At 72.6% G+C, this 57671-nt stretch carries 45 protein-coding genes (1 of these 45 running past the window's edge); 23 read left to right on the top strand and 22 right to left on the bottom strand.

The annotated features are described in order from the left end of the window. Together AB0I52_RS10255 and AB0I52_RS10250 are read left to right on the top strand one after the other, a co-directional pair. A protein-coding gene (locus AB0I52_RS10255; protein WP_363070838.1) for a hypothetical protein crosses the window boundary here: on the top strand, nucleotides 1-78 show its 3' portion. It extends 228 nt beyond the left edge of the window; 78 of the gene's 306 nt are visible here — the last part of the coding sequence; its start codon lies off the left edge, out of view; the stop codon is at nucleotides 76-78. Beyond that, nucleotides 75-392, top strand: coding sequence for a hypothetical protein (locus AB0I52_RS10250; protein ID WP_363070836.1), 318 nt, complete (start codon nucleotides 75-77; stop codon nucleotides 390-392). The genes AB0I52_RS10255 and AB0I52_RS10250 overlap by 4 nt, the downstream gene beginning before the upstream one ends. Nucleotides 393-509: 117 nt before the next feature. Here the strand turns inward: AB0I52_RS10250 and AB0I52_RS10245 are convergent, their stop codons facing one another. Continuing rightward, a complete protein-coding gene (locus AB0I52_RS10245) occupies nucleotides 510-1970 on the bottom strand; it encodes a PucR family transcriptional regulator (RefSeq protein WP_363070834.1) in 1461 nt (486 codons plus the stop codon). Nucleotides 1971-2150: 180 nt separating this feature from the next. Between AB0I52_RS10245 and speB the strand changes: the two genes are divergently transcribed. The 4 genes from speB to AB0I52_RS10225 all read left to right on the top strand — a co-directional run bounded on the left by speB (nucleotide 2151) and on the right by AB0I52_RS10225 (nucleotide 9827). Then, nucleotides 2151-3149 carry an agmatinase gene (gene speB, locus AB0I52_RS10240; protein ID WP_363070832.1) on the top strand — a complete coding sequence of 333 codons (999 nt, stop codon included), beginning with the start codon at nucleotides 2151-2153 and terminating at the stop codon, nucleotides 3147-3149. Further along, nucleotides 3146-4831, top strand: coding sequence for a thiamine pyrophosphate-binding protein (locus tag AB0I52_RS10235; protein ID WP_363070830.1), 1686 nt, complete (start codon nucleotides 3146-3148; stop codon nucleotides 4829-4831). Before speB ends, AB0I52_RS10235 begins: the two co-directional genes overlap by 4 nt. 196 nt (nucleotides 4832-5027) lie before the next feature. Beyond that, the gene (locus AB0I52_RS10230) at nucleotides 5028-5945 is read left to right on the top strand and encodes a serine hydrolase (protein ID WP_363070828.1); all 918 of its coding nucleotides are present in this window, start codon (nucleotides 5028-5030) and stop codon (nucleotides 5943-5945) included. 141 nt (nucleotides 5946-6086) lie between these two features. Further along, nucleotides 6087-9827: an ABC transporter ATP-binding protein gene (locus AB0I52_RS10225; RefSeq protein ID WP_363070826.1), complete on the top strand. Its 3741-nt coding sequence runs from the start codon at nucleotides 6087-6089 to the stop codon at nucleotides 9825-9827. 29 nt (nucleotides 9828-9856) lie between these two features. Here the strand turns inward: AB0I52_RS10225 and AB0I52_RS10220 are convergent, their stop codons facing one another. Next, nucleotides 9857-10354 (bottom strand): hypothetical protein, encoded by a 498-nt coding sequence (locus AB0I52_RS10220; protein ID WP_363070824.1) that lies wholly within the window; start codon nucleotides 10352-10354, stop codon nucleotides 9857-9859. 163 nt (nucleotides 10355-10517) lie between these two features. Here AB0I52_RS10220 and AB0I52_RS10215 point away from each other — a divergent pair, with 163 nt between their 5' ends. Continuing rightward, nucleotides 10518-10958 carry a hypothetical protein gene (locus AB0I52_RS10215; protein ID WP_363070994.1) on the top strand — a complete coding sequence of 147 codons (441 nt, stop codon included), beginning with the start codon at nucleotides 10518-10520 and terminating at the stop codon, nucleotides 10956-10958. 118 nt (nucleotides 10959-11076) lie between these two features. After that, the gene (locus AB0I52_RS10210) at nucleotides 11077-12549 is read left to right on the top strand and encodes a S28 family serine protease (protein ID WP_363070822.1); all 1473 of its coding nucleotides are present in this window, start codon (nucleotides 11077-11079) and stop codon (nucleotides 12547-12549) included. Nucleotides 12550-12604: 55 nt separating this feature from the next. Here AB0I52_RS10210 and AB0I52_RS10205 read toward each other — a convergent pair whose 3' ends face one another. Further along, the gene (locus tag AB0I52_RS10205) at nucleotides 12605-14455 is read right to left on the bottom strand and encodes a glycoside hydrolase family 3 protein (protein ID WP_363070820.1); all 1851 of its coding nucleotides are present in this window, start codon (nucleotides 14453-14455) and stop codon (nucleotides 12605-12607) included. A 172-nt stretch (nucleotides 14456-14627) separates the two neighbouring features. Beyond that, nucleotides 14628-15560, bottom strand: a complete 933-nt coding sequence (locus AB0I52_RS10200; RefSeq protein ID WP_363070818.1) for a LysR substrate-binding domain-containing protein — start codon at nucleotides 15558-15560, stop codon at nucleotides 14628-14630. Between the two features lie 100 nt (nucleotides 15561-15660). Between AB0I52_RS10200 and AB0I52_RS10195 the strand changes: the two genes are divergently transcribed. Then, the gene (locus tag AB0I52_RS10195) at nucleotides 15661-16572 is read left to right on the top strand and encodes an EamA family transporter (RefSeq protein ID WP_363070816.1); all 912 of its coding nucleotides are present in this window, start codon (nucleotides 15661-15663) and stop codon (nucleotides 16570-16572) included. Between the two features lie 5 nt (nucleotides 16573-16577). On the opposite strand, the gene AB0I52_RS10190 is transcribed toward AB0I52_RS10195, so the two are convergent. The 7 genes from AB0I52_RS10190 to AB0I52_RS10160 all read right to left on the bottom strand — a co-directional run bounded on the left by AB0I52_RS10190 (nucleotide 16578) and on the right by AB0I52_RS10160 (nucleotide 24305). Further along, nucleotides 16578-17366, bottom strand: a complete 789-nt coding sequence (locus tag AB0I52_RS10190) for a sugar phosphate isomerase/epimerase family protein (RefSeq protein WP_363070814.1) — start codon at nucleotides 17364-17366, stop codon at nucleotides 16578-16580. Nucleotides 17367-17418: 52 nt separating this feature from the next. Continuing rightward, on the bottom strand, nucleotides 17419-18024 hold the full coding sequence (locus tag AB0I52_RS10185) for a GAF domain-containing protein (protein ID WP_363070812.1): 606 nt from the start codon (nucleotides 18022-18024) through the stop codon (nucleotides 17419-17421). Continuing rightward, a complete protein-coding gene (locus AB0I52_RS10180) occupies nucleotides 18008-18889 on the bottom strand; it encodes a S8 family serine peptidase (protein ID WP_363070810.1) in 882 nt (293 codons plus the stop codon). Before AB0I52_RS10180 ends, AB0I52_RS10185 begins: the two co-directional genes overlap by 17 nt. A gap of 3 nt (nucleotides 18890-18892) precedes the next feature. Continuing rightward, on the bottom strand, nucleotides 18893-22102 hold the full coding sequence (locus AB0I52_RS10175; protein WP_363070808.1) for an adenylate/guanylate cyclase domain-containing protein: 3210 nt from the start codon (nucleotides 22100-22102) through the stop codon (nucleotides 18893-18895). Between the two features lie 108 nt (nucleotides 22103-22210). After that, nucleotides 22211-22411 (bottom strand): aroma-sacti cluster domain-containing protein, encoded by a 201-nt coding sequence (locus tag AB0I52_RS10170; protein WP_363070806.1) that lies wholly within the window; start codon nucleotides 22409-22411, stop codon nucleotides 22211-22213. Next, nucleotides 22408-23109, bottom strand: a complete 702-nt coding sequence (locus AB0I52_RS10165) for an iron-containing redox enzyme family protein (RefSeq protein ID WP_363070992.1) — start codon at nucleotides 23107-23109, stop codon at nucleotides 22408-22410. The genes AB0I52_RS10170 and AB0I52_RS10165 overlap by 4 nt, the downstream gene beginning before the upstream one ends. Before the next feature lie 89 nt (nucleotides 23110-23198). Next, nucleotides 23199-24305 (bottom strand): radical SAM protein, encoded by a 1107-nt coding sequence (locus AB0I52_RS10160; RefSeq protein WP_363070804.1) that lies wholly within the window; start codon nucleotides 24303-24305, stop codon nucleotides 23199-23201. A gap of 351 nt (nucleotides 24306-24656) precedes the next feature. Between AB0I52_RS10160 and AB0I52_RS10155 the strand changes: the two genes are divergently transcribed. From AB0I52_RS10155 to lanKC, 3 genes are all read left to right on the top strand, one after another. Continuing rightward, complete coding sequence (locus AB0I52_RS10155) at nucleotides 24657-24815, top strand: hypothetical protein (RefSeq protein WP_311305604.1); 159 nt, start codon at nucleotides 24657-24659, stop codon at nucleotides 24813-24815. A 160-nt stretch (nucleotides 24816-24975) separates the two neighbouring features. Continuing rightward, entirely contained in the window at nucleotides 24976-26241 is a 1266-nt protein-coding gene (locus AB0I52_RS10150; RefSeq protein WP_363070802.1) for an MFS transporter, read from the top strand. Nucleotides 26242-26264: 23 nt separating this feature from the next. Continuing rightward, entirely contained in the window at nucleotides 26265-28829 is a 2565-nt protein-coding gene (lanKC, locus tag AB0I52_RS10145; RefSeq protein ID WP_363070800.1) for a class III lanthionine synthetase LanKC, read from the top strand. 141 nt (nucleotides 28830-28970) lie between these two features. Here the strand turns inward: lanKC and AB0I52_RS10140 are convergent, their stop codons facing one another. From AB0I52_RS10140 to AB0I52_RS10120, 5 genes are all read right to left on the bottom strand, one after another. Next, nucleotides 28971-30887 (bottom strand): BTAD domain-containing putative transcriptional regulator, encoded by a 1917-nt coding sequence (locus AB0I52_RS10140; RefSeq protein WP_363070798.1) that lies wholly within the window; start codon nucleotides 30885-30887, stop codon nucleotides 28971-28973. A 207-nt stretch (nucleotides 30888-31094) separates the two neighbouring features. Beyond that, nucleotides 31095-34013, bottom strand: coding sequence for an AAA family ATPase (locus tag AB0I52_RS10135; RefSeq protein ID WP_363070796.1), 2919 nt, complete (start codon nucleotides 34011-34013; stop codon nucleotides 31095-31097). A 70-nt stretch (nucleotides 34014-34083) separates the two neighbouring features. Next, nucleotides 34084-34278 carry a hypothetical protein gene (locus tag AB0I52_RS10130; protein WP_363070794.1) on the bottom strand — a complete coding sequence of 65 codons (195 nt, stop codon included), beginning with the start codon at nucleotides 34276-34278 and terminating at the stop codon, nucleotides 34084-34086. Nucleotides 34279-34407: 129 nt separating this feature from the next. Further along, on the bottom strand, nucleotides 34408-37458 hold the full coding sequence (lanM, locus tag AB0I52_RS10125; RefSeq protein WP_363070792.1) for a type 2 lanthipeptide synthetase LanM: 3051 nt from the start codon (nucleotides 37456-37458) through the stop codon (nucleotides 34408-34410). Nucleotides 37459-37567: 109 nt separating this feature from the next. Further along, nucleotides 37568-38668 (bottom strand): LacI family DNA-binding transcriptional regulator, encoded by a 1101-nt coding sequence (locus AB0I52_RS10120; protein ID WP_363070790.1) that lies wholly within the window; start codon nucleotides 38666-38668, stop codon nucleotides 37568-37570. 128 nt (nucleotides 38669-38796) lie between these two features. Between AB0I52_RS10120 and AB0I52_RS10115 the strand changes: the two genes are divergently transcribed. From AB0I52_RS10115 to AB0I52_RS10105, 3 genes are read left to right on the top strand one after another with little or no spacing between them, the layout of a single operon-like run. Beyond that, nucleotides 38797-39948, top strand: a complete 1152-nt coding sequence (locus AB0I52_RS10115) for a Gfo/Idh/MocA family oxidoreductase (RefSeq protein ID WP_363070788.1) — start codon at nucleotides 38797-38799, stop codon at nucleotides 39946-39948. A 37-nt stretch (nucleotides 39949-39985) separates the two neighbouring features. Next, nucleotides 39986-41134 carry a dihydrodipicolinate synthase family protein gene (locus AB0I52_RS10110; RefSeq protein ID WP_363070786.1) on the top strand — a complete coding sequence of 383 codons (1149 nt, stop codon included), beginning with the start codon at nucleotides 39986-39988 and terminating at the stop codon, nucleotides 41132-41134. After that, complete coding sequence (locus tag AB0I52_RS10105) at nucleotides 41131-41973, top strand: sugar phosphate isomerase/epimerase family protein (protein WP_363070784.1); 843 nt, start codon at nucleotides 41131-41133, stop codon at nucleotides 41971-41973. Before AB0I52_RS10110 ends, AB0I52_RS10105 begins: the two co-directional genes overlap by 4 nt. A 73-nt stretch (nucleotides 41974-42046) precedes the next feature. Here the strand turns inward: AB0I52_RS10105 and AB0I52_RS10100 are convergent, their stop codons facing one another. Next, nucleotides 42047-42847 (bottom strand): hypothetical protein, encoded by an 801-nt coding sequence (locus AB0I52_RS10100; protein ID WP_363070782.1) that lies wholly within the window; start codon nucleotides 42845-42847, stop codon nucleotides 42047-42049. Between the two features lie 535 nt (nucleotides 42848-43382). Next, nucleotides 43383-44018 carry a TetR family transcriptional regulator C-terminal domain-containing protein gene (locus tag AB0I52_RS10095; protein WP_363070780.1) on the bottom strand — a complete coding sequence of 212 codons (636 nt, stop codon included), beginning with the start codon at nucleotides 44016-44018 and terminating at the stop codon, nucleotides 43383-43385. A 90-nt stretch (nucleotides 44019-44108) separates the two neighbouring features. Between AB0I52_RS10095 and AB0I52_RS10090 the strand changes: the two genes are divergently transcribed. After that, nucleotides 44109-45551 (top strand): amidase, encoded by a 1443-nt coding sequence (locus tag AB0I52_RS10090; RefSeq protein ID WP_363070778.1) that lies wholly within the window; start codon nucleotides 44109-44111, stop codon nucleotides 45549-45551. A gap of 488 nt (nucleotides 45552-46039) precedes the next feature. On the opposite strand, the gene AB0I52_RS10085 is transcribed toward AB0I52_RS10090, so the two are convergent. The 3 genes from AB0I52_RS10085 to AB0I52_RS10075 form a co-directional block, all read right to left on the bottom strand. Beyond that, nucleotides 46040-46267 (bottom strand): DUF397 domain-containing protein, encoded by a 228-nt coding sequence (locus tag AB0I52_RS10085; protein WP_363070776.1) that lies wholly within the window; start codon nucleotides 46265-46267, stop codon nucleotides 46040-46042. 485 nt (nucleotides 46268-46752) lie between these two features. After that, nucleotides 46753-47283, bottom strand: coding sequence for a hypothetical protein (locus AB0I52_RS10080; protein WP_363070774.1), 531 nt, complete (start codon nucleotides 47281-47283; stop codon nucleotides 46753-46755). Between the two features lie 160 nt (nucleotides 47284-47443). Beyond that, nucleotides 47444-47797 (bottom strand): helix-turn-helix domain-containing protein, encoded by a 354-nt coding sequence (locus AB0I52_RS10075; protein ID WP_363070990.1) that lies wholly within the window; start codon nucleotides 47795-47797, stop codon nucleotides 47444-47446. Between the two features lie 125 nt (nucleotides 47798-47922). Here AB0I52_RS10075 and AB0I52_RS10070 point away from each other — a divergent pair, with 125 nt between their 5' ends. The 7 genes from AB0I52_RS10070 to AB0I52_RS10040 all read left to right on the top strand — a co-directional run bounded on the left by AB0I52_RS10070 (nucleotide 47923) and on the right by AB0I52_RS10040 (nucleotide 56296). After that, nucleotides 47923-48579 carry an NAD(P)H-binding protein gene (locus AB0I52_RS10070; protein WP_363070772.1) on the top strand — a complete coding sequence of 219 codons (657 nt, stop codon included), beginning with the start codon at nucleotides 47923-47925 and terminating at the stop codon, nucleotides 48577-48579. An 89-nt stretch (nucleotides 48580-48668) separates the two neighbouring features. Beyond that, entirely contained in the window at nucleotides 48669-49139 is a 471-nt protein-coding gene (locus AB0I52_RS10065; protein ID WP_363070771.1) for a hypothetical protein, read from the top strand. A 118-nt stretch (nucleotides 49140-49257) separates the two neighbouring features. Further along, a complete protein-coding gene (locus tag AB0I52_RS10060; RefSeq protein ID WP_363070769.1) occupies nucleotides 49258-49884 on the top strand; it encodes an RNA polymerase sigma factor in 627 nt (208 codons plus the stop codon). After that, entirely contained in the window at nucleotides 49881-50909 is a 1029-nt protein-coding gene (locus tag AB0I52_RS10055; protein ID WP_363070767.1) for a CU044_5270 family protein, read from the top strand. The genes AB0I52_RS10060 and AB0I52_RS10055 overlap by 4 nt, the downstream gene beginning before the upstream one ends. A 725-nt stretch (nucleotides 50910-51634) precedes the next feature. Beyond that, nucleotides 51635-52222, top strand: a complete 588-nt coding sequence (locus tag AB0I52_RS10050; RefSeq protein WP_363070765.1) for a hypothetical protein — start codon at nucleotides 51635-51637, stop codon at nucleotides 52220-52222. Nucleotides 52223-52555: 333 nt separating this feature from the next. Beyond that, nucleotides 52556-54877: an ATP-dependent RecD-like DNA helicase gene (locus AB0I52_RS10045; RefSeq protein WP_363070988.1), complete on the top strand. Its 2322-nt coding sequence runs from the start codon at nucleotides 52556-52558 to the stop codon at nucleotides 54875-54877. 129 nt (nucleotides 54878-55006) lie between these two features. Continuing rightward, a complete protein-coding gene (locus AB0I52_RS10040) occupies nucleotides 55007-56296 on the top strand; it encodes a citrate synthase (RefSeq protein WP_363070763.1) in 1290 nt (429 codons plus the stop codon). Nucleotides 56297-56847: 551 nt separating this feature from the next. Here AB0I52_RS10040 and AB0I52_RS10035 read toward each other — a convergent pair. Continuing rightward, the coding region (locus AB0I52_RS10035; RefSeq protein WP_363070761.1) for an HAD-IC family P-type ATPase at nucleotides 56848-57671 on the bottom strand (824 nt) is incomplete at its 5' end.

Raw genomic sequence — 57671 nt, 5'->3', positions numbered from 1 at the left:
CGCCGTGCCCTCTGGCTCGCCGTGCACGGCGTCGACGTCGGGCCGCGCGTCATCCACGGCATGGCGGTGCCCGCATGATCAGCGGCAGGGGCGGTGCCCTTCGGCTGCTTCCGTGGTCCGGCCCGGAAGGCAAGCCCTGCTATCTCGACACGGACGGGACCGGATACGTCTCCCGCCTCGCCGATGACATCGAGGCCGTGCAGCTCTCCATGTGCCAGGAGCTGCTCGACCACGCGACCGACATGATCCCCGACCGCCAGGTGACCTCCGCGCAGCTCCGCTTCCTCGCCGCCAGGATGGCCGAGGCCCTGCGTGACGTTCAACGGATCGCCGAGAGCAGAGGCGCCCGCCTCCCCGTACCCGCGTACGACGAGCCCGCGTCCGGAGACTGATCCGGTTTCGAGCGGCCGAGGTCAGATCGGTGACGTTCACATCCAGGGTGGCCAGGTTCCGGTGAAGACCGGGATGCCTTCCAGGACGGATCGTCCGGGGCGTGCGCGATCGCGCGCTCACCCCTGCCGGAGCGCCACCCACAACTCCGTGCGCACGTCCATGTCGTCCAGGTCCACCCCCAGCAGCACCGCGCACCGCCCGATGCGCTGGCGGACGGTGTTGCGGTGGACCTGGAGGGCCGTCGCCGTGCGGTCCCAGCTGCCGTGCAGGCTCAGCCAGCAGCGCAGCGTCTCGGCGAGGGGCTCGGTCAGTGGGGCGAGCAGGGCGCGGGCGTGCGCCTCCGCGGCCTCCCGGGGGATCAGCGCGGTCAGGCCGCGGCCGGTGTCCGTGCGGTGGTACGAGAGCGGGGTGCGGGTCGCCTCCGCGCGGCCGAGGGCGCGGGACGCCTGGGCGTCGGCCACGTCCAGTGCGGTGATCGCGGCGGGGGCGGACGCGCCGAGCGTCCAGCCGGGCTGCGGGGTGATCCGGTCGCCGCCGGGCACCAGCACCCGTACCGCGTCGCGGCCCCGGCCCCCGTCGACCAGCGCCGAGCCCAGGGCCGCGCCGAGCGCCCCGGCCGTGAGCGGGTCCACCGGGTCGCCGCCGCCGCGGCGCGCGTGCACCACCGTCCACTGCTCCGCGCCGCCCAGCAGCGGGGCGACGCCCGCCGGGTCCGCGCCCAGCAGCAGCCGGACCAGCGCCGCCGAGCGGCCCGCGGCGTCGGCGCCCTGGTGCGGGGCGGCCAGCAGGGAGAGCAGGACGACCGCGACCCCGGCGATGGTGTGGTCGCCCGGCTCGCGCCGCTCGGTCGCCAGCGTCAGGACGAGCCCCTGCCCGACGCCGAGCGCGTACGCGGCGAGGTGGGTGGTCCCCAGGGTGTCGGTGGCCGAGGCGGGCGCGGGGCGTACGACCGGCGCGACCACCCGGGAGAGCCGGGTGAGCGCGGCCCGCACATCGGGGGCCGGTGTCCGGCCCGCCGCGTGCAGCTCCTCGCCCTGGGCCGTGAGCAGGACCGCCCGCCCGTCCAGCTGGGCGGCCAGCTGGTGCAGCACGGCCGGCACCGGATCGGTCCTGGCCGCCGCCGTCGCCAGGGCCTGCTGGGCGCGCGTCACCCGGCGCAGCTCGCGCAGCCGGGCCTCCGCCATCAGCCGCCATACCGCGCGGGTGATCGCCGTGAACGGGGTCTCCGGCGGCACCTCGATCAGCGGCAGCCCGTACCGGTCGCACGCCGCGACCAGCTCCGCGGGCACCGTCTCGTGCACCGGCCGCACCCCGAAACCGAGCGCCGCCGCCCCCGCCTCGACCAGGCGGGACACATAGGTGTCCGGGTCCGTGAGCAGTACCCCGGCGCTCAGCAGCAGCTCGCCGCCGAGCAGATACGGGTACGGGTCGGCCATCTCCGAGGTGTGCACCCACAGCAGCTCCGCCTCGGCCGGTCCCGCGATGCCGCGCAGCCCGAGCTCCTCCCGGGCGAGCAGCTCGGTCAGCCGGATGGGCGGGGTCGGCGGTGCCGTCGGTCCGGCGGGGAGTTCCGGCATGGATGGTTCATCCGTTCAGTGCGGCGAGAATGGATGAAACATACACTTCAGGCCGGCGGTCCGGCCGCTTACCGTCGTCCATGGACCCGTGTGCGTGCTTCCGTGCCGCTCCGGGCGATCCGGCACACTCGAAGAGGCAGCGCGTTTGCCGAAGGAATCGAAGGAAAGGCCACCCACCCCATGAGCAGCACCGAAACGCCGCGCGGACCCGTCGACTCCTCACGCGTCCCGCGGTACGCGGGGCCGGCGACGTTCGCCCGGCTGCCCCGGCTCGACGAGGTCGGCCGGGCCGATGTCGCCGTGGTCGGCGTGCCCTTCGACAGCGGGGTCTCCTACCGGCCCGGCGCCCGGTTCGGCGGCAACGCGATCCGGGAGGCCTCGCGGCTTCTCCGCCCGTACAACCCGGCACAGGACGCCTCGCCGTTCGCCCTCGCGCAGGTCGCCGACGCCGGTGACATCGCGGCCAACCCGTTCAACATCAACGAGGCCGTCGAGACGATCGAGGCCGCCGCCGACGATCTGCTCGGCACCGGCGCCCGCCTGATGACGCTCGGCGGCGACCACACCATCGCGCTGCCGCTGCTGCGTTCCGTCGCCAAGAAGCACGGCCCCGTCGCGCTGCTCCACTTCGACGCGCACCTCGACACCTGGGACACCTACTTCGGCGCCGAGTACACCCACGGCACCCCGTTCCGCCGGGCCGTCGAGGAGGGCATCCTCGACACCTCGGCGCTCTCCCACGTCGGCACCCGCGGCCCGCTGTACGGCAAGCAGGACCTCACCGACGACGCCAAGATGGGCTTCGGGATCGTGACCTCCGCCGACGTCATGCGGCGCGGCGTCGACGAGATCACCGACCAGCTCCGGCAGCGCATCGGCGGCCGGCCGCTCTACATCTCCATCGACATCGACGTCCTGGACCCGGCGCACGCCCCCGGCACCGGCACCCCGGAGGCCGGCGGCCTCACCTCCCGCGAGCTGCTGGAGATCGTGCGCGGGCTGTCCTCCTGCAACCTGGTCTCCGCCGACCTGGTCGAGGTCGCGCCCGCGTACGACCACGCCGAGATCACGTCCGTCGCCGCCTCGCACACCGCGTACGAGCTGACGACGATCATGGCCCGCCAGATCGCGGAGGCCGGGCAGAACGAGGCCGGGCAGAACGAGGCCGGGCAGAAGTGAGCCACGACCACCACGACGAGCGCCCCGAGCTCACCCCCGGGCAGATCGCCGCCGCGCTGAACCCCCCGCCCGGACGCAACGGCGGCGACCTCGTCGTCGAGACCCTCCAGGGCCTCGGCGCGACCACCGTCTTCGGGCTGCCCGGACAGCACGCGCTGGGCATGTTCGACGCGCTGCGCCGCTCGTCCCTCGGCTACGTCGGCCTGCGCGTCGAGAACAACGCGGGCTTCGCCGCCGACGCCTACGGGCGCATCACCGGCGAGGTCGCCCCGCTCCTCCTGTCCACCGGACCGGGCGCGCTCACCTCGCTCGCCGCGCTCCAGGAGGCGGCCAGCGCGTCCGCCCCCGTGCTGGCCGTCTCCAGCCAGATCCCGACGGCGGGACTCGGCGGCGGACGCCACGGCTACCTGCACGAACTGCGCGACCAGCAGGCGTCGTTCCGCGACATCGTGAAGTCCGTCCACACGGTGCGTGCCGCCTCGCAGATCCCGTCCGCGATCGCCGCCGCCTGGGAGTCCGCGCTGACGGCCCCGCACGGCCCGGTCTGGGTCGAGATCCCGCAGGACGTGCTCCTGGCCGAGACGACGCTGCCCGTCGTCACCGCGATGGACGCCACCCCGCGCGAACTGCACGCCCGCCCCGAACTCATCGCGGTGGCCGCCCACCTGCTGTCGAACGCCGAGCGTCCCGTGATCATCGCGGGTGGCGGGGTCGTACGCTCCGACGCCTCCGGCAAGCTGCGCGCCCTCGCCGAGAAGGTCAGCGCCCCGGTCGTCACCACCTACGGCGGCAAGGGCGCCTTTCCGTGGGAGCACCCGCTCTCGCTCCAGTCCTGGCTGGAGGACCGCCACACCACGGACTTCCTGGAGGACGCCGACGTCGTCCTGGTCGTCGGCTCCGGACTCGGTGAACTCTCCTCGAACTACCACACGTTCGCCCCGCGCGGCCGGGTCGTGCAGATCGAGGCGGATGCCGGGAAGCTGGAGTCCAACCACCCCGCGCTCGGCATCCACGCCGACGCCCGGGACGCCCTGGCCGACCTCCTCGAAGCGGTCACCCCCCGCACCGACCCGGCCGCCGCCGAGCGCGTCGCGGCGGTCCTGGGCCGGGTGTGGGACCGGATCGCCGCCCAGGGGCTCACCCTGGAACAGCACCTCGTCGCGGAGATCCGGGCGGCCCTGCCCGACACGTCCCCCAGCTTCTGGGACATGACGATCCTCGCCTACTGGGCCTGGTCCGCCTTCGACGCCCGCCACCCCAACACCATGCACTCGGCCCAGGGCGCCGGAGGCCTCGGCTACGGATTCCCGGCGGCCATCGGCGCGGCGGCCGCCGACAGGACCAAGCCGGTCCTGGCGGTCTCCGGCGACGGCGGCGCGATGTACTCCATCGCGGAACTCGCCACCGCCCGCCAGTACGACCTCCCGGTCACCTGGCTGATCGTGGACGACGGCGGCTACGGCATCCTGCGCGAGTACATGACCGGCGCCTTCGGCGAGACCACCGGGACGGAGCTGTCCCGCCCGGACTTCGTCGCACTCGCCGAGTCCTTCGGCGTCCCGGCGGTCCGTACGAGCCCCGAGACGCTCGCGGACGACCTGGCCAAGTCCTTCGCGCAGCCGGGCCCCTCGGTCGTCGTACTCCCGGCGCTGCTCAGGATGTTCGAGCCGACGCACATCTGACTTCGACGCCGGTCGCGTCGCACCCGGAGCCGTAACGGGCTCCGGGGGCGACCCGTTGATCCCGTCGCATACAACTTTCCGGCCGTCCGCGAGTCATCTCTGACGGGGGTGCCGGGGGGCGCGCTCGCAGGACTTACTCAGGGCTCGCAGAACTCACTCAAGGCTCGCAGAACTCACTCAGGGGACGGAACGCAGCATGACCACATCTCACATATCCCGCCGTGCCCGCGGCGCGCTCTGTGCCGCGCTGGCCACCGGGGTGCTCGCACCCGTGGCGCTCGGCGCGGCGCCCGCCGCCGCCGCTACGCCGACGGCGAGCTGCACCTCGGGCAAGGCCGGACTCGCCGCCAAGCTGTCCAAGGACATCACCGCGGCGCTCAAGGGGCGCAAGTCGACCACCGCGGTGGCGCTCCAGGACCGGACGACCAGGACGACGTGCACGCTGCGGTCCACGTCGAAGTACGACTCCGCGAGCGTCGTGAAGGCGACCGTGCTGGCCACGCTGCTCTGGGACAGCGCCAAGCACAACCGCCACCTCACCCAGCGCGAGACCGACCTCAGCACCGCCATGATCACCAAGTCCGACAACAACGCCACCACCAAGCTGTGGAAGCAGCTCGGCGCCACCAAGGTCGCGGCGTTCCTCAATGCGGCCGGCATGACGCACACCACACCCGGGTCCGGCGGCTACTGGGGGCTCACGCAGATCACCGCGCAGGACGAGCAGCGGCTGCTGACGCTGCTCACCGCGAAGAACACCGTGCTCAGCGACAACGCACGCGCCTACGAGCTCGGGCTGATGCGCAAGGTCATCCCCTCCCAGCGCTGGGGAACGCCCGCCGGAGCCCCGGCCACGGCCACCGTCCAGCTCAAGAACGGCTGGCTCCAGCGGGCCACCCACGGCTGGCGGGTGCACAGCATCGGCGCCTTCACGGGCAACGGCCACGACTACGTGCTCACGGTGCTCACCCAGGACAACAAGACGATGAGTGACGGCATCAACACCATCCAGGCGGTCGCACGGGCCGTGCACAAGGACCTGAACCCGCGCACCATCAAGGCGAGGCCCGCCACCGTGCCCACGGCGGCCCGGACGCTCACCGCGAACCAGTAGCCGCGACAGGCCCGGACCAATGGCCCCCGTATCGGGGGAGCGGGCTACGCCGATGGTCCCGTAATTTGTTGCGGAGGGATGAAATCCGCAGCCTGCCGCGTTGGTGCCTTGCGGCAGGGCAGGTCGAACGGGAGGCATCGGGTGTCGGACGCAGGGGAGACAGGCGACGGGCGACAGCCCCGCGGCTGGGCGCGCAGGCTGATCGGTTACGCCTGGCGCTACCGGCGCAACGTGCTGCTGGCGCTCGGCTCGTCGCTCGCCGGAATGGCCGTGATGGCCCTCGTCCCGCTGATCACCAAGGTGATCATCGACGATGTGGTCGGCAACCACACCCGCTCCCTCGCCGTCTGGACCGGACTGCTCATAGGGGCCGCCGCGCTCGTGTACGTCTCCACGTACATCCGCCGTTACTACGGCGGCCGGCTGGCCCTGGACGTCCAGCACGATCTGCGGACCGAGATCTACGGGACGATCACCCGCCTCGACGGGAAACGCCAGGACGAGCTGTCCACCGGACAGGTCGTCGGGCGCGCCACCAGCGACCTCCAGCTGATCCAGGGGCTGCTGTTCATGCTCCCGATGACCATCGGGAACGTCCTGCTCTTCCTGCTCTCCCTGGTGATCATGGCGTGGCTCTCGCCGCTGCTCACCCTCGTCGCCGTCGCCGTCGCCCCCGCCCTCTGGTACATCGCCCGCCGCTCCCGCACCCGGCTCTTCCCCGCCACCTGGTACGCCCAGTCGCAGGCCGCGGCCGTCGCCGGAGTCGTCGACGGGGCCGTCTCCGGCGTCCGCGTCGTCAAGGGGTTCGGGCAGGAGGACCAGGAGACCGGCAAGCTGCGCGAGGTCGGGCGCAGGCTCTTCGCCGGCCGGCTGCGCACCATCCGGCTGAACTCCCGCTACACCCCCGCCCTGCAGGCCGTCCCCGCGCTCGGCCAGGTCGCCATGCTGGCCCTCGGCGGCTGGCTCGCCACGCGCGGCGAGATCACCCTCGGCACGTTCGTCGCGTTCTCCACCTACCTCGCCCAGCTCGTCGGCCCGGTCCGGATGCTCGCCATGGTCCTCACCGTGGGACAGCAGGCCCGCGCCGGAGTGGAACGCGTACTGGAACTGATCGACACCGAGCCGACGATGCAGGACGGCACCAAGCAGCTCCCCGCCGACGCCCCGGCCAGCGTCGAGTTCGACGACGTGCGCTTCGGCTACGACGAGGACCGCCCGGTCCTCGACGGCTTCTCGCTGACCATCGAGCCCGGCGAGACCGTCGCCGTCGTCGGCGCGTCCGGCAGCGGCAAGTCCACCGTCTCGATGCTGCTCCCGCGCTTCTACGACGTGTCGCACGGCGCCGTCCTGGTCGGCGGCCACGACGTCCGCGAGCTGACCCTCGACTCGCTGCGGGCCGCCATCGGCCTCGTACCGGAGGACAGCTTCCTGTTCTCCGACTCCATCCGCGCCAACATCGCCTACGGGCTCCCGGACGCCACCGACGAACAGATCGAGCAGGCCTCCCGCGCCGCCCAGGCCCACCGGTTCATCAGCGAACTGCCCAAGGGGTACGACACCGAGGTCGGCGAGCAGGGGCTCACCCTCTCCGGCGGCCAGCGCCAGCGCGTCGCCCTCGCCCGCGCCATCCTCACCGACCCCCGGCTGCTCCTCCTCGACGACGCCACCTCCGCCGTCGACGCCCGTGTCGAGCACGAGATCCACGAGGCGCTGCGTCAGGTGATGGCGGGCCGGACGACGCTGCTGATCGCCCACCGCCGCTCCACCCTCAACCTCGCCGACCGGATCGCCGTCCTCGAGAACGGCCGGCTCGCCGACGTCGGCACGCACGAGGAGCTGGAGCCGCGCTGCGCGCTCTACCGGCGCCTGCTCACCGACCCGGATGAGCTCGGCGGCACCTCGCCCGGCCACCAGCCGGGCGGTCCCGCCGCCGACCCCGTGGACGACCGCGCGCTCCAGGAGGAGCTGGACGCCGAGTTCGACGCCGAGCGCGGCATCACCCCCGAGCTGTGGGTCCGCAAGGAGGAGGCGCGGGAGACCGACGCGGCCGGCACGCCCGCCACCGCCGAGCTCCTCGCCCAGGTCGACGCCCTGCCCCCGGCGACCGACACCCCGGACATCGACGAGGCCCGCGCCGTGCACGCCGAGGAGTCCTACGGACTGCGCCGGCTGCTGCGCGGCTTCGGACTTCCGCTGCTGGCGAGCCTCGCCCTGGTGGCCGTGGACGCCGGATCGGGACTGCTCCTCCCGGTGCTGATCCGCAACGGCATCGACAAGGGCGTCACCCAGCTGGCGCTGGGCGCGGTCTGGACGGCCTCCGCCCTCGGCCTGCTCGTCGTCCTCGTGCAGTGGGTGGCGCAGACCGGTGAGACCCGGATGACGGGCCGCACCGGCGAGCGGGTGCTCTACTCGCTGCGGCTGAAGATCTTCGCGCAGCTCCAGCGCCTCGGTCTCGACTACTACGAGCGCGAGCTGACCGGCCGGATCATGACCCGGATGACGACGGACGTGGACGCGCTGTCCACGTTCCTGCAGACCGGTCTGGTCACGGCCTTCGTCTCCGTCGTCACCTTCTTCGGGATCATGGTCGCGCTGCTGGTCCTGGACGTCGAACTGGCGCTGGTGGTCTTCGCGACCCTGCCGGTGCTGGTCATCGGCACGTTCTTCTTCCGCCGCAAGAGCGTCAAGGCGTACGAGCTGGCCCGTGAGCGCATCAGCGCCGTCAACGCCGACCTCCAGGAGTCCGTCTCCGGGCTGCGGATCGTGCAGGCCTTCCGCCGCGAGCGGGACGGCGCCGACCGGTTCGCCGGGCGCAGCGACTACTACCGCGAGGCCCGGGTCCGCGGCCAGTGGCTGATCTCGGTCTACTTCCCGTTCGTCCAGCTGCTGTCGTCGGTGGCCGCGGCCGCCGTGCTGATCGTCGGGGCCGGCCGGGTCGACAACCACACACTCACCACGGGTGCGCTCGTCGCCTACCTGCTCTACATCGACCTGTTCTTCGCGCCCGTGCAGCAGCTCTCCCAGGTCTTCGACGGCTACCAGCAGGCCACCGTCTCGCTCGGCCGGATCCAGGAGCTCCTCCAGGAGCCGACGTCCACCGCCGACGGGGACGAACCGCTGGACGTGCTGTCGCTGCGCGGTGAGATCGCGTTCGAGGACGTGTCCTTCGCGTACGGCGGCGAGGAGGCCGCGCTCACCGATGTCGACCTGCGTATCCCGGCCGGGCAGACGGTCGCGTTCGTGGGCGAGACCGGCGCGGGCAAGTCGACCCTCGTCAAGCTCGTCGCCCGGTTCTACGACCCGACGGCCGGCCGGGTCACGGCGGACGGCACCGATCTGCGCAGCCTCGGTCTCACCTCGTACCGGCACCGGCTCGGAGTCGTGCCGCAGGAGGCGTACCTCTTCGCCGGTACGGTGCGCGACGCCATCGCGTACGGGCGGCCGGAGGCCACCGACGCGGAGGTGGAGGCGGCGTCCAGGGCCGTCGGCGCGCACGACATGATCGCCACCCTGGAGGGCGGCTACCTGCACGAGGTCGCCGAGCGGGGCCGTAATCTCTCGGCCGGACAGCGGCAGTTGATCGCACTGGCCCGCGCCGAACTCGTCGACCCGGACATCCTGCTGCTCGACGAGGCCACCGCGTCCCTGGACCTCGCCAGTGAGGCGCTGGTCAACCAGGCGACCGACCGCCTCGCGGGCCGGCGCACCACTCTGGTCGTCGCCCACCGGCTGACCACCGCCGCCCGCGCCGACCGGGTCGTGGTGATGGACCACGGCCGGGTCGTCGAGGACGGCACGCACGACGAACTCCTCGCCCTGGACGGGAAGTACGCCGTGCTGTGGCGCACGTTCATCGGGGAGGACGAGCCGGCCGGGGTCTGAGACGGGGGCGGGCACGCCCCGTCCCGGGGTCAGCCGCGGATACCGGAGATCTTCCCGGTGCCCAGCTCCGACTGCACGGTCAGGTTCGTGTACGTGGGGTGGGCGGCCGAGCCCCAGGTGAGCCGGACGTGCGTCCAGGCGTGACCGGCGCCGCTGCCGCCCGCGGTGACGCTGAAGGCGGCCGGGACGTCCTGGGCGCGCAGTACGCCGTCGGCGTGGTTGGTCTTCTCCCAGGCGCGCAGCTCCTGGCGGAACTCGGGCGTGAGGTAGAAGGCGCGGAGCGCGGTGACGAGGTCGCCGCCGTGCTCGGCGGCGACCGCGTCGAGGTACGCGCCGTAGAAGTGGGCGACCTCCTGGGCCTCCGCGTCGGAGACGTCGTCGCGGGCCGCCGAGGCGGACGCCCGCTGGGGTGCGACGGCAGCGGCGGCCGGGACGGCGGCGACCGCGGTCAGGAGCGTGGCCGCGAGCAGTGTGCGGCCGATGATGCGGCGGCCGCGGGGGTGCCGGGTGGTGCGGAGTCGGGTCATGGCGGTGCCTTCCTTTCGGGTGGCTCTGTCCTGTTGGAGCCATCGTGTGGTGATTTGGTTGCCCGGAATGTGGAGCACGCCGCGTGCAACCTCCGGATGGCCTCCCGCGTCGTACGCAGATACGCACATGCGTCGAATGGAGACGCATGTGTTCGATGAGGCGATGGGGTGGCTGGTGAACAGAGCGACGATCGGACGGGCCGGGGTGCCGGACGGACGCGCGGGGCGCGGGGGTTCCGCGCGGCTGCTGGTACTGGCCCTGACCACCGCCCTCGGACTGGTCATCGGCGGGGTCGGGGCGACCGGCGCCTCCGCCGCTTCGGTCTGCGCCGGACGCCCGGCGAAGACGCTGTGGTTCGGCACCGGCGAACTGCGCGTCTACAAGACCCGCTCCTACGCCTGCGCCCTCGCGGTCGCCGCCAAGCCCGGTGCGCGCCGCCGGATGTCCGTCCAGATCCAGCCGCGCGGCGGGCGCCCCGTCGTCGACAGCGGCAGCTTCACCCGGCAGGCCGGACCGGTGACGGTCCACGCGCTGAACCGCTGCGTCCGGGTCTCCGGCACCATCTCGGGACGGACGGGATCCACCGGCTGGATCCTGTGCTGACGGGGTGAACCCTGTGCTGACCGGGTGATTCGAGCTGACCGGGCGGCAATGAGGTCTGGCGGCACCGGTGTTGCCCCGCTAGGTTCACGTCGTCTGTCGTGAATCAAGGGGAGGGTGTATGCGCAAGGCGCTCAGAGGTTTCCTGTCGCTCGCGATGCTCATCGGCACAGTGAGTGCGACGGGTGCCTCCGCCGGGGCGGCCACCGCCGCTGAACCGGCCGCGCTCCGTTCCGCCGTCAGTGACAGCGGTACGAGCACGGACATCAAGGACCGCATCCTGGCCATCCCGGGAATGAGCCTCATCGAGGAGAAGCCCTATCCGGGCTACCGCTACTTCGTCCTGAACTACACCCAGCCGGTCGACCACCGGCACCCGTCCAAGGGGACGTTCCAGCAGCGGATCACCCTGCTGCACAAGGACACGTCCCGTCCGACGGTGTTCTTCACCAGCGGATACAACGTCTCCACCAATCCCAGCCGCTCCGAGCCGACCCGGATCGTGGACGGCAACCAGGTCTCGCTGGAGTACCGTTTCTTCACCCCGTCCCGCCCGTCGCCCGCCGACTGGTCCAAGCTCGACATCCGGCAGGCCGCCGGTGACCAGCACCGGGTCTTCACCGCGCTGAAGAAGATCTACTCGAAGAACTGGCTGACCACCGGCGGTTCCAAGGGCGGCATGACGGCCACGTACTACGAGCGCTACTACCCGAAGGACATGGACGGCGTCGTCGCGTATGTCGCGCCCAACGACGTGGTCGACAAGGAGGACTCGACGTACGACCGGTTCCTGGCGAACGTCGGCACCAAGGAGTGCCGCGACAAGCTGAACGGCGTGCAGCGCGAGGCGCTGGTCCGCCGGGAACCGCTGGAGGAGAAGTACCGGCAGTACGCGGCCGACAAGGGATACACCTTCACCACCGTCGGCTCGCTCGACAAGGCGTACGAGGCCGTGGTCATGGACTACGTCTGGGCGTTCTGGCAGTACAGCCTGCTCGCCGACTGCGACTCGATCCCGGCCGCCGAGTCCGCCACCGACCAGGCGATCTGGGACAGCGTCGACTCGATCTCGGGCTTCTCCGCCTACGCCGACCAGGGCCTGGAGAGGTACACGCCGTACTACTACCAGGCGGGCACCCAGCTCGGTTCGCCCGATATCAAGCAGCCCTGGCTCGGCGAGCTGAGCCGGTACGGCTACCAGCCGCCGCGCACGTTCGTGCCGCGCTCCATCCCGATGAAGTTCCAGCCCGGGGTGATGCGGGACATCGACAACTGGGTGAAGCACCACGCCGACCACATGCTGTACGTGTACGGGGAGAACGACCCGTACGGCGCGGAGCGCTTCCGGCTCGGCGCCGGCGCCCGTGACAGCCACGTCTTCACCGTGCCCGGCGGCAACCACGGGGCGACCGTCGCCGGTCTGGTCCCGGCCGAGAACGCCACGGCCACCGCGGCCATTCTGCGCTGGGCGGGCGTCGCCCCGGCCGCCGTCCAGGCGGACCCGGCGAAGGCGAAGCCGCTCGCGAAGTTCGACGCGGTGCTCGACCAGCGGGACCTGACGACCGAGCACCGGCTCGGCCACCGGCGCCCGTAGCGGGAAGCGCGCCGGCGGCCACCCCCTCGGGCGGCCGCCGGCGCGGGGACCTCCGTCAGTACGACAGGCCGTAGCCCACCGGGTACAGCACCCGCGCCGGGTCGTCCGCGCGCTGGACCGGCACCGGCAGTGTGCCCTCCGGTTCGGCGCGGCCCGCGATCACCCGGGCCGCCGCCCGCAGTTCGACATCCGTCCAGGAGTACGCGGCCAGGCTCGCCGCGTGCCCCGTCCCGGCCAGCTGGGCGATGTCGTACGGGTTGCGGATCGCGACCGTGATCACCGGGACGCCGGTCGCGGCCAGTGCGCTCACCAGGGTCCGCTGCGAACTGGTCGCCGTGACGTTGTACGTCCCCACGACCACCGCGTCCTTGCCCCGTGCGGCCGCCACCGCCGCGTCGATGGCCGCCTGGGTGGGCGCGGTGCCGGTGGACAGGGCGGTGGCCGCGTACCCCAGCTCCTTGAACTCCGCGGCCAGAGTGGTCGTCGGCGGTCCCGTCGTGCCGGACGGGGACGCCGGGTCGGCCCCCACCACCAGCAGGTTGCGGTGGGAGCGGCGCGACAGCGGCAGCAGCGCGCCCTCGTTGGCCAGCAGCGTGGTCGTGTGTTCCGCGATCCGGTCGGCGGCGGCCAGGTGCGACCGGGTGCCGACGGTACGGTCCACGCCCCGGTGACTGACGAACGGGTCGTCGAACAACCCCAGCTTCGTCTTCAGCCGCAGGATGCGCAGGATCGATTCCTCGATCCGGGCCTCACTGATCTCACCGCTCTTGACGGCGTCCAGCAGGGCGTTCCAGGAGACGTCCAGGCTGGGCGGGTTGAGCAGCTGGTCGACGCCCGCCTGCACGGCGAGCACCGGCACCCGCTTGTCGCCGTACTTCGTCCGTACACCCTCCATGCCGAGCGAGTCGGTGACCACGACGCCCTCGTAACCCAGCTCCTCGCGCAGGATTCCGGTGAGGATGGGCCGGGACAGGGTCGCCGGGTCCTCGGAGGGGTCGAGCGCGGGCACCACGATGTGCGCCGTCATGATCGAGTCGATGCCGGCGGCGATCGCGGCCCGGAACGGCGGCTCGTCCAGCTCGGCCCACTGCTCGCGGGTGTGGTTGATCACCGGCAGACCGGTGTGGCTGTCGGTGCTGGTGTCGCCGTGGCCGGGGAAGTGCTTGGCCGTGGAGGCGATCCCCGCGCTCTGGTACCCCTTCACCTGGGCGGCGACCATCCCGGCCACCGACTGCGGGTCGGAGCCGAAGGAGCGCACCCCGATCACCGGGTTGGCCGGGTTGACGTTGACGTCCGCGTCCGGGGCGTAGTTCTGGCAGATGCCGATCGCGGCCAGCTCGGCGCCCGCGATCTGCCCCGCCTTGCGGGCGTCGGAGCGCGAACGGCCCGCGCCCAGCGCCATCGCGCCCGGCATCAGCGTGGCGGGCTCACCGACCCGGCAGACGATGCCGTGTTCCTGGTCCGTCGAGACGAGGAGCGGCAGCGGGGTGGGACCCGCCAGGCCGGCTCGCTGGATGCCGTTGGAGAGATCCGCGATCTGGTGCGGGTCACGGGTGTTGTGCGCCCAGGTGAAGTAGATGATGCCGCCGACGTGGTACTTGGCGATCATCTCCGCGGCGGTGCGCACGCCGATCTCGGCGAGGTTGGCGTCGATGTCGGCCTGGTCGGGGTCGGTGGCGGAGTGCCCGTAGACCCGCATGACGAACAGCTGGCCGATCTTCTCCTCCAGGCTCATCCGGGAGATGAGCCGCTTCAGCCGCCGGGTGGTGGCTGCGGAGTGGTGACTGCCGCCCGCGGACTTCTGGGCGGCGACGGCGCCGGGGGCGACTGCCGCACCCGTCGCCGCCACGACTGCGGTGGCGGCGGTGGCGGTGAGGAGGGTGCGTCTGGAGGTGCGGTGGTGCACGTGAGCTCCTTCGGCCGTACTCGGGTGACGAGGGGGTGGTGAAAGAAACTTCCAAGGATCACGGATATCCAGAAAATAACTTCCGGTCAAGGGCCCCGACCGTTTGAGCGCGTCCCGCGCGGGTGGCGGAAGGGGACGAATCCCTCACCTCGTCCCACCTCGCCTCCTCACGTCACCGCGCCCGCCCCGGTCCCGGCTGACGAAGCCCCACGCCCGCCCCGTGCGCCTGGAGCGCCGCGACCGCCGCCCTGATCGCGGGACGGCGCGCCGCCTCCGTACGCCACAGCGCGTACAGCCGGCGTACGGGCACGGGCTCGATCCGCACCTCCACCACGCCGTCCGGCAGCGGCCCGCGGCCCAGCCGAGGGATCATCGCGACGCCGAGACCGGCGGCGAGCAGGGCCAGTTGGGTGTGGTTCTCCTCGGCCCGGTGGCGGATGTCCGGCTCGTAGCCCGCCGTGCGCAGCGTCCGTACGAGCCAGTCGTGGCAGACCGTCCCCGGCGGCTGGCAGATCCACCGCTCCTTCGCCAGCTCCTCGCGGCGCACCCCGTCCCGGCCCGCCAGCCGGTGGTCCGCCGGCACCAGCAGATCGCAGCGGTCCTCCCCGATCACCGCCTGCGCCACGCCGTCCGGGGCGGGCAGCGGGGCGATGTCCCAGTCGTGCGCGACGGCCAGGTCGATCACGCCCTTGGCCACCAGGTCGACGGAGAGGTGCGGATCGACCTCGGTCATCCGCACGTCCAGGGCCGGATGCTCGCGGTCGAGCTCCGCCAGCACCCCGGGAAGCAGGCCGCGCGCCGCCGAGGCGAACGCGCCGATCGACAGCCGCCCCGTCGGCAGCCCCCTGCGCTCCTCAAGGCTGGTCTCGGCGCGCTCCACGATGGCCAGCAACTCCTGTGCGGTGGCGGCGAGGCGGACCGCCTCCTCGGTGAGGGCCACGCCCCGGCCGCGACGCTCAAGCAGCGTCGTACGGGTCTCCCGCTCCAGCTTGGTGATCTGCTGGGAGACCGCCGACGGGGTGTAGCCGAGCGCGGCGGCGGCGCCCGCGACGGAGCCGTGGACGGAGATGGCGTGCAGCGCGCGCAGCCGGGAGAGATCGAGCACCGGAGCCTCCTGGATCCCATCAATTCATTAGCGACGCTCAATTTCACCATGAAGAAATCCGCGCTGGTGCTAAAGGGTCGGTGCGGGTGATCCTCGGTTCATGCGTCCCCTCCACATCGCCCTGGCCGCCCTGGTGGCCGCTGTCTGGGGTGTCAACTTCGTCGTCATCGAGCTCGGGCTCGATCACTTCCCGCCGCTGCTCTTCTCCGCCCTGCGCTTCCTGGTCGCGGCACTGCCCGCGGTCTTCCTCGTCGGCCGGCCGAAGGTCGCCTGGAAGTGGATCGTGGGGGTGGGGCTGGCCCTGGGGGTGGCCAAGTTCGGGCTGCTGTTCATCGGCATGGACCGGGGTATGGGGGCCGGGCTCTCCTCCCTGGTGCTCCAGGTCCAGGCGGTCTTCACCGCGCTCTTCGCGGCGCTCGCACTCGGTGAACGGCCGGGCAGGGCACGGGTGCTGGGGATGGCGGTGGCCCTCGCCGGGATCGGTGTCGCCGCCGTGGACGAGGGGGCGGACGGGCCCGTGCTCGCCTTCGTCCTGGTGATCGCGGCGGCGGCCTGCTGGGGCGTGTCCAACGTGCTGACCCGGAAGGCGGCCCCGCCCGACGCCCTCAACTTCATGGTCTGGGTCTCCACCGTCCCGGTGCTGCCGCTGCTCGGGCTCTCGCTCCTCTTCGAGGGCCGGCACCGCGATGCGGAGGCGCTCGCCGCGCTCGACTGGAGCGGCGCCGGAATCATCGTCTACGTCGCCTGGATCACCACGGTGTTCGGCTTCGGGGCGTGGGGCTTCCTGCTGAGCCGGTACCCGGCGTCGTCGGTGGCCCCGTTCACCCTGCTCGTCCCCGTCTTCGGGATGTCCTCGGCCGCCCTGCTGCTCGACGAGCCGGTGAGCCCGCTGCGGTGGTGCGCGGCGGCGCTGCTGGTCGGCGGTGTGGCGCTGACCTCGCTCGCCGGGGCGCGACGACCCCGCCCCGCCGCCCCGGAGCGTGCCGAGCCGCAGTACGCGGGGGCCGCCTGAGCGCTCTACTGCTTCGGCGCACCCAGCCGCAGCAGGTGCTCGCGCCCCGCGCCCAGCAGTCCGGGCAGCTCCGCCGCCCCCGGGTGCCAGCGCTTCTCGTACTCCCAGCAGACCCAGCTGTCCGCGTCCAGGGTGTCCAGGCAGGCCCGCAGCGGCAGCACCCCGGCGCCCAGGGCGAGGGGCTCGGTGGTCTCCGCCGACGCGATGTCCTTCACCTGGACGTAGCCCAGGTGCGGGGCCAGCACCGCATGGCTCGCGGCCGGTTCCTCACCGGCCAGCCAGGTGTGCATGATGTCCCACAGCGCGCCGACGCTCCCGTGCCCCACCGTGCCCACCACGCGGGCCACGGCGGCGCCCGCGCGGTGCGAGTCGTGGGTCTCCAGCAGGATGCGCACGCCCATGTCCGCGGCGTACGGAGCGGCGGCGGCCAGCCTGCGCGCGGCGGTCGCGTCCGCGGTGGCGGGGTCCTGGTCGCCGCCGCCGGGGAAGACCCGGACGTTCCGCGCGCCCAGGTCCCGGGCCAGCTCCACCAGAGCGGCGAGCTCGTCCAGCACCGGCTGGTCGTCGCCCTCGGCGGCGGTCCGGACATAGCCGGCCACGGTCAGGATCTCGATCCCGCCCCGCTTGAACTCCTCGACCACATCGGCCCGCTCCAGCATCGAGAGCCCCGGGTGCACCGGCTCCTCCGGGTGGGCGCGCAGCTCCACCCCCTGGTAGCCGTGCCCGGCGGCCAGCCGGACGACCTCGGGCATCGGCAGCCCCGGCACCCCGAGGGTGGAGAAAGCGAGCTTCACGTGTGTGTTCCTTCCGCGTCGTCTGCACCGGCCGTGGCTCGTGGAGCCGGGTTCAGCAGGGCTCCCGGAGCAACTGCTCCAGGTTACCCAGCAGTTTCAGCGCGTCCGCCCGCTGCCGCGGCCCCAGCCGCTCGCCCCCCTCCCGCCGTTCGCGGTCGGCCGGTGCGAACGACACCACGCGCAGCGCCGCGGCCGCCTGCCGGGCGAACATCGCGAGCAGATCCAGCTCCCGCATCTCCGTGCGGGCGCGCGGGGACGGATCGAGCACCTCCAGGACGCCGAGCACCCGGCTCTCGCTGATCAGCGGCGCCGCCATCAGCGCGCTGGGCACGAACTCGGTGGACTCGGCGAGTGACCGGTCGAAGGAGGGGGTGACGCTGAGGTCGTCCACCACCATCGGCTCCCCGGAGGTCGCCACCCAGCCCGCGATCCCGCGCCCGGCCGGGAACCGGCGGCCCACCAGGAACTCCTCGCCCTGGCCGGAGACCGCCTGGAAGACCAGTTCGTCGGTCTCCTCGTCCAGCAGGAAGACGGAGCTGGCCGCCGCACCGAAGATCGCGCGGGCCACGTCGACGACGGACTGGAGGAGCTCGTGCCGGGGCGATCTCGCCGGCGGCACCGTTCCCGCGGCGGACGCTGGTTCAGTTCTCGGAGTCATCACAGGCCTCTCCTGCCGGGATGGAAAGCCGCGGGCCGAAGCGCACGTTGGCCGCGGAGAGATAGAGGGCGTTCTTGAGCTGAAAGGCCGTCATTCTCGGATGCGCCGAGAGGAGACGCGCGCACAGCCCGCTGATGTACGGGGTCGCGAAACTGTTCCCGGTGGTGCGTATCGAGGTGCCGCCCAGCCAGGGAACCGTCACGTTCTGGCCGGGAGCGAAGAACTCCACCGGCGGATCGGGGTTGTAGAGGTGCATGTCCGGACTCTCTTCCTGGTGGCTGCCCACGGAGATCACCGACGCGAACCGCCACGGATAGCTCTCCACCGGCGAGTTGTGCGCCGAGGCGACGACGACCGTGCGGTTGAAGTAGGCGTGGTCGGCCAATGCGTGCAGTTCCTCGGCGAACCGGGCGCGGGTGGTGGACAGCGACAGGTTCACCACGTCGAAGCCCTGCTCGACCGCCCACCGCAGTCCGGCGAGCAGTACGTCCCCGGTGCCCGAGAACCGCTCGCCCAGCACCCGGACGCTGTGCAGTTCGCACTCCGGCGCGGTCCGGCGGATGATGCCCGCGCACGCGGTGCCGTGTCCGCACGAGTCCCCGGTGCCGGTCGCCCTGACCTCCGTCTCGCCCGTCTCCGGGTCCTTGACGACCACCCAGGACCCGTCGACCGGACCCACCCCCGGATGATCGCGCTCGACCCCCGAGTCCACCACGCAGACCCGTACCCCCCGCCCCGTGCCCGGTACGGCCGCGCCGTCGCCCGGTCCGGGACCGGCGTCCGCGAGGACCGCCACATCGTCCGGGCCGCGCCCGCGCAGACTCCACGTCAGCCCCGGCCCCGGTGTCGTGTCCGTGGTAGCCATCCGTCAGCTCATCTCCGTCGTGGCCGCCGCCGGTCCGGCGACGAGCCGGGCGGCCCACCGCTCACCCGGCAGATGTCCCTTCTCCGCGAACCGGTCCCGCGCCTCCCGCGCCGCAGCCGTCGCACCCGCCTGATCGCCCAGCAGCGCCAGCGTCCGCGCCCGGTCCAGCGACGCGGTGGCCCGCACCAGCGGGGAGTCGGTCAGCAGGGAGTCCCGTACGGCCCGGTCCGCGTGCCGCAGCGCCGCGGCCGCGTCACCGGCCCCCGCCGCCAGCCGGGCACGCAGCCCCGCCAGGTCCACCCGGTCCGCGTGCGGCAGCGACTCGGGCGCCCCGGCCGCTTCGAGCCACGGACCGGCACCCTCCGGCCGGCCCTCGTCGAGCAGCAGCCGGGCCGCCTCCAGCCCGATGGCCGGACGCATGGACCGGGCGCCCGAGCGCGCGGCAGCCCGGTCGGCCCGCACGAGCAGGTCCAGCGCCGGTCCGGTGCGCCCGAGCAGCGTCTCGACCGTCGCCCGGAACACCGGCAGGAAGACCCCCGCCTCCGCGTACCCCAGCTCCTCGGCGAGCCGTTCCGCCTCGGCCAGGCACTCCGCGGCCCGGTCCGCCCGGCCGTTGAGCGCGTAGAGCACGGCCAGCGGACAGTTCAGCGTGGTCCGTACGGCCGGTCGCCCGGCGCCGTGCGCGGCGAGGAGGTCCCGGCAGCGGGCCACCGCGACCGGCACCGGTTCCGGGCCGCGCCACAGCGAGATCCCGATGGCTCCGAGCGCCGCCGCGCGCTCCGGCTCCGCCTCGGCCCGCACCGCGTGGTCCAGGGCCAGCGTCAGGTCCCGGTCCGCCTCCTCGTGCCGCCCGGCCAGCTGCAACTGCTGGGCGAGCCGCAGCCGGGCCCGTGCCTGGCCGACGGAGTCCCCGGCGGACTCGAACAGCGGCAGCACCGAGCGGGCCGTGGCCGACACGTTCACCGCGGCCGGGTCGAGCACGGCCAGCGCGAGCCGGGCGTGCGCGGCCTCCACCGGGGCGGTCCCGATGGCCAGGACCTGCCGCAGCAGGCGCTCCCCCTCCTCCGGACGGCCGAGCGCCAGCCGCACCTCACCGAGCCGGCGCAGCGCGGGCGCCGCGGCCGGGTCGCCGTGCGGGTGCAGGTCCACGGCCCGTTCCAACAGGCCCTGCGCCCAGTGCAGATCGGAACGGGCCAGGGCCTGCGCCCCGGCGGCGGCGAGCGCGGCGGCGGCCCGGCCCCGCAGGGCGGCGGCCCGGTCGTCGGCGAGGCCGAGTTCGGCGCGGTACCGGTAGGCCCGCTCCAGATGCCCGCCCACCGCCGCCTCGCCCGCCGCCGTCACACTGGGCAGCTCCGACGCCCAGGCGTGCCGGTCGGCCTTGGACCGCTTGGACAGCGAGGCGTACGCGACCTCCTGGACCAGACCGCTGCTGAACCGGTGCCGCCCCGCGCCCGGATCGCCACCGGGCGTGGTCTCGACCAGCCGGCGGCGGCGCAGCCGGGCCAGCGCCCGCACCACCCGGCCGCGGTCGTCGTCGTCCGGCGCGTTCTCCGGCGCCGCCGGGGCGGCGGGGGCGGGCCGGGCCGGGTCCTCCGTCTCGCGCACCGCCCGCGTCAGCCGGACGAGTTCCGGAGCGGTGAAGTCCCGGCCGACGACGGCGGCCAGATCAAGGGTGCTGCGTTCGGTGCGCTCCAGTGCGCCGATCCGGGCGCCGAGCAGCGCCTGGAGGGTCGGCGGCACCGCCGCGCCCTCCTCGGTCCCCGCGCCGGCCGGGCCGGGACCGGCCGGTACCAGGAGCTGTTCCAGGTAGAGCGGGTTGCCCTCGGCACGGTCGTACAGGTCGCCGTCGGTCCGGGCGGTCCGCGTGCCGGGTCCGGCCAGCTCGCGGGCCAGCAGGTCCGCCTCGGCGCGCGGCAGCCCGGTCAGCGGCAGGATCTGCGGGGGGCGGGCGGCCGGGTCCGCGGCGGACGAGGGCCCGTCGGGGCGGCCCGGACACACGATGAGCACCCCCGCCCGGCCGATTGGTCCGGCCAGCCGGTTCACCGTCCGCACCAGCAGCGGTTCGGCCCAGTGCCAGTCGTCGAGGACCAGCAGCGCCGGGGGGCGCCCCGCGGTCCGGGCCAGCACGGTGATCAGCGCGGCGCACATGTCCTCGAACGGGGCGTTGGGCGTGCCGTCGTGCAGCAGCCCGTCACGCAGCAGCGCCCGCGCGTCCGCCACCGAGGCCCCGGCCCGCCCGGACGCCGCGTCGAGGGCCTCCCGCGCCGCCGGGGCGTCCAGTACGTCCCGTACCGCGTCGGCCAGCGGCGTCAGGGTGCCGTGGTCGCCGTAGCTGCGGCAGCGTCCGGTGCCGACGACCGGGCCGCCCCGCCCGGCGAGCCCGGCCAGCCACTCACGCGCCAGCCGGGTCTTGCCGACCCCGGCGTCGCCGACCAGGCGCACCAGCCCCGGACCCGCCCCGCGCACCGTCCGGTCCAGCGCCTCGTCCAGCACCGCCTTCTCCGCGGCGCGGCCGATGAACGGCACGTCGAAGCGGCGCAGCAGCTCCGGGTCGTCGGCGCCGAGCGCGATCAGCCGGTAGGCGTGCACGCTGTCGCTCTTGCCCTTCAGCCGCAGCGGGCCGGTCCCCTCCACGACGACGGTCGGCCCGGCGGCCTCCACCGTCTGCGGGCCGATCAGGATCTCGTCGGGCGCCGCGTTCTGCTCCAGCCGGGCCGCCACGTTCACGGTCTCGCCCGAGACCAGCGCCTGCCTGGTGCTGGCATCGGAACTCGCCACGACCTGACCGGTGTTGACGCCGATGCGGATGCTGAGCCGGATACCGAGGGTGGTTTCGAGCTCGGCGTTCAGCTCGGCCAGCGCCTCGCGCATGCCGAGCGCCGCCGAGAGCGCCCGCCGGGCGTCGTCCTCCCGCATCACCGGCACCCCGAACACCGCCATCACGGCATCACCGATGAACTTCTCCGGGGTGCCGCCGCGGGCCTCGATCTGCTCGCTCATGGCCGCGAAATAGCGCAGCGTCACGGTGCGCAGGGTCTCCGGGTCCAGCACTCCGGACAGTGCGGTGGAGCCCACCAGATCGCAGAAGACCGCGGTGACCAGCTTGCGTTCGTCCTCCGGCGCCGCCGCGACGGGCGCCGGGCAAGGGGTGCCGCAGGCCGGACAGAAGCGTGCGGCGGTGGGCAGTTCGTGCCGGCACGAGGTGCAGTTCATCAGCGCTTCCTCTCTGCTTGGTCCGGCCGGAGCGGCGGGCCGGGTCACGGGGGAGCCGGCCCGCCGCGCGGCGAGGTTCGCGCGGGCGGGCCTTCGCGGGCACGGCCCTCAGAACAGGGCGCCGCCCGCGATCTCGCCGTGTGCCTGCACCTCGGGTCCGACGTCGTCCAGCCGGCTCTTGATGTCGAGCAGCAGCGTCAGTTCCTCGGGTGCGAGATCGGTGAGGACCCGCCGCTGTTCATCGGTGAGCAGATCGACGGCGAACCCGGCGCCGTACAGCACGGCGAGCCGGTCCGGTGGTTCGTTCATACCTGGCCTCCTGTCGGGACGGACCGCCCCGCTCCCCGCACCGGCGGCGCCGGTCCGGTGCGCCCGAGCCGGACGAACAACTGGGTGAGCGCGTCCGTGGTGTGCAGGGCGCTGACGGCGATGGCCGCCTCGTGTCCCCGCGAGAGCGGCAACCGGTCGAGCAGTGCGTACAGTTCGCCGGCATGGCCGTCGTCGAGCCGCGCGTGTTCGTGCACGGTGCGGAAGGCCGGGGCGGGCAGCCCGGTCAGCCGGGCCAGCCGGGGGGCCAGTCCGGAGGCCGGGGCGTGCCCCTCCAGGACGGCGATGTAGCCGAGCAGCGCCACCGGGTGGTGGTGCTCGATCCAGTAGTACTGGGCGCCCGCCAGGGAGGCGACGAGCGGAGGCGGCACCGGGTCCAGCGCGGCCCGCGGGCCGCTGCCCGCCGCGGTCAGGTCATCGAGCAGCCAGGAGTCGTGTTCCGCCTCCTCCCGGATGTGTTCGTGCAGGTACGCGGCCAGCGGCGCGCCCAGCGGGTCGCCGTGACGCGCCATCAACGTGGCTCGTTCTGCGGCCCGTTCCATCAGCGGTACGGAGGCGCGGATCACCGTGTGCATCGCGCACAGGTACGCCCGGTAGCGGGGCAGCAGCCCCTCGGCCCGCCACAGCACGGCCGCCGAGGCGCGCAACGCCGGTTCGGCGAAGGCGAGTTTGACCCGCAGCCGCTCGGAGGCCGGCAGCCCGCACTCGCGCGGCTCGGCGCCGGCCGCGACCGCGCCCCCGGCCGGCCCCGGAGTCTGTCCGGCGGCGGTCACGGTCCCGTGCCTTCCGGTACCGGATGCGGGCCGCGCGCATGGCCCGGCGTCGCCACCAGGTCCGCGTACGGGGCGCATCCGTGGCGTCGTACCAGGGCCACCGGCCCGTCCTCGTGCTGGCGCCGGGCCGAGGTCAGGTCGAGCAGCGCGCCCGCGGCGCCGGCCGCCACCGCGTCGGCCGCCGCCACCACCTCCGGCCGGTCGCTCAGCGCGCGGCAGTCCCCGCAGTAGGAGCCGGCCGGTGTCGCCGGTGACCAGCGCGACCGCAGGTGGGCCGGGCCCACCGTGCGCACGAGCCGCAGCAGCGGTGAGCGGAGCGTACGCGCCTGCACGGCGGCCCAGCCGTCCTCGGCGACGTGGCCGAGCCGCAGATGGGGCGGGGCGGGGCGGCGGTCCACCGTGTCCTGGTTGCAGCAGGCCAGGACCGTGCCGTCGAAGGCGACCACCGGCCAGGCGGCCATGGCGCACGGCAGCGCGCCCTCGCCGTCCGGCGCGGTACGGGCGGGGCGGGCCCAGGAAGCGGCCCGGCCGAACGGCCGTACCTCGTTGACCAGAGCAGGCACCGTGCCGCCGAACGTCCGGTGGATGTCCGCGGTGACATCCGCGAGATAGCTGTCGTCGGGCCCGGTCCCGGTGAGGTGGAAGCTGACCGCCACCCCCAGCTCGCGGATCTCCCGCACGGCCCGGAACACCCCGGCGCGCGGCACCTCCCGCTCGTGCGGCAGGTCGAGGCTGGCGGAGAAGTGGTCGAGCGTGCCCACCGCCCGCCGTATCGCGGGCGGAAGCGGGCCCGAGCGGGCGAAGAACATGCCGCTGAGCAGCGCGGTGCGGGTGCCGGACTCCCGCGCGGAGCGGGCGAGCGAGGCCACCAGGAGCGGTCGCAGCAGGGGTTCGCCACCGGTCAGCATCATCACCTCGGGCCGGTCGTCCGCGGTGAACGAGGAGACGAACCGCTGGAGGTCGTCCGCCTCCGGCTCCTCCCGCACCTCCGGCGCGGAGCCGGTGGAACAGTGGGCGCAGCGCAGCGGGCAGCGCCGGGTCAGAGTGATCAGCACTCCGGCGGCCGGAACCGGCCGCAGTCCGATGAGTTCGGCGAGCTCCATTCGGCCGTCTCCTCCGGGCGTAGTGGGGTGCGGCGCGCGGCCGCGATGCGCGAACACAGCGTCCGTCCGCCCGGTTCGGCACCGGTCCGCGACCGGTTCACCACCGGTATGGCCGCAGGCCGGGCGGTGCGCGGCGGACCCGCGGCGGGCCGCCCGGCCGCCCGGCCGGCCGTGTCGACCCCCGCTGAACTGCCGTGATACCGGGGCCATACCGGCGTCGAGCCGTTTGCCAGGCCCGGCCTCCTAACTTTCTGGTCAGCGGAAGGCAACCGCCGGCCGCGACCGGAAGGACCGGGCTCACCCCCGGACCGGCCGGAGATGACCCAGACAGACGAGTGGACGGAGACCACCATGTCCGAGAACACGAAGCCCGCCGCCGACGACAACAACGAGACCCCCGAGGTCGAGGCGCACTCCGTGCTGGACCTCCAGGAGACCGCCGGTGTGCACGAGCGCTCGCTGGACGGCAACTGCGTCAGCACCGTCAGCCTCGTCCTGTCGGAGCAGTAAGGACTGACGACCGGGCCGCGGCGCCACCCGGGAAGGACCCCTTCCCCGTGGCGCCCGGCCGGCCGAAACGGGGCGGCTCCGTGACCACGGGGACCGCCCCGCCTCGATTTCCCGGGCCGCTGTCCGGGCCCTGTCCCCGCTCACCGACCGGGAGCCGACGATGGCCACCTCCCTTCGAACCAACCGGGACTTCCGACTGCTCTGGATGAGCGGCCTGTTCGCCGTCCTCGGTACCCAGATGACCGCACTGGCACTGCCGCTGCTCGTACTGCGCGAGACCGGATCGGCCGTACAGGCCGGAGCGATCGGCACGGTGTCCGTCGCCGCGGTCCTGATCACCATGCTGCCCGGCGGGGTGATGGCCGACCGGGTGGAGCGCCGCAGGCTGATGCGCCTGTGCGACGTGGGCAGCCTCTGTGTCGTCAGCGCCCTGGTCGTGGCCGTGTGGACCGGACACGTCCCGCTGATCCTGGTGCTGCTCGTCGCGGGCGCGGGCGCCGTCATCGGCAGTTTCTACGGGCCCGCCGTCTTCGGGCTGATGCGCAGCGTCGTGCCCGCCGACGAGATGGGGACCGCGACCGCCCGTCTCCAGGCCCGCACGGCCACCGCCCGGCTCGTGGGGCCGCTCGTCGGGGGCGGGCTGTTCAGCCTGCACCCCGTGCTGCCGTTCCTCGCCGAGGCGGTCGGACTGCTGCTGTCCACGTGCTGCGTGGCCCTGGTACGGACCCGCTCCAGGGCGGAGGCCAGGGCCGGTTCCGTGTTCAGCCGGGCCGAGCTGACCGCCGGTGTGTCCTTCCTGTGGAAGCTGCCCTATCTGCGGACCGTGCTCCTCGTCTTCGGGCTCGGCATGAACTTCGCCTTCGGCGCCCTGACCTTCACCGCGCTGACCGTCTTCTCCAGCGGCGGGAGGTCCGGCCTCGGCGGCGGCACCGTCATCTCCTTCATCTCGGTCGGGGCCCTCGCCGGCGCGCTCCTCGCCCCCCGGCTGCGCCCCGAACGCCGGACCTGGGCGCTCACCGCCGCCACCTGCTGGTTCTGCGTGGGCACCGCCCTCGCGCTGGCCTGGATCCGGGTCCCGTTGTTCGCCGGGCTGCTCTGTGCCGCCTGCATGTGCCTGTCCACGGTCGCCAGCATCGGCTTCCTGTCCACGCTGCTGACCGTCACCCCGGGCGACCGGGTCGGCCGGGTGCAGAGCGCCGCCGGGTTCCTCTCCTCGCTGGTCCAGCCGTTCGGGCCGCTGGCCGGGGGCGCGCTCCTGACCGCCTTCGGCAGCCGCACCGCCTTCGGGGCCATCGCCGCGGTCCTCGCCGTGTCCGCCGCCGTCGTCACGTTCGCCCCGTCCGCCCGGCCCGCCCCGCCCCCGGGCGAGCCCGCCGCGGACGAGCCACTCGCGGACCGTACCGGGGCCGGCAGCCCCCGCCCCTGATCACGAGCCCCAGGAGGTATGCCGTGCCCGGCATCCAGGAGACCCAGCTGTACTGCATCGCCGACCGCCGCTACTACGAGACCCCGGCCCGGCTGCCCGACGAGGACACCCGCTACCCGCTCGACCGCGCCGAACCGCCCGAGGGCTGGCGGCGCGGCAGGGGCGGGCTGTGGACCGCGCTGCACCCCGACTCCGCCGAACTCCCCGAACAAGGCTGGAAGATCCACATCTCCACCGTGGCGGCGGACGCCGAGCGCACCCTCGCCGACACCGCCCGGATCTGCCTGGAGCAGGGGGTGCCGTTCAAGTTCCTGCGCAGCGAGCGCGCCCTGCGGCTGATGTCGGCCAAGTACATGAACCGGTCCGGCGCGGGGAAGTTCCTCACCCTCTACCCCGCCGACGAGCCCGCGTTCCTGCGGCTGCTCGACGCCCTGACGCAGGCCCTGGACGGGCGCAGCGGACCGTACATCCTCAGCGATCTGCGGATCGGGAACTCTCCCGTCCACGTCCGCTACGGCGCGTTCGTCGAACTCTGGTGCCAGGACGCCGAAGGGGCCAGGGTCCGCGCGATGCGCCACCCGTCCGGTGAACTCGTCCCCGACACCAGGGGCGTGGTCTTCCGGATACCGGAGTGGGTGACCGTCCCCGAACAGCTGCGCCCCCATCTCGCCGCCCGCGCCGCCGCCCGCGACGACGGCTTCCCCTACGTCGTCACCAAGGCGCTCCAGTTCTCCAACGCGGGCGGCATCTACCTCGCCGAGCACCGCACCACGGGGCAGCGCGTGGTGCTGCGCGAGGCCCGGCCGCACTGCGGTCTCGACCCCGCCGGGCACGACGCCGTCACCCGGCTGCACCGGGAGCACCGGGCCCTGACCCGGCTCGCCGGACTCGACTGCGTGCCCGAGGTGTACGGCGTCCGCACGGTCTGGGAACACCACTTCCTGGTCGAGGAGTACATCGAGGGCACCACCCTGTTCGACGAGATCGTCGACCGCTTCGTGCTGGTGCGCGGCGAACGCACGCCGGCCGAACTCGACGCCTACTCCCGGTGGGCCGAGTCCGTCACGGCCGGCCTCGGCCGCGCCCTCGACCGGATCCACGCCCGTGGGCTGCGGTTCGCGGACGTGCACCCCGCCAACGTCATCCTGCGCCCGGACGGCCGGGTGGCCCTGATCGACTTCGAGTACGCCACCGACCTCGACGACGAGGACACCCCGCAGGCGGGCGCACCCGGCCTCCAGGCGCCGCTCGGCACCGGGGGAGCCGAGGCGGACGACTACGCGCTCTGGGCGATCTGGCTGCACATCCTGATGCCGCTGATGGAGGTGTCCGAGCACGACCGGGGCAAGGCCCTCACCACCGAACGCTGGGCCCGCGCCCGCTACCGGCTGGGCCCCGACGCGGGACCGCCCCGGCCGGCCGCCCTCTCCCGAGGGCTCCCGGCGGACAGCGGCGAGCCGACGGTGGACAGGCTGCTGCGGGGCCCCGTGCCCGACTGGTCCGGCATCCGGGAGCGGCTCCTGGCCGGTATCCACGCCGACGCCACCCCGGACCGCACCGACCGGCTCTTCCCCGGCGACCTGGCCGGCTTCGCCACCGGCGGCATCTGCGCCGCGCACGGCGCCGCCGGCGTGCTGTACGCCCTGCACCGCGTCGGTGCCCCGGTCCCCGCCGAGTACGTCGACTGGCTGGCCCGGACCGCCCTGCGCCGCGACCCGGACGCCCCCGGCGGGCTGTTCGACGGACTGCCGGGCGTCGCACTGGTGCTGGCCGGGCTCGGCCGCCGCGAGGAGGCCCGGGAACTGCTCGACCGGGCCCTCCGGGCAGCCGCCCCCGCATCGGCCGACCTGCTCACGGGCAGCGCGGGAACGGCGCTGGCGGCCCTCCGGCTCGCCACGGACGGCGACGGACCGCCCGACCGGGAACTGCTCGACCGGGCCGTGCGGACCGCCTGGGAACTCGACGCGCTCGTCCGGGGCGAGGCCACCGGCGGCCCGCCCGCCCCGCCCTCGGCGGGACTGCTCCGCGGCTTCGCCGGGGCCGCGCTGCTCCAGCTCGAACTGCACGCGCACACCGGTGAGGAGTGGCTGCTCGACGCCGCCGGCGCGACGCTCGCCCGCGAGGCCGAGCACTGCGTGACCATGGAGGGCGGCAGCGTGCAGGTCAAGGACGGCCGGCGCCACCTGCTCTACCTGGACCAGGGCAGCGGCGGCGTCGCCCTGGTGGCCCAGCGCTACCTGGCCCACCGGGAGGCCCCCGCGCTCGCCGCGCTGCTGCCCGGCGTCCGGCAGGGCTGCGTCCTGGAGTTCATCCGCGAACCGGGGCTCTTCACCGGCCGGTCCGGACTGGTGGCCACCGCCCACCAGCTGTCCGGCGGCCGGCCGGACCCCGAGGTGCTGGACTCCGTGCGCAACCTCTCCTGGCACCTGGTCGCCGAAGGGGACCGGCTGCTGGTGCCGGGGGCGCGGCTGCGCCGCTTCTCCGCCGATCTCGCGACCGGCGCGGCGGGAGTGCTGCTCGCCCTGCACACGCTGTCGGCCGCGCCGGAAGAACGGCCGGACCTGCTGGACGTGCTCACCCTGGGGTGACTTGGAGGGGCCGGTGTGGAGCTGTCCCGCTCCTTCCTCCACGTGACAACTCCACACCGGCCCTACGGGCACGGCGACACCACGTGAATGCGGCACTTCCGGACCCCGGAAGTGCCGCATTCACGTGCGCGGGTACGGCGGCTACGCGCTCGTCGCGCCGATCACCGTCGCCACGCCCGCCGGCAGCGCCGTGCGGTGAGCCCCCGTCCCGTCGACGGCCGCCGCCGGGAGAGCCATCAGCTCGCGGACGTACAGGCCCACCAGGCGGGGCAGTTCGTACAGCACGGAGTGCGCGGTGACCTCACCGCTGGGGGAGGTCACCGCCCCCGCGTCGATCAGCGACTCCACCGTCCGCAGCGCCTGCCGCTCGTCACAGCCGAGCGCCGCCGTCGCCTCCGGCAGGGTGAACAGCCCCTCGTGGACCGAGGAGGCCAGCCGGGTCAGCGCCAGCCCGCTCCCCGCGGAGAGGTCCTGCCAGCCCGACATCAGCCGGGCGCGCACCGAGATATCACCCGCCACCAGCTCGTCCAGTGCCCCCGCCGGATCGGCCAGCCGTTCCGCGTACTCGGCCAGCGGCAGATGGCGCAGCACCGCCAGCCGCATCCCGCTCACCCGTACCGCCAGCGGAAGGAGTCCGCAGGCGTCGGCGATCCGCAGGGCGGCGGCCCGGTCCAGACCCACCCGCCCCGCGCCGATCAGCCGCCCCAGCAGCTCCAGCGCCTCGGCCGGGGCCAGCGGCGGCAGCGCGATCCGGTGCACGGGCGACAGCCCGGCCAGCTGTTTCCGCGCGGTCAGTACGAAGGAGCTGCCGCCGGTGCCCGGCAGCAGGGCCCGCACCGCCGCCTCGTCCGGTACGTCGTCGAGCACGACCAGCGAGCGGTGCCCGGCCAGCCAGTGCCGCCAGTGCTCCGCGTCCGCCATCGGCTCCGCCCCCTGCGGGCCGCCGGTCAGCCGGGCCAGCTCGCCGACGACCGCCGGGGCGGGGCGCACCGCACCCTGTTCGTCGCGGACCCGGATGTGGATCCGGCCGTCCGGGTACCGGTCCGCCAGCAGATGGGCCGCCTGTACCGCCAGGGCCGTCTTCCCGGTTCCGGCGGCCCCGGTGACCGCCACCACCCGGCCGTCCGCCCCGCTCAGGACATCGAGGAGCTCCCGCAGCTGTTCGCCCCGGCCGGTGAAGTCGGGGACGGCCGCGGGCAGCACCGCCCGCAGCGCGGGTGTCCGCTGCGCGGTCCCGGCCGCGCGGGGGCGTTCCCCGTTGTCCCGGCCGGTCAGCATCGCGCGCTGCCTGGCGACGATGGCCGCCCCGGGCTCCAGTCCCAACTCCCGTGCCAGCAGCTGACGGTAGTCGTCGTACACCGCCAGCGCCTCGGCCCGGCGGCCGGTCCGGTGCAGCGCGTCCATCCACGCGGCCCGGACGCGCTCGCGCAGCGGATGCCGTTCGGCCAGGTCCCGCAGCCCGTCCACCACCGCGGACGCCCGGCCCAGCGAGATCTCCGTCTCGGCCCAGTCCTCGTGCACCGTCAGACACCGGGCCTCCAGCCGCTCCGCCTCGGCGGCCACCTCGGGCGAGTCGCGCAGATCGTGCAGCGGCGGCCCCTGGCACAGGTCCAGCGCCCTGCGCAGCAGACCGGCGGCGGCGCGCGGATCACCGTCGTCGGCGGCCCGCCGGCCCGCCGCAGCCAGGGACCGGAAGCGCAGGGTGTCCAGCTCGGCCGGGCCGATCCGCAGCAGGTAGCCGCCGCAGGAGTGCACCAGCCGTTCCTGGCCGCCGTCCGGCCCGTCGGGGCACCGGGTGCCGAGCAGCGTCCGGGCCGAACTGACGTACACCTGGAGGTTCTTGCGCGCCGTCCTGGGCGGCGCGTCCGGCCACAGCGCGTCGGTGAGGACGTCCACCGGCACCGGTGTGTTGGGGCGGCTGAGCAGCATGGCCAGGACCAGCCGCTGTTTGCGCGGCCCGAGTGGCAGCGGCCGCCCGTCGGCCCATCCGGAGAGCGGGCCGAGCAGCGAGAGGCTCAGCGCACCGGGCGAAGGCGTGCGAGTGGGGGATCGGGTCATGGGCGAGCCTCCGAAGAACCGGGGGACGGGGGTGGCGGTCTGCCGGTCGCACCCTTGGATCGTCCGCCGTGGACGGCGCCCCCGCATCGGTGCCGGGCCCGCATGTTCCGTCCCACGACCCGACCAAATCCGCCCCGCACCCCCATGTTGGGCACCCCGGCCCCGTACCCCGCCCGTACCCCGCCCGCAGGGTGAGGCCGTCGCCGGTCAGTCGGTCTCCACCGCGTACTCGGCGGCGAAGTCGCATAACGCCGACCGGTCCTGACGGCCCGTCTTGCTGAGCAGACTCGCCATGTGCTTCTCGACGGTGCGCGGCGAGATGGAGAGCCGCCGGGCGATCTGCTGGTTGCCGGGACGCTCCGGCAGCAGGACGAAGACCTCGTACTCGCGCGGCGTCACGCCGGTCGTCCGCAGCGGGGCCGGGATACGGTCCCAGCCGCCCCGGTGCTGTCCGACGCTGGCCCCCGCCTGCCGCAGCGCTGCCCGGCACGCGGCGGCGACCGGCTGGATGCCCGCCCCGTAGAAGTACTCCTCCGACGCCCGCAGCCAGTTCACCGGCTCGCCCCAGCCCTCGGCGAGCGCCGCCCCCGCGGTCAGCCGCAGCCCCAGGTGGCGGGCGAGCGGGAAGGCGGCGGCGTCGGCGAACGCGGAGCCGACCGACCGGGCGGCCGCCGCCGAATCGCCCTCCCGGCCCTGCAGGACGGCATCGGCCAGCCGCAGGAACAACTGGTTCCAGGCCAGGTCGGCGCCGGGGCTCTCCAGCGCGGCGGAGAGCTCCTCCCGGCCGTCCTGCCCGTCGAGGACCCGCAGCAGCGGGCGCAGACCGTAGCGCCCGCTCAGATAGAAGAAACTGGGGTGCTCGCGCTCCCAGGCCAGCGAGCCGTCCAGATCGGCCAGCGCACGCCCGCGGTCCTCCTCCAGCAGCGCCGCGAAGGCGCGGCACAGGCCCAGTTGCAGCGGCACGAGCAAGGACTCCTCGCCGCCCGCCCGGCGGAACCGGACCAGGGCCCGGTCGAGCTCCCGTCTTCGCCCCCGGTGCGCCGCGAGGGCCGCCGAGGCCAGCAGCAGATACCGGTGCGCCCCCAGATTGCGGACCCGTGCGCTGGCGGCCACCGACCGCTCGATGATCTCGTGCGCCCCGTCCCAGGCGCCGCGCATCACCGCGTTCATGGCGAGCAGCCCGTCCACGGTCTGCGTCGGCACCAGCGCGCCCAGCGAGAGCGCGGCGGTCCTGGCCGTCTCCAGCCGGGCGGGGTCACCGGTCCGCATGAACGTGTTGGCCCCGAGCCGGACCAGCGCCTCCACCCGCCACACGGGCAGGTCGTGCTGTTCGGACACGGCGAGCATCCGCTCCAGACAGGCGTCCGCCTCGTCGAAGCCGCGCTCCCGCGACAGCAGGGCCAGTAACTGCCAGGCCTGGCAGGCGACCACGGGGAGGTGGTGCTCCTCGGCGACGGCGGCCGCCCGTCGTGCCGCGTCCTGCGCGGACCGCTGCTGAACGCGCGGGACCTGGCCGGGCAGCAGCGCCAGATGGCCGTCCACCACGTCGAGCGCGGCCTCCTGCTCCGGGCGGACGGCCGTGCCGAGCAGGCTCCGCGCGGTCCGGATCTGCTCGGCCGCCTCGTCCGCGCGCTCCGCCATCACCGCCGCCCAGGCGATCCGGACATGGGTCTCGCCGCGCTGTTCGGCGGCCTCGGACCGGGGCGGTACCGGGGGCAGTTCCGCGGTCAGCGCCAGGGCCGTGTCGAGTTCGCCGGCCTCGGCCCGAGCGACGGCGAGCGCCTCGGTGAGGCCCCTCAGGTCGCTCGCGTGGGCGAGCGAGCGGGCCCGTTCCAACAGGATGACGGCAGAGCCGGACGCGCCCGCGGTCAGCATCCGCCGGCCGACCGCGGCGAACTGCCGGGCGGCGCCGTGCCTGTCGCCCCCGGCCAGCTGGAGGGTCGCCATCAACTGGAGCTGCTCGTCTCCCAGTTCGTCGGTCACCGCGGCCAGCGAGGCAGCCGCCCGGCGGGCGGTCGCGGCCCGTTCCGCCGGGGCCAGCGAGGCCACCAGCGCCTCGGCGGTCAGCGCGTGCCGGAAGGTGTACCGGTCGGGGTTGGCGCCGTCGGGGGCGATGATGCTCGCCTCGACGGCGGAGCGCAGATGGCTGAAGAGTGTGCGGTCGTCGAACCCGGTGACGGTCTGCAGCACGGTGACCGAGAACTGACTGCCCAGCGTGGCCGCGCACAGGAGCAACTCGCGTACCGGTTCGTCGAACCGGTCCAGCCGCCGTGACCAGCTGCGTACGACCCCGGTGGGCACCGCCGCGTCCGGATTCCCGTACGCCTGCCAGCGGTCGCCGGTGCGCCGCAGCTGACCGGAGTCGAGCAGGTCGGCCAGGAGTACCTCGATCAGGTACGGATTGCCGCCCGCCCGGTCGACCAGCCGCTCGTGGGTGGCCTGCGGCACCTCGTCCGGCGTGGCCTCCAGACACGACGCGGTCATCCCCCGCACCTCCGTGTCGCTGAGCGGTGCCAGCTCACGCACGGTGGCGACCTGCCGCCGCTCCGCGGAGCGCACCAGGTCCAGGGCGACGCCGGGTTCCGGCCGCAGTGTGCCCAGCAGCAGCACCGGCAGGTCCGCCACGTTGTCGATGACGTACTCCACCACCGCGATCGTCTCGGTGTCCGAGTCGTGCAGGTCCTCCAGCAGGATCACGCAGCCGTGCTCCTGCCCGAGCACCGACAGCAGCCGCAGCAGCGCCTCCGCCAGTTCGACGACGGTCTCCGGGTAGCCGGGCGTCGGCCCCTGGCGCCACTCCGGCACGAGCCGGGCCAGCGCCGGGCGGTACGGGTCCAGCTCCGGGTCGGTGGGTGTGCCGGCCGCCCGGAACCGTGACGACAGCGCCTCGACCAGTGGCCGGAACGGTACGACGAGGCCGGTCGAGGTGGCTCTGCCGCGCAGCACCGGCATGCCCCGCTCGTACGCCCGGTACGCGCACTCCCCGGCCAGCCGGGACTTGCCGATGCCGGCGTCCCCGACGAAGAAGATCGCACGCCCCGAACGCCGCGACGCGGTGTCCAGGGCGCTGCTCAGCAGACCGGTCTCGGCGGCTCGCCCGATCATCACCGACGAAGTGGCACGCATGGGCGCAGGTTACTTGAGCGGAACCCCGCCGGGTAGTGCGCCAAATGACCTGAACCGAAACCGACTTGGCTCAGAACGGTGCGGTCATCGTGGTGAACGGCAGATCCAGCGTGTATCCGGTGTTCCCGTCCGCGGCGCTGAGGATTCTGCTGCGCAGCCCGAGTCTGCCGACCGCGCCCAGGGCGATCTGTCCGGCGGGGTGTTCGGTGGCGGAGTCGTCCGTGAATTCGGTGGTCAGGAAGGCCGAAGCGTCGTTGCTCTGCATGGTTTCTGCCTCTTCTCGTGGGAGGTGATCGGTGCGGTGTGCCTGGTGGTGTGCCGAGCGGTGGTACGTCAGTGGTGCGGGAGAATCGGGAGGTGCCTTCGGTGCGGGTGAATCAGGGGGTGCGGCCGGTCAGGCGAGCAGCAGCAGTGACGGCACCCGGTCGGGGAAGCCGGCCCGCAGCAGCCCGTGCCCGATCCCGGCGAGTCCGGTCAGCAGCCCCGGATGGGGGACCAGGCCCGGTGTCCCGCAGCGCGGTCCGGCCCGGTCCGCCGCCGCGAGCAGGGCCCCCGCGCGCTCCACCCACCGGGTGCGGGTGCCCAACGGCTCGGCCCGGCCGAGCAGTTCGAGGACTCCGAGCTCCCCGTGGCACAGGCTGTCGTCGAGCGGCGGCTCGGCCCGTGCGATGTCCGCCACCGCCTCGCGTGCCCAGGCGGACAGCAGCGGATCGGCGCGGGCGGCCGCGCTGTCCAGCACGGCCAGGGCCACGCCCGTCCGGCCCCGGCACCAGGAGACCCCGGCGTCCACGGTGCCGGTCGCGGACCGCAGTGCCGCGAGCCCCGGGGCCCGGTACGGCTCGCCGCCGCCCGCCTCCGCGAAGCGCAGCAGGGCCCAGCCGATCCCGGCGGCCCCGTCGGCGAATCCCGCGGTGTCCGGCAGCGGTGCCCCGCGCAGCAGCCCGGCGCAGTGCTCCGCCCGCCGCCACACATCGGCCCGTCCGGTGGCCCGGTACCCGGCGAGCAGGCTGACCAGCCCGCCGGCCGTGCCCCCGCGCACCCCGTGCTCGCTCTCCGCGACGGCCGCCGCACCCGTCAACCGCAGGGCCGGCACCACCAGTTCGCGCAGGCGCCGGTCGTCGAGCGTCTCGGCGACCCGGATCAGCGCGTAGGCGATCCCGCCGAGCCCGGCGAACGCGCCGGAGCCCACGGGCCCCAGGTCGTCCGGACGCGAGTGCAGCACCTCCAGCAGTCCGGCCAGCGGAGCCAGCGCGTCCCGGGCGGCCGTGGCGTAGCGGTCGGCGCCGGTCAGCGAGGCGAGCTGGGCCAGGAACTGCGCCGTACCGGTGTAGCCGCTCGCCAGGTCGGCGGCCATCGGCCCCAGCCGCCAGTAGCGCTCCCCGAGCAGCTCCAGGCCGATCCAGTTCAGCCGGGTGGGTCCGGAGTACGCCTGGGACACCAGCTCGTCCCCGACCGACCGGGCCGCCGCCAGCAGTTGTTCCGGCTCGGGCGCGGTAGCGGCCGTACGGACCCGGCGCGGCCCTGATCCGCACGCGTGGGCGGGCGCGCGCGAGGTGGTCACCATCGCGGCGCAGATGATCCGTTCCTGGTCCTGGCGGTCCACCGTGTCCAGGCCCGCCAGCTTCTCCCGGACCAGGGACAGTCCGGTCCGGGCGAGCGGTCCGGACAGCAGCCGGCCGGCCCCGCTCCACAGGTCGGTGCGCTCGGGCAGGGCCGTGAACAGGGGCACGTCCCCCGCCCACAGCTGGGCGAGTTCCTCGTCCAGCAGGCCGGGCAGCGCGGCGGGACCCATGACATCGGTACCCAGCAGCGCCAGCACCTCGTGCCGCGCGGCAGCGTCCTTCATCAGGTCCGGGTGCGTGGACTCGTCCAGGAGCGAGGTGTAGACCCAGGTGGGCCGGGCCACCACGCGCACCTCGTCGTGCGCGAACCGCTCCAGCAGCCCGCCGGGACGCAGGAGTTCGGCGCGGGCTTCCTTGACCGCGGTGTACCCGGCGCTGAACCCCTCGCACAGCGGGCCGACGAAGGCGGACGGATCGGCGGGTGCCCCGGCCAGCCGGGGCCGGTTCGCGGACTCGCCGAACCGAGCCGTCCGGCGCACCAGCCGCATCCGGTCGGTTCCCGCGTCCGCCCAGTCGGCACTGCGCACCGGTGAGGCGGCGGCCTGCCCGCCGCCGATCCCGGACATGTCGAGCGCCGTCTCGTCCCCGACGAGCAACTGCGGCAGCAGACCCACCCGGTGCGCCGAGTCGTGCAGGGCGCGGGCCGCCGGATCGTCCGAGGCCGAGGCGGGCAGCGGCGGGTGGAACAGTGTCTCGACGTCGACGAGCACCGGGTGCTCCCCGTCGGCGATCAGGTTCTCGTGGTGCAGGTCGGTTCCGTCCAGCGCGTGCAGCAGGGCCAGCAGGGCGCCCTGGCGCCGGTAGAAGGAGTCGACCTGGCCGGCCGAGCGGCAGGGCCGTTCCGAGGCGAACTCCACCCAGCCGTAGGACCCCCGGTCCAGCAGGGCGAGCGAACGGAGTCCGGGAGTGCCGGGCAGTGCGTTGAACCAGTTGACGAGCTCGTTGAAGTGCCGGTGGGCGGCGAGCGGCCGCGGCTTGTAGACCAGCCGGGAACCGTCGTCGAAGCGGAGCAGCATCACGGTCCGCCCGCCCCGGTGGCTGTCTCCGGCGCCGGGCTCCACGCCCACCAGCCGGGGGCCCCGGCCACCGTCCGCCGCCGCGGCCGAGGCGGCGTGGCCCCTCGGCAGCGCCGGCCGGTCCGCCGCGAACCGGACGAGCATCTCGGCCAGCGCCGCGGCGGCGTCGAGCGCGGTCCGCGCCAGGATCCGGGCCAGCACGGGGTAGCCGGTGAGGAGCGCGGCCAGCCCCGGCCGGGCGCCGGTCTGCCGCAGGAAGTCCGTGAACCGGCCCTCGGAGTCCTCCCCGGCGAGCCGCCCGGACCGCCGCGCCATGTGCAGTTCCAGGACCAGGGTGCGGGCGGCGAGCCGGGCGAGCCGCCGGGCCAGGTGCCGCTCGAAGTCGTTCCGTACGGTGTCCAGGTCGGCGCAGCGGCTCAGCCGCTCGGGCAGGACGTCCAGCATCCGCACCGCCGCGCGGGCGGTGAGCGGGGCGAGGACGCGTTCGAACCCGCGCAGCCCCGGGCGCCCGTCCTGGCCTCCGATGTCCGCGTCGCGGATGTCCGCGTCCTCGACGTCCGCCTTCTCGGGAGCGGTGGAGATCACGTCCTCGACGAACTCCGCCCAGTCCGGGGTACCGGCGGGCGACGGTTCGAAGGCCAGCGCCGGACGCCACCAGGGGCCGTCGGACCTGGCGGGGCCGGAGGCGGGACGCGTGGCGCCCGGATGGGCCGCGGCAGGATGCGGGGCCGTCGTACGTGCGGTGGCCGGGCCTGCCGGGGAAGCGACGCGCACCCGTTCGCGGCTGCCCGGATCGTTCTCCGCCATCGCACCTCCTCGGTCCGGCGCCGGCACCACCGGTCCGCCGCGACCCATACTCCCGGCGGGGCGCCCTGCGGACATGGGGGCAGCGCCCCCATCTTCCTGCCCCTGGCGCTCACCCCACCCGCGGTACAGCCGTCGACCCCCGCACCATCAGCTCCGCCGGAATCGTCGCGATGCCGCCCGGCGGCGGGGTCTCCTTGCCCATCGCCAGCCGGCCCGCCCGCGCCCCCGCCTCGAAGAGCGGCAGCCGTACGGTCGTCAGCGCCGGGACCACGTCCACCGAGAACGGCAGATCGTCGAAGCCCGCCACCGAGATGTCCTCGGGGATGCGCAGGCCGCGGTCGCGGATCGCCGCGGCCGCGCCCAGGGCCACCGTGTCGTTGGCGGCGACGACGGCCGTGATCCCCGGTTCGCGGCGCAGGAGTTCGACGGTGGCGTCGTAGCCGGAGCTGCGGTCGTAGGAGCCGTGCACGGTGAGCCGCTCCTCGTCACCGGCGTGCGCGGGCCGCCCCCCGTCCCCGCCCCCGTACAGTCCCGCCGCCCTCATCGCGTCGCGATGGCCCTCCAGCCGGTGGCGGGTCGTGGTCCGCTCCAGGGGGCCCGCGGCGTAGCCGATCCTGCGGTGGCCCAGCGAGATCAGGTGCTCGGTCAGGCGCCGGCCGCCGCCCCGGTTGTCGAAGGCGAGCGCGGCCAGGACCGATTCGCTGTCCGGCAGCGGGGGCCGTCCGCACAGCACCACCCTGGTTCCCGCGTCCGCGAGCTTCGCCAGCTTCGCGGACATCGCCGCCCGGTGCGCCGGGTCCTCCACCGCGCCGCCCGTGAGGACGACGGCGGCGGCGCGCTGGCGCTGGAGCAGGGTGAGGTAGGTGAGTTCGCGGGCCGGGGAGCCGCCGGTGTTGCAGACGACGGCGAGCTTCTCGCCGCCCGCCCGGCCCGAACCGTCGCCCGGACCGCCGATCTCCGTCTGAGCCGCGCCCGCCATGATCCCGAAGAACGGGTCGGCGATGTCGTTGACCAGGATGCCGATCAGGTCGGAGGTGGCGGCCGCGAGCGAGCTGGCGGGCCCGTTGAGTACGTAGTCCAGGTCGTCCACCGCACGCAGGACCCGCTCCCGAGTGGACGCGGCCACCGGGTAGTTGCCGTTCAGCACTCGGGAGACGGTGGCCGGGGACACCCGGGCGCGAGCCGCCACGTCCGCCAGGGTGACTGTCATCGCATTCCTCCGAGGAGTGATGAGGGGAGAGGAGCAATCAGCGTGCCCCCTCTTGTCCAGGCCGCTGTCGGCAGGCTAGCGTCCTCCCGTATAGAAAGCGCTTGCTACGGCTGTATGGAGGAACTTTCGTGACACGCAGGACAGTGCGCATCGCCATGAACGGCGTCACGGGTCGCATGGGATACCGGCAGCACCTGGTGCGCTCGGTTCTCGCGATCCGGGAGCAGGGCGGCCTCGACCTCGGCAACGGCGACGTGCTCTGGCCCGAGCCGGTCCTCGTCGGCCGCCGGGCCCACGCGCTGGAGGCGCTGGCTGAGCGGCACGGCCTGACCGAGTGGTCGACCGACCTCGACGCGGTCCTCGCCGACGAGAGCATCGACATCTACTTCGACGCCCAGGTCACCTCGGCGCGCGTCGACGCGATCAAGAAGGCCGTCGCGGCGGGCAAGCACATCTACACCGAGAAGCCCACCGCCACCGACGTCGAGGGCGCCCTGGAGCTGGCCCGGCTCGCCCGGGACGCCGGCATCAAGCACGGTGTCGTCCAGGACAAGATCTTCCTGCCGGGCCTGCTGAAGCTGAAGCGCCTCATCGACGGCGGCTTCTTCGGCGAGATCCTCTCCGTGCGCGGCGAGTTCGGCTACTGGGTCTTCGAGGGCGACTGGCAGGAGGCCCAGCGCCCCTCCTGGAACTACCGCTCGGAGGACGGCGGCGGCATCGTCGTCGACATGTTCCCGCACTGGGAGTACGTGCTCCACGAACTGTTCGGCCGGGTCACCACCGTCCAGGCGCACGTCCAGACGCACGTCCCGCAGCGCTGGGACGAGCACGGCAAGCCGTACGCGGCGACCGCCGACGACTCCGCGTACGGCATCTTCCAGCTGGAGAGCGGCGCCGTCGCGCAGATCAACTCCTCCTGGACGGTCCGCGTCAACCGCGACGAGCTCGTCGAGTTCCAGGTCGACGGCACCCACGGCTCCGCCGTGGCGGGCCTGCGCAACTGCCGCGTCCAGCACCGCTCGGCCACCCCCAAGCCGGTCTGGAACCCCGACCTCCCGGTCACCGAGTCCTTCCGCGACCAGTGGCAGGAAGTCCCCGACAACACGGTCTTCGACAACGGCTTCAAGGCCCAGTGGGAGCTGTTCCTGCGCCACATCGTCCTCGGCGAGCCCTACGCCTGGGACCTGATGGCCGGCGCCCGCGGCGTCCAGCTCGCCGAGCTCGGCCTCAAGTCGTCCGCCGAGGGCCGCCGCTTCGACGTCCCGGAGCTGACCCTGTGACGCCGCGCCCCACCCCCGCCGCCTGGGAGCAGACACCGTGACCACCATCCACCTGCCGCAGGGGCCGTACGAGCCCCGCGCCACCCCGCTCGACCTCGCCCCCGGCGGTGCGGCCCTGGCCTCCCGTACGGTCTTCTCCGCCGCCCATGTCGTCGCCGACCCGTACGCGGACACCAGCCCCGACTCCCCGGCCGCCGTCGACTGGGACGCCACCCTCGCCTTCCGCCGCCACCTCTGGTCGCACGGCCTCGGTGTCGCCGAGGCCATGGACACCGCCCAGCGCGGCATGGGCCTGGACTGGGCGGGCGCCGCCGAGCTGATCACCCGCTCGGCCGCCGAGGCCAAGTCCGTCGGCGGTGCCATCGCCTGCGGCGTCGGCACCGACCAGCTCCCGCCCGGCCCCGCCTCGCTGGCCGAGGTCCGCTCCGCGTACGAGGAACAGCTCGCCCTCGTCGAGGGCAGCGGCGCCCAGGCCATCCTGATGGCCTCCCGCGCGCTCGCCGCCGCGGCGAACGGGCCGCAGGACTACCTGGAGACGTACGCCCACCTGCTGCGCCAGGCAACCGAGCCGGTCGTGCTGCACTGGCTCGGCCCGATGTTCGACCCGGCGCTGGACGGCTACTGGGGCTCCGCCGACCTCGACGCGGCCACCGACACCTTCCTCCAGGTCATCGCGGAACACCCGGACAAGATCGACGGCATCAAGATCTCCCTCCTCGACGCGGAGCGCGAGATCGACGTCCGGCGCCGCCTCCCCGGCGGGGTGCGCTGCTACACGGGCGACGACTTCAACTACCCCGAGCTGATCGCGGGCGACGACCGCGGCTTCAGCCACGCGCTGCTGGGCATCTTCGACCCGCTCGGCCCGCTGGCCGCGCACGCGGTCCGGGTCCTGGACACGGGCGACACCAAGGGCTTCCGCGAACTACTCGACCCCACGGTCGAGTTGTCCCGCCACCTCTTCCGGGCGCCGACCCGCTACTACAAGACGGGCGTGGTCTTCCTCGCCTGGCTGGCCGGCCACCAGGACCACTTCACGATGGTGGGCGGCCTCCAGTCGGCCCGCTCGCTGCCGCACCTGGCGAAGGCCTACGAACTGGCCGACCGCCTGGGCCTGTTCCCCGACCCGGAGCTGGCCGAATCCCGGATGCGGGCCCTGCTCGCCGTGCAAGGAGGCTCCCGATGACCGATACCCGTGACGACCTCTCCCGGCTCTCCCTCAACCAGGAGACCATCAAGCAGTGGTCGCTGCCCGAGCTCGCCGAGGGCTGCGTGAAGGCGGGCATCGGCCAGGTCGGCCTGTGGCGGGCCCCCGTCCAGGAGTACGGCGTCGAGCGAACCGCCCAACTCCTCTGCGACTCGGGCCTCTCCGTCACCAGCCTCTGCCGGGGCGGCTTCCTCACCGCCCTCGACCCGGCCGGACGGGCCCGCGCCCTGGACGACAACCGCGCGGCGCTCGACGAGGCGGCCGGCCTGTCCACGGACACCCTGGTCCTGGTCTCGGGCGGCCTCCCGGCCGGGAGCAAGGACCTGTACGGCGCCCGCGAACGCATCGCGGACGCCCTGGGCGAACTGGCCCCGTACGCGGCCGAGCGCGGCGTGCGCCTGGCGATCGAACCGCTGCACCCGATGTTCGCCTCGGACCGCTGCGTCGTCTCCACCCTGTCCCAGGCCCTCGACATCGCGGAGCGCTTCCCGGCCGACCGGGTCGGGGTCGTCGTGGACACGTACCACCTCTGGTGGGACGACCAGGCACCCGCCCAGATCGCCCGCGCGGGCGCGGGCGGCCGCATCCACTCCTTCCAGCTCGCCGACTGGATCACCCCGCTCCCGGCGGGGGTCCTGGTCGGCCGGGGCCAGCTCGGGGACGGGTGCGTGGACTTCCGCGCCTTCCGTACGGCGGTCGAGGCCACCGGCTTCGACGGCCCGGTCGAGGTGGAGATCTTCAACGAGGAACTGTGGGCGCGCGACGGCTCCGAGGTACTGGCCGAGGTCGCCGCCCGCTTCCTGGAACACGCCTGCTGAACCCGCGCCCCGGGGCCCGGTCGTGCGGACCGGGCCCCGGGACGTGTCCGGCGGATCGTGACAGGGGGCCGTACTACACGGGCGGTTCGATGGTGACGGGCTTCCCGAGGTCGTAGAAGTGCTGGACCGTGGTGCTGGGCGTCCCGCCCATGGAGGACGTGCCCTGTGCGCCCACCGGGGTGGCGTCGTCCTCGAGCCAGACGATGTACTCGGTCATCTCCGCGCCGTGCCAGTTGAACGGCTTCGCGTTGGTGATGCGCCAGGCGTGGGTGTCCTTGCCGTTCTCCAGGGAGATCAGAGCCTTCTCGGTGTCGACCTTCCAGACCGGGGACGAGGCGATGACGTCCGCGGTGACCTGCGGATCCGCCAGCGCCCGGTAGGCCTTTCCGAGCGAGGCGACCAATGTCTCCTGGGTGTTTCCGGCCGGGTCGCCCTTGACCCACTTCCCGTCGGTCTTGATCCACTCCTCGTCGCCGAGGAAGACGAACGAGCTCTCCGCGGCCTCCCCGGCAACGTCCCCCGCCATCGCCGGATCGTCCCCGAACCGGAACCGTGTGGTGCTCTCCTGATCGTCGGAGGTCACGTGCTCGGTGCCGGTGCCGTAGGCCTCCATCGCGGCGGTCACACAGGCTGCCAGAGCCTTGCCGGGAATCGTCGCGTCCGACTCCAGCGGTACGTCCGCGCACGCGGCCGGAGTGGTGTACTCGGAGGCCGAACTCGCCTCCGCCGCAGGAGAGGAGGCGGACTCGGCGGGGGACGACGCCGCCGGCTCCCCGGCGTCCGCGTCCGCGTCGGCGGACGAGCATCCCGTGAGAAGTAGGGCCACGAGCGCGGTGGTCGTGAGCGCCGGTATGACGTGCTTCGATCTACCCATGGGCGGGATGGTAGCGGAGCGTTCCGGCTTCCGGGCGGGTCGGTCCGGCAGACGAGAACGGGCCGCCGGGTAAAGGAAGGACAAAGACGGGCAACCATTCGATGCCCTCCTCTGTCGTATGCGGTGTCGGGTTGCTTCCGGGGGGATTCCGGGGGGAAACGGGAGGCCCGGCGGGGGGAAAGCGAGAGGGGTTCGGCCTTGCGGCCGGGCCCCGTTCGGCTTTCGGGGAGCGGGGCCGGTCGGCCTGTCCGCCCGTCCGCCAGCCGTTGAAGACGCCGCGGGGCGCCCTGGACCCATCAGGCCCGAGGCGGCCGAGCGGTGGCGTTGTCGTACGGGCAACTCACGCAGAGGGGGTTCCCCGGCCGGGGAACCCGACCGGCACGGCCTGACCGTGCTGGTCGAACGCCAGCCCGTACGGACGTTCCGCCTGACACGGACAAGCGGCTCAGCCCGGCGCCTGTAGCGGATCATCCCTGCCCCTGGCGGTTCGGTGCAGCCGACATGGCACGGCGCGAGGCAATGCGCACCATGACTGTCAGACGGCCGTTCGGGGGCGGGTGGCGCGGAGGCGTTCCCAGAGGCCGGTCAGGTGTGTGTGCAGGACTTCCTCGGCTTCCTCTGCGGTCAAGTGGCCTATGAGCACGTGGCTGGTGAGGCCGTCGGCGAGGGCGAGCAGGGTGCGAGCCTCGAACTGCGGGTCGGGCGGTGCGGTGCCTTCGTCGGCCGGGCCCTTCTCGGTGGCCTCCGTGATGAGGCGGGCGAGGAGGTTCTGGAGGGCCGCGTAGCTGTTTCTCAGCGGGCGGGCGAGGGGCTCGTTGACCGCGGCCTGGGCGACGAATGCGAGCCAGATCCGTGCTTCGGCACGGTGTTCTTCGCGGAGCAGGGCGATCTCGTTGGCCGCGTGCCCCAGGGCGGTGGTGGCCGACTGGGCCGGGCTTGCGGCCAGGCGGGCCCTCACGCGTTCGGTGATGCGTTCGCCGACGTGGCCGACGGCGAACAGGAGCATCTCCTCCTTGCTGCGGAAGCAGCGCTGAACGGCGCCCAAGGAGACCTGCGCGCGGGCGGCGACGTCGCGCATGCTCACTCCCTCCGGTCCGTGTTCGTCGGCAAGGAGGCAGACGGCCTCGGCGATCCGGCGGCGTCGGCTTTCGTAGTCCACCTGTTTGGGCATGCGTGGTCGGCCTCCTTATTCCGATACGATCGTATCGCTTCCCGGCTATGGTTCGGACACGAACACTTTCGTATGTGGACAGGGAGCACGATGATCAGGCATGACGCCCTGTGGGCAATGACGGCCGCCGCCCAGGCGCAGGCGGTCCGAGGCGGTGAGATATCGGCCCTCGAACTGGTCGACAGCCACCTGGAACGCATCGCTGAGGTCAACCCGCAGGTCAACGCGGTCACGCAGCTGATGGCCGAGCGAGCCCGTGAGGCGGCGGCGCAGACGGACCGGCGGCGAGCAGCGGGCGAAGGACTCGGGCCGCTGGCCGGCGTGCCGTTCACGGTGAAGGAGTCCACCCCTGTCGAAGGGGTGCCGACCACACTCGGAACGTCACGCTTCCGCGACCTGGTGGCGTCGGCAGACGCACCCCCGGTGGCCCGGCTCCGCGCGGCCGGGGCCATACCGATCGGCCACAGCAACATGCCCACCCTGATCCTGGCCGGGATGCACACCCGCAGCGAGTTGTTCGGCGACACCGTCAACCCGTGGGACCGGAGCCGGACTCCGGGGGGCACCAGTGGCGGCGACGGAGTGGCCGTCGCCACCGGCATGGCCGCGCTCGGTCTCGGCAACGATTCCGGCGGATCAGTACGGATCCCCGCCTCGTTCTGCGGCGTGGCGGGGCTGAAGCCGACCACCGGACGGTTCCCCGCCGACCACCGCGTCCTCGGCCCGGACGACCCCGGACCGGCCTCACAGATGCTGGTCACCGACGGCCCCCTGGCCCGCACCGTCGCCGATCTGCGACTGGCATACGAGGCGCTGGCCGGGACCGACCCGCGGGACCCGCGAGCCGTACCCGTGCCCCTGTACGGCGAGCCGCTGCCGGGGCCGGTCAAGGTCGCGGTTGTCGCCGATCCCGGAGGCCACGGCGTCCACCCCGTGGTCCGCGCGGCCGTCGCAGCGGCATCGGACGCGTTGCGCGACGCCGGGTACGACGTGCGGGTGATGGCGGACGTTCCCCGGATGGACGAGGCACTCGACGCATACGGCCGGATCACCGTGACCGAATTCGCGCCGACCTGGCCAGTGGTGCGGAAACTGCTCGGCGAAGGTGGAGACCGCTACATCCAGATGGCCATGGAGAAGACTCCGCCTGCGAACGCCGCAGAGCTCACGAAGCTGATGGGGACCTGGCTCGGCATCCGCCGCTCCTGGGCGGAGTTCCTCGACGAGTTCCCGCTGCTGCTCGGACCGGTATTCACCGAGCCGCCCGTCGAGCCGGGACTGGAGTCACGCGACGAAGCGGGACGGGAACGGGTCGCCGAGGGCATGCGCCTGTGCACGGTGACCAGCTTTGTGGGCGTTCCCGCGGTCGCCGTACCGACCGGAGTCAGCGACGGACTGCCGTCCGGCGTACAGATCATCGGGCGCGCTTTCCGGGAAGACCTGTGCTTGGCCGCCGCCCAGCAGATCGAGGACCGCCTCGGCGTGCTCGCGCCGGTCGACCCTCGCCCGGGAGTTCTGGCTGCCGCGCGGTAGGCGGTGCTACGACTGCGGGCAGAGGGACGGCCAGGGGCCGAGGGGCGGCGCGGAGGAGGCAGTGTCCGTGCCGCGCCGATCTCGGGCCTTCCCGGTCGAAGTGTCGGCAAACGACCGTCTGTCGACACTCGGCGCAGTGATCGCGAACCCGCAGGTGGGCGGTGTCGGCAACTCGCGTCGACCATCAATGCCGGAGAACGGTCCTGCCGATGGATTCCGACGATGCTCATTGGCTACTGCCGCACATCGACGGCCGGCCGGAACCCCGATCATCAGGTCGACGCACTACTGCGCCACGGCGTCGACCGCGACAACATCCACGTCGACGTCGCCGGCGGCGCTCCCGCAGAGCCAAGACCGTCCCTTGTCAGCCGAAGAAGACCGAGGTCACGAAGCCCTGAAAGCTACCAGCGGGCTACTTGGCACCTGGTTTGCCGCTCGTTAACGGCACCCCGGTGAGGCCGAGTTCACCGGTGCATCGTGTGTGATCAGCCGACGAGTCGGCCGTCCTTGACCGCTGCGACGAACGACGCCCAGCCGCCTGCGGAGAAGACGGCGGCCGGCCCGGCCGAGCCGGCCTTGCTGTCGCGTACGGGGAGGGCGGCGCAGCCGTCGGCGACCTCAAGGCAATCGCCGTTGGAGCCTCCGCTGTAGCTGGACTTGAACCATCCGGTCAGCGTTCCGGCATCAGCGACGGTCGGGTTGACGCTGTGCATGTTCGTGCTCCTCTGCGATGGCTCTGACGGAGGCCACCGAATTCCGTTGGAAGGCCACCTCGCTCAGGGCGAGAGTGCAGGACGCCTGGCGGGCCTCTACCAGCGCCGGATCGTCCATCAGATTTCCGGTGCGAAGTCCCTCGACGTAAGCGAGCGGAGCGGCATCCAACTGGGCGAACTTCGAGTCCGAGTCGGCCGGCCGGCGTACGAAGAAAGCCATCCGTCTTCAGCGCGATACCGATGCGACGAGCGTCGTCCGGCTTCGGCAGGCGCCGCCCCGCCTCCCAGTGGCTGATCAGCGTGGGGGCATCCGACTGTCAAGGAACCTGTTGATGCAGCTCAGCCCAGCGAACATGTGACAGAACGGGGGCTCAGCGGACGTGCCGTCGAAGGCCTCCGGGGGATGGGGAAGCTCCGGCCGACGGGGAAAACGAGTGGGGTCCGGTCGAGCGACCCGACCCCGTCTCGCTGCGCGGGAACAGCCGTTACGAACCGGCCACGCTCCCGCAGGTGATGGTGCCGTCGACGGTGATCGAATCACCTTCCACGTCGGTCGGACCCAGCTTCACCCCGGCCACGGTGGCGACCCACGCGCCGTTGGTCTTCTGGCTGGTGATCCCGGACGCGGCGGTGTGGACGTAGCTCTTCCTGCCCGGCGTGACGAGCGTGGCCAACGCCTCTCCATCGGTGACGACGGCGGTGAACGCCGGTGTCGTGGAGGCCTTCGTGTCGCTGACATCCGGAGCGGTGATGGCGGTGATCTTCCCCTTCACCACGGCACACGCCACGCTCTTGATGGTGAACTCACCGGTGTCGCCACCGCTGTACGTGAGATGGGCGGTCCCCTTCCCCGAATCCTTCACGGCATCACCGGCCGGGGTGCCGACGGCGGTACTTCCTGCGCTGTTGTCCGCTCCGCTCTTCCCGGAATCGTCGTCCGAGGAGCAGCCGGTCATGGTCACGGAAGCGGTGATCAGGGCTATGAGCGGCAGTGTCACAGCACGGAGGCGGGGCATCGGCGGTACCTTTCGGCAGTTTGGCAGAACGCTCACCGTATAGGGCTGCCGCCCCTGAGGAACGGGGAGTTGTACTGGACATCGCGCTTCACCTCCACGAGGGCACCTCTCCGACCGAAGGGGCGCATGGCTGATCAGGCGCACCTTTCCGGCATCCAGCTCATCGCGGCGCAGCGGCCGGGCCCTCGTGGGCGTCCCGTGCGTCCAGCAGCGTCGGCAGGTGCTCCGCCGCCCACGCGCAGCAGGCGGCCATGGGTACGAGCAGGGTGCGGCCGAGCGCGGTGAGTGCGTAGGTGACCGGGGCCGGGGCGCCCACGTGGACGGTACGGGTGATCAGTGCGTCCCGCTCCATCGACCGCAGCGTCTCGGTCAGCACCTTCGGTGTGATGCCGCGCAGCGGGACCTCCAGTTCGGAGAAGCGCCGCGGACCGCCCTCCAGGCACCTGATGATCTTCGGGGTCCATTTGCCGCCGAGTCGAAGAGGCGAAGCGGTGTGGGAGCAGGCCGTGAACATTTCGGGATCAAGTGGTTGGCTCACCCTGGCGAGCGTACGTAACTATCGTTGCGGAAACCATGGGGTCCGGAGCTAGCGTCCGGGGCATCGGCCGACGATCCGTCGGCCTTGTCGAGGGGAAACCCATGAGCAGCAGGATCGTCATCTTCGGAGCGGGCGGACGCGCGGGCCGGCACGCGGTCGCCGAGGCTGTCTCCCGTGGCCACCAGGTCACCGCGGTCGTGCGGGACGTGGCCAAGTACGGGGATCTGGCCGGTGACGGCGTGAGCGTGGTCGCCGGTGACGTCACGCGGGCGGACAGCGTCGCGGAGGTCGCCGCCGGGCATGACGCGGTGATCAGCGCCGCCGGCCGGCTCGACATGCCGGCGGATGAGTTCTACGTGCGCGCGGCGCACGCCCTGCTGGACGGTCTGGGCCGTGCGGGCGTGGGCCGGCTGGTGCTGATCGGGATCGGCTCCACGCTGGAGGTCGCGCCCGGAGTGGCGGTGCACGAGGCCCCCGGTTTCCCGGAGGAGGGGCTCGCCTTCTCCCTCGGGCATGCGGCGGAACTCGACGTGCTCCGGGCGGCGCAGACGGAGATCGACTGGCTGGTGCTCGCCCCGCCGCCCGTCTTCCTGGACGCCGAGGCCCCGCGGACCGGCCACTACCGGATCGGCGGGAACGAGGTGTTGCCCGCCGCTGACGGCGAGACCACCTTCCCTTACGCGGACTTGGGGGTCGCGCTGATCGACGAGATCGAGGCCCCGAAGCACCATCGCTCGCTGACCGCGGTGGCGGGCTGACTCGCCCTCGTCCGAATCGAGCAGAGCGGGAGCTGTTTAGGATCTCCCAGGATCCCTGGCGGGCCGAACACCGCCAGGGGAGAACGATCATGGGGGATGTAATGCGCAAGACACTCACCAGGGCTGCCTTCGTCGTGGCCGCGGTCCTGCTGGCGGGCTGCGGTGGCGGCGGTGGCGCGGACGAATCCCCGGCCGAGAGCAAGGCGAAGAGCCCCGCCGTCCAGCCGTCGCACACGTCGGAGGACTCCGGTGATGCCGTCGAGGAAGGTACCCCTCACGAGGTGACGATCGAGGTCAGGGGCACAGGTACAGGCTCCGTCATGTACACCCTCGATGAAGACAACTTCGAGCAGGTGACCCTTCCCTGGAAGAAGACAGCCACCATCGCCGCGCGGGGCGCCGAACGCAAGGTCGGCCGGCTGGTGATCCTCACACCCGGCAACGTGACCCGGCCCGACGGCAAGCTCGTCGCGGCAGCGTGCTCGATCACCGTCGACGGCAAGACGGTCGTCGAGACCAAGGAGGGCGCGGGCAAGCCCTGCTCGTACAAGTTCAAGTAGGACGAGTCAGCCGCCACTCTCCGCCGTTGACCGGCTTCATCGACAACGGGCGCCGACCGCCGCTGCTGTGAAGCGGGTCACGGGAACCACCCCTGAACTCCCGGACAGGTCAGAGGACATGGAGAGACAACTGCGGGCCCGGATCCGGGACGGGGACGACGACGCCTTCGCGGAGTTGTTCGACCGGTATGCACGCTCCGTGTACAACCACGCGTACCAGCTGACGGGCGACTGGTCGACTGCCGAGGACGCCGTCTCGTTGACGTTCCTCGAAGCCTGGCGGCTGCGCGGCCGGGTGGACGCCGAAGGCGGGTCGGTGCGCCCCTGGCTGCTGGGGATCGCGACGAACGTCGTGCGCAACACCCGGCGCGCGGCAGGCCGGCATGCAACGGCGATGGCGCGGCTGCCTCCGGCGAGCCCGGTGAGCGACTTCGCCGACGAGGTCGCGAGCCGGGTCGACGACGCCGAACTGCTGGCCGCCGTACGGCTGGCCCTGGACACCCTTCGACGTGGCGAACGGGAGGTGCTCGCGCTCTGCGTGTGGTCCGGGTTCGACTACGCGGCCGCCGCCGAGGCGCTCGGGATCCCCCGGGGCACGGTGCGCTCCCGGCTCTCCAGAGCCAGGAGGAAACTCGCGAAGGCCGCCGGAAAGGTCACCGGAAACGGGGAACCGTTCGGCCGCCCGCGACAGGTGAGAGATGGCCGCACCCACGCGGCCCAGCCCATCCAGGAGGGAAACCGATGAACGACACCACGTCGCTCCCCGAGAAGGACCTTCCGCCGGGCCGTCACCGTCATCTCAAGGAGCACCTGATGCGCGAGATCCGGCAGACCCCCGCAGGGGACGAGGACCAGCAGGCCGCCCGCCGCACGAAGTGGCTCCGGCCGGCCGTCGCCGGCCCGGCGTTCGCGGGAGCGCTCACTCTCGCGGTCATCGCGGGGATCGCGGTGACCGGTTCGGACGGTTCGGCGGCACCGGTGGGAAAGGACGGCAGGGCGACCTACGCGTTCGCTCCCGAGGTGAACGGTGACACCACCGGCGGGGCGGCCGAGCTGCTCGACCGCATCGCGACGGTCGCGGCGCACTCACCGGCGGGAAACAACGTCCGCGACGACCAGTTCGTCTACATCCGCAGCACGGTGGCCGCCGCCACCGTGGGGGAGGGAGTCGAGACGAAGCTCGCCGCCCTGCACGGGCGCGAGGTGTGGCTGTCCGTCGACGGGACCCGCCCGGGGCTGCTCCGTGAACCGGGCGGCGGCTTGGACAACGAGGAGTTGGAACATGACCCCGCGCCCGGCAGGCCCGGCTACCGGGAGAGCACCAACTACCGGCACCTCCAGACCCTGCCCACCACCACGGACGCGATGCTGAAGTGGCTCCGCTCCCAGGCGGACCCCGGGGGCTCGGGGGACGAGGGGCGGAATTCCGACCAGGACGCGTTCGTACGCGTCGGGGCTCTCCTCGACGAGTCACTGATGCCGCCGGACGTCGGCGCCGCCCTCTTCCGCGCCGCCGCGAAGATCCGGGGGGTGGTCGTGGTGCCTGACGCCGTGAACGCGGCCGGTCGCCACGGCGTGGCCGTCACCCGTTACGACGCGTACAACGACGGGGTCCGTGACGAGCTGATCTTCGACAGGAAGACCCTGGAACTCATCGGCAGCCGCAGCGTCGCGACGAAGGCCACCGACAGCATCGAGGCCGGCCAGGTGATGTTCACCCGTGCCGTCCTCGACCGCGCCGTGGTGGACGCGAAGGGGCAGCGCCCTTAAGGAGCCGCCGCCGCGGCCGGTGTCGCTGGGGGCGTACTCACCGGAGCACGCACTCGCCGACACCGGCCGCGGCGGGAGAAGGCGTCAAGGAGGTGACGGGGAGAAGGTTTTCCTGCGCGGACCCGGCGGAGGATTGCTTCGACCTCTGCCCGTTCCTCCCCGGTCGGTCCGGTCTCGGCGCCCGCCCAAGTGCCGGTGCCTTCTTGTTCTTCGGCCTCCGTGCGGGCGTCCTCGAACGGCTTGAAGATCCTCCGGACGCGGTCCTGCTGGTCCATCTGCGCTTGTGCGGCGTTTGATCGCCTTCGCCAGTTGTTCGGCTTGGGTGTCGAGCCCGGCAGTCATCGCGACGACTTCGCCGGGGGTGAGCGTTGTCGTGGTGGCGAAGCCGCCGGCCTGTGGCGGAGTCAGGGCCGGGGACAACACGGCTCTGGCGGCGTGGAATCGAGTCCTGCGGAGGCCGGTCAGCGAGCCGGCTCGATGAGAGACACGCAGGCGGTGTGAAAACCGCAGGACAAGTCCGGCGAGCGGCTCGCTCTCCCAGGGGGGTCGAGGCTGCGGCCCGGCGCTCGTGTCCGTCAACTGCCCCGGCCTCTCGCCGCGGTCGCGGAAGACCCATGCTTCGTCCCAGTTGCTAGGGCCTGTCGAAGGCATCCGGCCAGGAGGCACCGGCTTGGGACCGAAGCGAATGTGCCATGGGAGTGCTTCACAGCAGTCATGATGTCCAAATGGACGAGCGAACAAGGTGGGTCAAGGCTGCCTGGCTCACCTCGGGAGTGTGTGGGCTCATCGTCTTTGCAGGTCTCAGCGTTGGGGTGGTGTCCGGGGAAGGCATGGTGCTCGGGTTGGAGGTACAGCGCTGGGTTCTGCGCGCGCTTCTCGTACTTACCGCACTGGGCGTCGCAGGCGCTTGCCTCGCCCAGGTCTCCCCCAAACGGCGCGCAGCCGTCCTCGGCCCTGTATTCCTCGCCCTTCTGTTTCTCGCTGCGATCTGGAGTAGCCGCACTCTGCTCTCCGACTGGCAGACCCAGCGCCTGGGGCCCGGCGATGCACCGACTGCTGTGGTGGCAATCGTCAGCATCGGAACGATGATCGGTGTTCTGACGAAGTCAATCCTGAGCGGCCTCGCTCAGTTCACCCAGTCACGTGGAACGGCTGACGCCGAAAAGGTACGGGCCCAGGCCGAACTCCTGCGAGCACAAGCCGACATGCTCCGCGCTCAGCACGCACTGCCACCGCCCGACGGCGACCCCGGAGGCACGGCCCCGGGCCGGACACCACCCGGCACCACTCCCGCCCCTGACGAGACCAACTGACACGCGAAGTGCTGGTGGGGTGGGCTGGTGAAGGGGACATCCCTCTCGAGCCGAGTGCGTCGCGTGCAGGTCCGCATGCCGAGGTCTGCTCACCAAGCATCCCGGCAAGGCCGGCTCAAGTCACGCTTTGACCGGTGACAGGAAGGCCGCCGACGAACCGTACGTGACAAGTAACACGCCTCCCCGGTGACGGTCGGGCTGCTTCGACCGATCCCGTTCGCCGGCTCATCCGACCCCGCTGGTGACATCTCCTGAGCTTCGGCTCAGTTGCCGCCCCTCGGGTGGGCCTCCACGATGTCAGCGCCGCCCGGTACCGTCACGGGCATGTCCACCATGTCCTCCACGGCGTCGTCCAAACCGAACATGGCCGTCCTCGAAGGGGTCCTTGAGCGGATCACCTACGCCAACGAGGAGAACGGGTACACGGTCGCCCGCGTCGACACCGGACGCGGCGCCAACGATCTGCTCACCGTGGTCGGCTCGCTGCTGGGCGCACAGCCCGGCGAGTCGCTGCGGATGGAGGGGCGCTGGGGCTCGCACTCGCAGTACGGCAAGCAGTTCACCGTCGAGAACTACACGACGATCCTGCCCGCCACCATCCAGGGCATCCGCCGCTACCTCGGCTCCGGCCTGATCAAGGGCATCGGTCCGGTGATGGCCGACCGGATCACCACCCACTTCGGCGTCGACACCCTCGACATCATCGAGCAGCAGCCCAAGCGCCTCGTCGAGGTCCCCGGCCTCGGCCCGAAGCGGACGAAGATGATCGCCGCCGCCTGGGAGGAACAGAAGGCGATCAAGGAGGTCATGGTCTTCCTCCAGGGCGTCGGCGTCTCGACCTCCATCGCCGTCCGTATCTACAAGAAGTACGACGACGCCTCGATCTCCGTCGTGAAGAACCAGCCCTACCGGCTGGCCGCCGACGTCTGGGGCATCGGCTTCCTCACCGCCGACAAGATCGCCCAGGCGGTCGGCATCCCGCACGACAGCCCGGAGCGGGTCAAGGCCGGACTCCAGTACGCGCTGTCGCAGTCCACCGACCAGGGCCACTGCTTCCTCCCCGAGGAACGGCTGATCGCCGACGCGGTGAAGCTGCTCCAGGTGGACACCGGCCTTGTCATCGAGTGCCTCGCCGAACTGGCCGAGGACCCGGAGGGCGTCGTACGGGAGAAGGTGCCCTCGCCGGAGGGCGGCGAGCCGGTCACCGCCGTCTATCTGGTGCCCTTCCACCGGGCCGAGATCGCCCTCGCCGCCCAGGTGCGCAGGCTGCTGCGGACGCCGGAGGAGCGGATGCCGGCCTTCGGTGACGTGGACTGGGACAAGGCCCTGAAATGGCTCGCGGGCCGGACCGGAGCGAAGCTGGCGCCCGAGCAGGAGGCCGCCGTGCGGCTCGCGCTCAGCCGGAAGGTCGCCGTGCTGACCGGTGGGCCCGGCTGCGGGAAGTCGTTCACCGTCCGGTCCATCGTGGAGCTGGCGCGCGCCAAGAAGGCCAAGGTGGTGCTCGCCGCGCCGACCGGCCGGGCGGCGAAGCGGCTCTCCGAGCTGACCGGGGCCGAGGCCTCCACCGTGCACCGGCTGCTCGAACTGAAGCCGGGCGGCGACGCGGCGTACGACCGGGACCGCCCGCTGGACGCCGATCTGGTCGTCGTCGACGAGGCGTCGATGCTCGATCTGCTGCTCGCCAACAAGCTCGTCAAGGCGGTGGCACCCGGTGCCCATCTGCTGCTCGTCGGGGACGTCGACCAGCTGCCGTCGGTCGGTGCGGGGGAGGTGCTGCGGGATCTGCTCGCCGACGGCGGCCCCGTCCCGGCGGTCCGGCTGACCACCATCTTCCGCCAGGCCCAGCAGTCCGGCGTCGTCACCAACGCCCACCGGATCAACTCCGGCGTACCGCCGCTCACTCAGGGGCTCAGCGACTTCTTCCTCTTCGTGGCGGACGAGACGGAGGACGCGGGCGTGCTCGCGGTCGATGTCGCGGCCCGCCGCATCCCCGCGAAGTTCGGTCTGAACCCCCGCCGTGACGTGCAGGTACTCGCTCCCATGCACCGAGGTCCGGCCGGTGCGGGCCATCTCAACGGTCTGCTCCAGCAGGCCATCACGCCCGCCCGCCCCGATCTGCCCGAGAAGCGGTTCGGCGGCCGGGTGTTCCGGGTGGGCGACAAGGTCACCCAGATCCGCAACAACTACGACAAGGGCGAGAACGGGGTCTTCAACGGCACGGTCGGCGTGGTCACCGCCCTCGACGTCGACGAGCAGAAGCTGACCGTCCTCACGGACGAGGACGAGGAGATCCCGTACGACTTCGACGAGCTCGACGAGCTGTCCCACGCGTACGCCATGACGATCCACCGCTCCCAGGGCAGCGAGTACCCGGCCGTCGTCATCCCGGTCACCAAGAGCGCCTGGATGATGCTCCAGCGGAACCTGCTCTATACGGCTGTGACGAGAGCCAAGAAGCTCGTCGTGCTGGTCGGCTCCCGGCAGGCGATCGGACAGGCGGTCCGCACGGTTTCCGCAGGCAGACGCTGTACAGCGCTGGATTACCGGCTGCGGGGAGGTCCGGAAGGAGGATCCGCCGAAAAAATGATCGATCAAATCGGTGGGAAACATCACGGAGGGCTTCCGGAACCGCAGTCAAGGGGGCAGGATGAATAAGTTCGCGGCACTCAGTGCCGCGAGTAGGTCCAATGGACGACCCCGAGTGCACTCTCCTGAGCCAAATGGGGGAGGGTAGAGACAGTCAGGGAACCTCGAAGAAGAGGCACTACGTCGGTGAGGGATGACGTGAGCGACAACTCTGTAGTACTGCGGTACGGCGATGGCGAGTACACCTACCCGGTGATCGACAGCACCGTCGGCGACAAGGGCTTCGACATCGGGAAGCTCCGGGCGAACACCGGCCTGGTGACGCTGGACAGCGGATACGGCAACACCGCTGCGTATAAATCGGCCATCACCTACCTCGATGGCGAGCAGGGCATCCTGCGGTACCGCGGCTACCCGATCGAGCAGCTCGCCGAGCAATCGACGTTCCTCGAAGTCGCGTACACGCTCATCAACGGTGAGCTTCCGAAGGTCGACGAGCTGTCGGCCTTCAAGAACGAGATCACCCAGCACACGCTGCTGCACGAGGACGTCAAGCGGTTCTTCGACGGCTTCCCGCGCGACGCCCACCCGATGGCCATGCTGTCCTCGGTCGTCAGCGCGCTGTCCACGTTCTACCAGGACAGCCACAACCCGTTCGACGAGGAGCAGCGTCACCTCTCGACGATCCGGCTGCTGGCCAAGCTGCCGACCATCGCGGCGTACGCGTACAAGAAGTCGATCGGTCACCCGTTCGTCTACCCGCGCAACGACCTCGGTTACGTCGAGAACTTCCTGCGCATGACCTTCTCGGTCCCCGCCCAGGAGTACGTGCCGGACCCGGTCGTCGTCTCGGCGCTGGAGAAGCTGCTCATTCTGCACGCGGACCACGAGCAGAACTGTTCGACCTCCACCGTGCGTCTGGTCGGCTCCTCGCAGGCGAACATGTTCGCCTCGATCTCCGCCGGTATCTCGGCGCTGTGGGGGCCCCTGCACGGTGGCGCCAACCAGTCGGTGCTGGAGATGCTCGAGGGCATCCAGGCCAACGGTGGCGACGTCGACTCCTTCATCAGCAAGGTGAAGAACAAGGAGGACGGCGTCCGCCTGATGGGCTTCGGCCACCGGGTGTACAAGTCCTTCGACCCGCGCGCCAAGATTATTAAGGCCGCGGCCCACGATGTGCTGTCCTCGCTCGGCAAGTCCGACGAGCTGCTCGACATCGCGCTCAAGCTGGAGGAGCACGCGCTCTCCGACGAGTACTTCGTCTCGCGCAACCTCTACCCCAACGTGGACTTCTACACCGGTCTGATCTACCGGGCCATGGGCTTCCCGAGCGAGATGTTCACGGTGCTCTTCGCGATCGGCCGGCTGCCGGGCTGGATCGCCCAGTGGCACGAGATGATCAAGGAGCCGGGTTCCCGCATCGGCCGCCCGCGCCAGATCTACACCGGCGAGGTCCTGCGCGACTTCGTCCCGGCCGAGGGCCGCTGAGCCCCGGACCACCCCCCCCCGCATCACCCCGGGCCCTCTCGGCCGGTTGCCTTCGCCCCGACTGCCGCGCTTTCGCACAGAGCGCGGGGTCCGGGGCGATTTGCTTGCCCGGACGCGGTACTGCCCGGGTTTACTGCTTGGGCCGGACGCGTCCGGACATGCGAGAAGCGCCCCGCCATCGATCCCCCCACGGGCCGACAGCGAGGCGCTTCCCATATCCCGGAGCGGATTCCCCCCACGGGATCCGGCCGGGCGTTCTGTGGGAGCCGAAGCTCCTGGGTGTTCCTCGGGTACTGCGTGTCCTGCGCTTGCCTCTCGTACAGCCGTCCTCGTACAGCCTGCCTGCCGGCGGTCTGCCGGGGTACGTACCGACGGGAGGGCCGCTCAAAGCTCCCCGGTGCACGTGCCCCGGCCAACGCTTGCCCCGGAGCGTCCCCCAAGACCCTCCGTCGGATGTCCCCCAAGACATCCCTTGGCATCGCACTCTTAGACTCGCGAACCCACCGAATGGTTACCCCATAATCGATGTGATCTGGATCTCTTTGTGGAAGTTACGTGAAGGACCTCAAGCGCAGGCTGTTCGTTACGACGAAGACCGAGGAGAAGGCCATCGCCGCTCCCGCAATCATAGGGTTGAGCAGGCCAAATGCCGCAAGGGGTAGAGCGGCAACGTTGTAACCGAATGCCCAGAAAAGGTTGCCCCTGATGGTGGCCAGGGTGCGCCGGGAGAGCCGGATGGCGTCGGCGGCCACCTTGAGATCTCCACGAACGAGCGTCAGATCGCTCGCCTCGATGGCCGCGTCGGTGCCGGTGCCCATCGCCAGACCGAGGTCGGCGGTGGCCAGTGCGGCGGCGTCGTTGACCCCGTCGCCGACCATCGCGACGGCACGTCCCTCGGCCTGCAACCCCTTGATGACGTGCGCCTTCTCCTCGGGAAGCACCTCGGCCCGGACCTCGTCGATCCCGACCGCGCGGGCCACCGACTCTGCCACGGCGCGGTTGTCGCCGGTGAGCAGGATGGGTGTGAGGCCGAGTGCGCGGAGCTTCGTGATGGCTTCGGCGCTGGTGTCCTTGACGGCGTCGGCGACTTCGAGGACGGCGCGTGCTTCGCCGTCCCAGGCGACGGTGATCGCTGTGCGGCCTGCGGTCTCCGCCTCGGCCTTGCGGCGCGCGAGTTCGTCGGGGAGGTGGATTTCCCACTGGGCGAGCAGTTGTTCGCGGCCGACGAGGACGGCGTGGCCCTCGATGACGCCCTGGACGCCGAGTCCGGGGACGTTGGTGAAGTCCTCGGGGGTGGGGAGTGGTGCGCCGGTGCGTTCGGCGGCTCCGGTGGCGACGGCCTGGGCGATGGGGTGTTCGGAGGCGTGTTCGAGGG

It is taken from the genome of Streptomyces sp. NPDC050423, from assembly GCF_040655445.1.
In the GTDB taxonomy this organism is placed as follows: domain Bacteria; phylum Actinomycetota; class Actinomycetes; order Streptomycetales; family Streptomycetaceae; genus Streptomyces.
Note: the sequence above shows the minus strand (reverse complement) of the source record. Positions and strands in the feature narration are given on the sequence as shown.

Coding starts and splice junctions, on each gene's coding strand:
- AB0I52_RS10080 (WP_363070774.1), bottom strand. CDS start 47,283: ATGCCCCGCCTCCGTGCTGTGACACTGCCGCTCATAGCCCTGATCACC.
- AB0I52_RS10155 (WP_311305604.1), top strand. CDS start 24,657: ATGTCCGAGAACACGAAGCCCGCCGCCGACGACAACAACGAGACCCCC.
- AB0I52_RS10085 (WP_363070776.1), bottom strand. CDS start 46,267: ATGCACAGCGTCAACCCGACCGTCGCTGATGCCGGAACGCTGACCGGA.
- speB (WP_363070832.1), top strand. CDS start 2,151: ATGAGCAGCACCGAAACGCCGCGCGGACCCGTCGACTCCTCACGCGTC.
- AB0I52_RS10095 (WP_363070780.1), bottom strand. CDS start 44,018: ATGCCCAAACAGGTGGACTACGAAAGCCGACGCCGCCGGATCGCCGAG.
- AB0I52_RS10120 (WP_363070790.1), bottom strand. CDS start 38,668: ATGACAGTCACCCTGGCGGACGTGGCGGCTCGCGCCCGGGTGTCCCCG.
- AB0I52_RS10075 (WP_363070990.1), bottom strand. CDS start 47,797: ATGTTCACGGCCTGCTCCCACACCGCTTCGCCTCTTCGACTCGGCGGC.
- AB0I52_RS10220 (WP_363070824.1), bottom strand. CDS start 10,354: ATGACCCGACTCCGCACCACCCGGCACCCCCGCGGCCGCCGCATCATC.
- AB0I52_RS10130 (WP_363070794.1), bottom strand. CDS start 34,278: ATGCAGAGCAACGACGCTTCGGCCTTCCTGACCACCGAATTCACGGAC.
- AB0I52_RS10140 (WP_363070798.1), bottom strand. CDS start 30,887: ATGACCCGATCCCCCACTCGCACGCCTTCGCCCGGTGCGCTGAGCCTC.
- AB0I52_RS10090 (WP_363070778.1), top strand. CDS start 44,109: ATGATCAGGCATGACGCCCTGTGGGCAATGACGGCCGCCGCCCAGGCG.
- AB0I52_RS10150 (WP_363070802.1), top strand. CDS start 24,976: ATGGCCACCTCCCTTCGAACCAACCGGGACTTCCGACTGCTCTGGATG.
- AB0I52_RS10100 (WP_363070782.1), bottom strand. CDS start 42,847: ATGGGTAGATCGAAGCACGTCATACCGGCGCTCACGACCACCGCGCTC.
- AB0I52_RS10175 (WP_363070808.1), bottom strand. CDS start 22,102: ATGAACTGCACCTCGTGCCGGCACGAACTGCCCACCGCCGCACGCTTC.
- AB0I52_RS10070 (WP_363070772.1), top strand. CDS start 47,923: ATGAGCAGCAGGATCGTCATCTTCGGAGCGGGCGGACGCGCGGGCCGG.
- AB0I52_RS10170 (WP_363070806.1), bottom strand. CDS start 22,411: ATGAACGAACCACCGGACCGGCTCGCCGTGCTGTACGGCGCCGGGTTC.
- AB0I52_RS10230 (WP_363070828.1), top strand. CDS start 5,028: ATGACCACATCTCACATATCCCGCCGTGCCCGCGGCGCGCTCTGTGCC.
- AB0I52_RS10060 (WP_363070769.1), top strand. CDS start 49,258: ATGGAGAGACAACTGCGGGCCCGGATCCGGGACGGGGACGACGACGCC.
- AB0I52_RS10050 (WP_363070765.1), top strand. CDS start 51,635: ATGGACGAGCGAACAAGGTGGGTCAAGGCTGCCTGGCTCACCTCGGGA.
- AB0I52_RS10250 (WP_363070836.1), top strand. CDS start 75: ATGATCAGCGGCAGGGGCGGTGCCCTTCGGCTGCTTCCGTGGTCCGGC.
- AB0I52_RS10055 (WP_363070767.1), top strand. CDS start 49,881: ATGAACGACACCACGTCGCTCCCCGAGAAGGACCTTCCGCCGGGCCGT.
- lanM (WP_363070792.1), bottom strand. CDS start 37,458: ATGGCGGAGAACGATCCGGGCAGCCGCGAACGGGTGCGCGTCGCTTCC.
- AB0I52_RS10245 (WP_363070834.1), bottom strand. CDS start 1,970: ATGCCGGAACTCCCCGCCGGACCGACGGCACCGCCGACCCCGCCCATC.
- AB0I52_RS10185 (WP_363070812.1), bottom strand. CDS start 18,024: ATGACTCCGAGAACTGAACCAGCGTCCGCCGCGGGAACGGTGCCGCCG.
- AB0I52_RS10105 (WP_363070784.1), top strand. CDS start 41,131: ATGACCGATACCCGTGACGACCTCTCCCGGCTCTCCCTCAACCAGGAG.
- AB0I52_RS10135 (WP_363070796.1), bottom strand. CDS start 34,013: ATGCGTGCCACTTCGTCGGTGATGATCGGGCGAGCCGCCGAGACCGGT.
- AB0I52_RS10045 (WP_363070988.1), top strand. CDS start 52,556: ATGTCCTCCACGGCGTCGTCCAAACCGAACATGGCCGTCCTCGAAGGG.
- AB0I52_RS10180 (WP_363070810.1), bottom strand. CDS start 18,889: ATGGCTACCACGGACACGACACCGGGGCCGGGGCTGACGTGGAGTCTG.
- AB0I52_RS10210 (WP_363070822.1), top strand. CDS start 11,077: ATGCGCAAGGCGCTCAGAGGTTTCCTGTCGCTCGCGATGCTCATCGGC.
- AB0I52_RS10215 (WP_363070994.1), top strand. CDS start 10,518: ATGGGGTGGCTGGTGAACAGAGCGACGATCGGACGGGCCGGGGTGCCG.
- AB0I52_RS10195 (WP_363070816.1), top strand. CDS start 15,661: ATGCGTCCCCTCCACATCGCCCTGGCCGCCCTGGTGGCCGCTGTCTGG.
- AB0I52_RS10160 (WP_363070804.1), bottom strand. CDS start 24,305: ATGGAGCTCGCCGAACTCATCGGACTGCGGCCGGTTCCGGCCGCCGGA.
- AB0I52_RS10065 (WP_363070771.1), top strand. CDS start 48,669: ATGGGGGATGTAATGCGCAAGACACTCACCAGGGCTGCCTTCGTCGTG.